The organism is Peptoclostridium sp. (assembly GCF_009881055.1).
Lineage (GTDB): Bacteria > Bacillota > Clostridia > Peptostreptococcales > Peptostreptococcaceae > Peptoclostridium_A.
This window is the reverse complement of sequence record NZ_WXFG01000032.1, coordinates 1-57384: the sequence shown is the minus strand read 5'-3', so window position 1 is coordinate 57384 and position 57384 is coordinate 1. Positions and strand designations below refer to the sequence as shown.

59 protein-coding genes, 1 other RNA gene, 2 riboswitches and 1 other annotated feature (1 of these 63 only partly in view) are annotated in these 57384 nt (G+C 42.6%); of the genes, 20 read left to right on the top strand and 40 right to left on the bottom strand.

The features are described 5' to 3' along the window. Together GT589_RS09105 and GT589_RS09100 are read left to right on the top strand one after the other, a co-directional pair. Positions 1–898, top strand: the 3' portion of a protein-coding gene (locus GT589_RS09105) for a YceG family protein (protein ID WP_293398368.1). The gene continues 65 nt to the left of window position 1, outside the view; the window shows 898 of its 963 coding nt (coding positions 66–963); its start codon lies off the left edge, out of view; the stop codon is at positions 896–898. 16 nt (positions 899–914) lie between these two features. Beyond that, positions 915–2003 (top strand): toxic anion resistance protein, encoded by a 1089-nt coding sequence (locus tag GT589_RS09100; RefSeq protein WP_293398367.1) that lies wholly within the window; start codon positions 915–917, stop codon positions 2001–2003. 69 nt (positions 2004–2072) lie between these two features. On the opposite strand, the gene GT589_RS09095 is transcribed toward GT589_RS09100, so the two are convergent. From GT589_RS09095 to metA, 20 genes are all read right to left on the bottom strand, one after another. Next, positions 2073–2603, bottom strand: a complete 531-nt coding sequence (locus tag GT589_RS09095) for a hypothetical protein (protein WP_293398366.1) — start codon at positions 2601–2603, stop codon at positions 2073–2075. Positions 2604–2765: 162 nt separating this feature from the next. Beyond that, positions 2766–3323: an elongation factor P gene (efp, locus tag GT589_RS09090; protein ID WP_293398365.1), complete on the bottom strand. Its 558-nt coding sequence runs from the start codon at positions 3321–3323 to the stop codon at positions 2766–2768. A gap of 105 nt (positions 3324–3428) precedes the next feature. Continuing rightward, positions 3429–3950 (bottom strand): shikimate kinase, encoded by a 522-nt coding sequence (locus GT589_RS09085; RefSeq protein ID WP_293398364.1) that lies wholly within the window; start codon positions 3948–3950, stop codon positions 3429–3431. 60 nt (positions 3951–4010) lie between these two features. After that, a complete protein-coding gene (locus GT589_RS09080) occupies positions 4011–4511 on the bottom strand; it encodes a hypothetical protein (protein WP_293398363.1) in 501 nt (166 codons plus the stop codon). After that, a complete protein-coding gene (locus GT589_RS09075; protein ID WP_293398362.1) occupies positions 4504–4959 on the bottom strand; it encodes a pilus assembly FimT family protein in 456 nt (151 codons plus the stop codon). The genes GT589_RS09080 and GT589_RS09075 overlap by 8 nt, the downstream gene beginning before the upstream one ends. A gap of 4 nt (positions 4960–4963) precedes the next feature. After that, entirely contained in the window at positions 4964–5719 is a 756-nt protein-coding gene (locus GT589_RS09070; RefSeq protein WP_293398361.1) for a hypothetical protein, read from the bottom strand. A gap of 19 nt (positions 5720–5738) precedes the next feature. Further along, positions 5739–6065 (bottom strand): hypothetical protein, encoded by a 327-nt coding sequence (locus tag GT589_RS09065; protein WP_293398360.1) that lies wholly within the window; start codon positions 6063–6065, stop codon positions 5739–5741. Positions 6066–6160: 95 nt separating this feature from the next. Then, positions 6161–6658 carry a hypothetical protein gene (locus GT589_RS09060; RefSeq protein WP_293398359.1) on the bottom strand — a complete coding sequence of 166 codons (498 nt, stop codon included), beginning with the start codon at positions 6656–6658 and terminating at the stop codon, positions 6161–6163. Continuing rightward, positions 6655–7179, bottom strand: coding sequence for a hypothetical protein (locus tag GT589_RS09055; RefSeq protein WP_293398358.1), 525 nt, complete (start codon positions 7177–7179; stop codon positions 6655–6657). The genes GT589_RS09060 and GT589_RS09055 overlap by 4 nt, the downstream gene beginning before the upstream one ends. Further along, positions 7176–7985, bottom strand: coding sequence for a hypothetical protein (locus GT589_RS09050; protein ID WP_293398357.1), 810 nt, complete (start codon positions 7983–7985; stop codon positions 7176–7178). The genes GT589_RS09055 and GT589_RS09050 overlap by 4 nt, the downstream gene beginning before the upstream one ends. Next, positions 7969–8382, bottom strand: a complete 414-nt coding sequence (locus GT589_RS09045) for a type II secretion system protein (RefSeq protein WP_293398356.1) — start codon at positions 8380–8382, stop codon at positions 7969–7971. The genes GT589_RS09050 and GT589_RS09045 overlap by 17 nt, the downstream gene beginning before the upstream one ends. Before the next feature lie 42 nt (positions 8383–8424). Then, positions 8425–9630 carry a type II secretion system F family protein gene (locus tag GT589_RS09040; protein WP_293398355.1) on the bottom strand — a complete coding sequence of 402 codons (1206 nt, stop codon included), beginning with the start codon at positions 9628–9630 and terminating at the stop codon, positions 8425–8427. Positions 9631–9634: 4 nt separating this feature from the next. Then, entirely contained in the window at positions 9635–10852 is a 1218-nt protein-coding gene (locus tag GT589_RS09035) for a GspE/PulE family protein (RefSeq protein WP_293398354.1), read from the bottom strand. Between the two features lie 165 nt (positions 10853–11017). Next, positions 11018–11542: a tryptophan transporter gene (locus GT589_RS09030; RefSeq protein WP_293398353.1), complete on the bottom strand. Its 525-nt coding sequence runs from the start codon at positions 11540–11542 to the stop codon at positions 11018–11020. An 81-nt stretch (positions 11543–11623) separates the two neighbouring features. After that, positions 11624–11879 (bottom strand) — a binding site (T-box leader). A gap of 143 nt (positions 11880–12022) precedes the next feature. After that, the gene (locus tag GT589_RS09025) at positions 12023–13081 is read right to left on the bottom strand and encodes a flavodoxin family protein (protein WP_293398352.1); all 1059 of its coding nucleotides are present in this window, start codon (positions 13079–13081) and stop codon (positions 12023–12025) included. A gap of 66 nt (positions 13082–13147) precedes the next feature. Continuing rightward, the gene (locus GT589_RS09020; RefSeq protein ID WP_293398351.1) at positions 13148–14398 is read right to left on the bottom strand and encodes a lactate dehydrogenase; all 1251 of its coding nucleotides are present in this window, start codon (positions 14396–14398) and stop codon (positions 13148–13150) included. A 20-nt stretch (positions 14399–14418) separates the two neighbouring features. Next, positions 14419–19326, bottom strand: coding sequence for a cytidyltransferase (locus GT589_RS09015; RefSeq protein WP_293398350.1), 4908 nt, complete (start codon positions 19324–19326; stop codon positions 14419–14421). A gap of 148 nt (positions 19327–19474) precedes the next feature. Continuing rightward, positions 19475–20758, bottom strand: a complete 1284-nt coding sequence (locus GT589_RS09010; RefSeq protein ID WP_293398349.1) for a homoserine dehydrogenase — start codon at positions 20756–20758, stop codon at positions 19475–19477. Between the two features lie 39 nt (positions 20759–20797). After that, positions 20798–22009, bottom strand: a complete 1212-nt coding sequence (locus tag GT589_RS09005) for an aspartate kinase (RefSeq protein ID WP_293398348.1) — start codon at positions 22007–22009, stop codon at positions 20798–20800. Positions 22010–22144: 135 nt separating this feature from the next. Continuing rightward, positions 22145–23050, bottom strand: coding sequence for a homoserine O-acetyltransferase MetA (gene metA / locus GT589_RS09000; protein ID WP_293398347.1), 906 nt, complete (start codon positions 23048–23050; stop codon positions 22145–22147). Positions 23051–23222: 172 nt separating this feature from the next. Continuing rightward, a riboswitch (SAM riboswitch) is annotated at positions 23223–23329 on the bottom strand. 184 nt (positions 23330–23513) lie between these two features. Here metA and thrC point away from each other — a divergent pair. Both thrC and GT589_RS08990 read left to right on the top strand, forming a co-directional pair. Then, positions 23514–24995 carry a threonine synthase gene (thrC, locus tag GT589_RS08995; RefSeq protein ID WP_330582896.1) on the top strand — a complete coding sequence of 494 codons (1482 nt, stop codon included), beginning with the start codon at positions 23514–23516 and terminating at the stop codon, positions 24993–24995. A gap of 84 nt (positions 24996–25079) precedes the next feature. Then, a complete protein-coding gene (locus GT589_RS08990; RefSeq protein WP_293398346.1) occupies positions 25080–25445 on the top strand; it encodes a LapA family protein in 366 nt (121 codons plus the stop codon). 41 nt (positions 25446–25486) lie between these two features. Here the strand turns inward: GT589_RS08990 and GT589_RS08985 are convergent, their stop codons facing one another. The 3 genes from GT589_RS08985 to GT589_RS08975 are packed head-to-tail and all read right to left on the bottom strand — an operon-like array spanning position 25487 to position 28012. Beyond that, positions 25487–26128, bottom strand: a complete 642-nt coding sequence (locus GT589_RS08985; protein WP_293398345.1) for a regulatory protein RecX — start codon at positions 26126–26128, stop codon at positions 25487–25489. A 4-nt stretch (positions 26129–26132) separates the two neighbouring features. After that, on the bottom strand, positions 26133–27578 hold the full coding sequence (locus tag GT589_RS08980; protein ID WP_293398344.1) for an RtcB family protein: 1446 nt from the start codon (positions 27576–27578) through the stop codon (positions 26133–26135). A 20-nt stretch (positions 27579–27598) separates the two neighbouring features. After that, positions 27599–28012 carry an archease gene (locus tag GT589_RS08975; protein ID WP_293398343.1) on the bottom strand — a complete coding sequence of 138 codons (414 nt, stop codon included), beginning with the start codon at positions 28010–28012 and terminating at the stop codon, positions 27599–27601. Positions 28013–28280: 268 nt separating this feature from the next. On the opposite strand from GT589_RS08975, the gene GT589_RS08970 reads away from it, so the two are divergent. Together GT589_RS08970 and GT589_RS08965 are read left to right on the top strand one after the other, a co-directional pair. Then, positions 28281–28676, top strand: a complete 396-nt coding sequence (locus GT589_RS08970; RefSeq protein WP_293398342.1) for a hypothetical protein — start codon at positions 28281–28283, stop codon at positions 28674–28676. A 116-nt stretch (positions 28677–28792) separates the two neighbouring features. After that, complete coding sequence (locus tag GT589_RS08965; protein WP_293398341.1) at positions 28793–29053, top strand: hypothetical protein; 261 nt, start codon at positions 28793–28795, stop codon at positions 29051–29053. Between the two features lie 86 nt (positions 29054–29139). On the opposite strand, the gene GT589_RS08960 is transcribed toward GT589_RS08965, so the two are convergent. The 4 genes from GT589_RS08960 to GT589_RS08945 all read right to left on the bottom strand — a co-directional run bounded on the left by GT589_RS08960 (position 29140) and on the right by GT589_RS08945 (position 33528). After that, positions 29140–29721: an HD domain-containing protein gene (locus tag GT589_RS08960; protein ID WP_293398340.1), complete on the bottom strand. Its 582-nt coding sequence runs from the start codon at positions 29719–29721 to the stop codon at positions 29140–29142. Between the two features lie 69 nt (positions 29722–29790). Continuing rightward, positions 29791–30525 (bottom strand): DUF5714 domain-containing protein, encoded by a 735-nt coding sequence (locus GT589_RS08955; RefSeq protein WP_293398339.1) that lies wholly within the window; start codon positions 30523–30525, stop codon positions 29791–29793. A gap of 80 nt (positions 30526–30605) precedes the next feature. After that, positions 30606–32096, bottom strand: coding sequence for a WG repeat-containing protein (locus GT589_RS08950; RefSeq protein WP_293398338.1), 1491 nt, complete (start codon positions 32094–32096; stop codon positions 30606–30608). A 118-nt stretch (positions 32097–32214) separates the two neighbouring features. After that, positions 32215–33528 carry a DUF4139 domain-containing protein gene (locus GT589_RS08945; protein WP_293398337.1) on the bottom strand — a complete coding sequence of 438 codons (1314 nt, stop codon included), beginning with the start codon at positions 33526–33528 and terminating at the stop codon, positions 32215–32217. A 200-nt stretch (positions 33529–33728) separates the two neighbouring features. On the opposite strand from GT589_RS08945, the gene GT589_RS08940 reads away from it, so the two are divergent. Together GT589_RS08940 and GT589_RS08935 are read left to right on the top strand one after the other, a co-directional pair. Further along, positions 33729–34160, top strand: a complete 432-nt coding sequence (locus GT589_RS08940) for a transposase family protein (RefSeq protein ID WP_293398336.1) — start codon at positions 33729–33731, stop codon at positions 34158–34160. Further along, the gene (locus GT589_RS08935) at positions 34133–35491 is read left to right on the top strand and encodes an ISL3 family transposase (protein WP_293398335.1); all 1359 of its coding nucleotides are present in this window, start codon (positions 34133–34135) and stop codon (positions 35489–35491) included. Before GT589_RS08940 ends, GT589_RS08935 begins: the two co-directional genes overlap by 28 nt. Before the next feature lie 80 nt (positions 35492–35571). Here the strand turns inward: GT589_RS08935 and rnpB are convergent. Further along, positions 35572–35924: RNase P RNA component class A (rnpB, locus tag GT589_RS08930), an RNA gene on the bottom strand. A gap of 431 nt (positions 35925–36355) precedes the next feature. On the opposite strand from rnpB, the gene GT589_RS08925 reads away from it, so the two are divergent. The 3 genes from GT589_RS08925 (at position 36356) to GT589_RS08915 (ending at position 38770) form a co-directional block, all read left to right on the top strand. Beyond that, on the top strand, positions 36356–37633 hold the full coding sequence (locus GT589_RS08925) for a double-cubane-cluster-containing anaerobic reductase (RefSeq protein ID WP_293398334.1): 1278 nt from the start codon (positions 36356–36358) through the stop codon (positions 37631–37633). 19 nt (positions 37634–37652) lie between these two features. Beyond that, positions 37653–37916, top strand: a complete 264-nt coding sequence (locus GT589_RS08920) for a DUF3343 domain-containing protein (protein ID WP_293398333.1) — start codon at positions 37653–37655, stop codon at positions 37914–37916. Between the two features lie 77 nt (positions 37917–37993). Further along, complete coding sequence (locus GT589_RS08915; protein WP_293398332.1) at positions 37994–38770, top strand: acyl-CoA dehydratase activase; 777 nt, start codon at positions 37994–37996, stop codon at positions 38768–38770. A gap of 22 nt (positions 38771–38792) precedes the next feature. Here GT589_RS08915 and GT589_RS08910 read toward each other — a convergent pair whose 3' ends face one another. Together GT589_RS08910 and GT589_RS08905 are read right to left on the bottom strand one after the other, a co-directional pair. Beyond that, positions 38793–39701: a hypothetical protein gene (locus GT589_RS08910; RefSeq protein WP_293398331.1), complete on the bottom strand. Its 909-nt coding sequence runs from the start codon at positions 39699–39701 to the stop codon at positions 38793–38795. Positions 39702–39788: 87 nt separating this feature from the next. After that, positions 39789–40208, bottom strand: a complete 420-nt coding sequence (locus tag GT589_RS08905) for a universal stress protein (RefSeq protein ID WP_293398330.1) — start codon at positions 40206–40208, stop codon at positions 39789–39791. Between the two features lie 178 nt (positions 40209–40386). Between GT589_RS08905 and GT589_RS08900 the strand changes: the two genes are divergently transcribed. Beyond that, positions 40387–41271, top strand: coding sequence for a nitroreductase family protein (locus tag GT589_RS08900; protein WP_293398329.1), 885 nt, complete (start codon positions 40387–40389; stop codon positions 41269–41271). A 70-nt stretch (positions 41272–41341) separates the two neighbouring features. Here the strand turns inward: GT589_RS08900 and GT589_RS08895 are convergent, their stop codons facing one another. The 5 genes from GT589_RS08895 to glyA all read right to left on the bottom strand — a co-directional run bounded on the left by GT589_RS08895 (position 41342) and on the right by glyA (position 45725). Then, complete coding sequence (locus tag GT589_RS08895) at positions 41342–41572, bottom strand: hypothetical protein (protein ID WP_293398328.1); 231 nt, start codon at positions 41570–41572, stop codon at positions 41342–41344. 62 nt (positions 41573–41634) lie between these two features. After that, a complete protein-coding gene (locus GT589_RS08890; RefSeq protein WP_293398327.1) occupies positions 41635–42189 on the bottom strand; it encodes a Holliday junction resolvase RecU in 555 nt (184 codons plus the stop codon). A 70-nt stretch (positions 42190–42259) separates the two neighbouring features. Further along, on the bottom strand, positions 42260–42679 hold the full coding sequence (locus GT589_RS08885; RefSeq protein ID WP_293398326.1) for a hypothetical protein: 420 nt from the start codon (positions 42677–42679) through the stop codon (positions 42260–42262). Between the two features lie 168 nt (positions 42680–42847). Further along, positions 42848–44203, bottom strand: coding sequence for a citrate/2-methylcitrate synthase (locus GT589_RS08880; RefSeq protein WP_293398325.1), 1356 nt, complete (start codon positions 44201–44203; stop codon positions 42848–42850). Positions 44204–44489: 286 nt separating this feature from the next. Next, complete coding sequence (gene glyA / locus GT589_RS08875; protein ID WP_293398324.1) at positions 44490–45725, bottom strand: serine hydroxymethyltransferase; 1236 nt, start codon at positions 45723–45725, stop codon at positions 44490–44492. A 514-nt stretch (positions 45726–46239) separates the two neighbouring features. Between glyA and GT589_RS08870 the strand changes: the two genes are divergently transcribed. Together GT589_RS08870 and GT589_RS08865 are read left to right on the top strand one after the other, a co-directional pair. Then, positions 46240–47010 (top strand): threonine/serine exporter family protein, encoded by a 771-nt coding sequence (locus GT589_RS08870; protein WP_293398323.1) that lies wholly within the window; start codon positions 46240–46242, stop codon positions 47008–47010. Further along, complete coding sequence (locus tag GT589_RS08865; protein WP_293398322.1) at positions 47007–47459, top strand: threonine/serine exporter family protein; 453 nt, start codon at positions 47007–47009, stop codon at positions 47457–47459. Before GT589_RS08870 ends, GT589_RS08865 begins: the two co-directional genes overlap by 4 nt. Positions 47460–47520: 61 nt before the next feature. Here GT589_RS08865 and GT589_RS08860 read toward each other — a convergent pair whose 3' ends face one another. From GT589_RS08860 to GT589_RS08840, 5 genes are all read right to left on the bottom strand, one after another. Further along, positions 47521–48453, bottom strand: a complete 933-nt coding sequence (locus GT589_RS08860; protein WP_293398321.1) for an ABC transporter permease — start codon at positions 48451–48453, stop codon at positions 47521–47523. A 26-nt stretch (positions 48454–48479) separates the two neighbouring features. Beyond that, positions 48480–49565 carry an ABC transporter permease gene (locus tag GT589_RS08855; protein ID WP_293398320.1) on the bottom strand — a complete coding sequence of 362 codons (1086 nt, stop codon included), beginning with the start codon at positions 49563–49565 and terminating at the stop codon, positions 48480–48482. Beyond that, on the bottom strand, positions 49558–51090 hold the full coding sequence (locus GT589_RS08850; RefSeq protein ID WP_293398319.1) for an ABC transporter ATP-binding protein: 1533 nt from the start codon (positions 51088–51090) through the stop codon (positions 49558–49560). Before GT589_RS08850 ends, GT589_RS08855 begins: the two co-directional genes overlap by 8 nt. Before the next feature lie 13 nt (positions 51091–51103). Beyond that, positions 51104–52210, bottom strand: coding sequence for a BMP family ABC transporter substrate-binding protein (locus tag GT589_RS08845; RefSeq protein ID WP_293398318.1), 1107 nt, complete (start codon positions 52208–52210; stop codon positions 51104–51106). Positions 52211–52300: 90 nt separating this feature from the next. Next, positions 52301–52870 carry a xanthine phosphoribosyltransferase gene (locus GT589_RS08840; RefSeq protein ID WP_293398317.1) on the bottom strand — a complete coding sequence of 190 codons (570 nt, stop codon included), beginning with the start codon at positions 52868–52870 and terminating at the stop codon, positions 52301–52303. 156 nt (positions 52871–53026) lie between these two features. After that, positions 53027–53129: riboswitch (purine riboswitch) on the bottom strand. A gap of 210 nt (positions 53130–53339) precedes the next feature. Between GT589_RS08840 and GT589_RS08835 the strand changes: the two genes are divergently transcribed. The 6 genes from GT589_RS08835 to GT589_RS08810 all read left to right on the top strand — a co-directional run bounded on the left by GT589_RS08835 (position 53340) and on the right by GT589_RS08810 (position 57295). After that, positions 53340–53561, top strand: coding sequence for a sulfurtransferase TusA family protein (locus GT589_RS08835; protein WP_293398316.1), 222 nt, complete (start codon positions 53340–53342; stop codon positions 53559–53561). A gap of 11 nt (positions 53562–53572) precedes the next feature. Continuing rightward, positions 53573–53992 carry a DsrE/DsrF/DrsH-like family protein gene (locus GT589_RS08830; protein WP_293398315.1) on the top strand — a complete coding sequence of 140 codons (420 nt, stop codon included), beginning with the start codon at positions 53573–53575 and terminating at the stop codon, positions 53990–53992. A gap of 77 nt (positions 53993–54069) precedes the next feature. After that, the gene (locus GT589_RS08825) at positions 54070–55251 is read left to right on the top strand and encodes a cysteine desulfurase family protein (RefSeq protein WP_293398314.1); all 1182 of its coding nucleotides are present in this window, start codon (positions 54070–54072) and stop codon (positions 55249–55251) included. Between the two features lie 5 nt (positions 55252–55256). Then, positions 55257–55895 carry an iron-sulfur cluster assembly scaffold protein gene (locus GT589_RS08820; protein WP_293398313.1) on the top strand — a complete coding sequence of 213 codons (639 nt, stop codon included), beginning with the start codon at positions 55257–55259 and terminating at the stop codon, positions 55893–55895. Between the two features lie 178 nt (positions 55896–56073). Continuing rightward, the gene (tnpA, locus tag GT589_RS08815; protein WP_293398312.1) at positions 56074–56481 is read left to right on the top strand and encodes an IS200/IS605 family transposase; all 408 of its coding nucleotides are present in this window, start codon (positions 56074–56076) and stop codon (positions 56479–56481) included. A 172-nt stretch (positions 56482–56653) separates the two neighbouring features. Then, on the top strand, positions 56654–57295 hold the full coding sequence (locus tag GT589_RS08810) for a transposase (RefSeq protein WP_293398311.1): 642 nt from the start codon (positions 56654–56656) through the stop codon (positions 57293–57295). Positions 57296–57384 lie beyond the last annotated feature (89 nt).

The window sequence follows — 57384 nt, the reverse complement described above, 5'->3', positions numbered from 1 at the left end:
TCAGGAAGAGATTTCCAAGGTGCTCTACGATCCTGCCTGCAATATTTTTAAGCCCTGGCAGTTCGATAGCCACCTTTCTCATCCCGTGACTCTCAAGACAACTTATGAAGAGCTTAAAATATTGTGGAACGAGGAGGCAAGATTCAGGGAGGGCTTCTCAGCCGGAAATGACACCATAGCAATACCCAATCTTTTTGTAAAGATAAGCGGTGTCCACAAGGATTTATGCGAATATGAAAAAGAGGTCGAGTTTTTCTTGTCTTCTTCAAAGAAGCTATTTTTTTCATCCGAGTCCCTGCTTGGCGAAAATTTATCGGAAGCAAATTATGTCGCATATTCTAAAAACGGGATATTGAAACCTGCATCAGGCTCGTCCCTTATGCATTTCATATCGAAAAACGGAGCTTTAGACATTGAAGAACTTGCTGCAAGCCACTTTTTCGAGAACATGACCCCTCAAAAGCAGCTCCAGACGACCATTGCCCACAAGCTAGGGCAGCTTATTGAATCCGATTTACTTTTGAAATCGTCCAGCGAGTATGCAACCCTCAGAATTCTGCATATGCTGCTCATCCTCGACAAGAGTCTCATAGGACTGCTTGAAAATTTCGATTACCCCTTTGACGTCCCCAAAATAGCAATATACAACGGGAAAGGGGCTCCTTTTACATTTGAAGACTGTGCCGCAATCTCGTTTTTTTACTACTGCGGCTTTGATATACTTATACTCACACCTTCAGGACATGTCGACATAGAAAACCATATAAACGGCTCCTATTTCGACAACCATTGTCTTGAAGAGCGCAATGCGTCAATTGATTACGCCAAACTAAAAGGCAAGTGCGATACATCGGGCAAAAAAGCCTTGTCTCGTATGGCCGCCTTTTTTAAAAAGTGAGAGGGGGAAAACAATAATGGACAGCACTATCAATGAAAATGCATACGAACTCGACACCCAAAGGCAGGCAGATATGGTGACCCAGTCCGCGAGAAATTCAGCTGAAATTTCAATTATAGCCGCCGAAATTGACATGAGCAATCCCGACACTATAACCTCTTTTGGAAACAAAACTGCACATGAGATCTCGAGATTTTCCGATATGATACTTGACACAATTAAAACCACATCTCTTGAAAATCCTGAGACGCTTCTTCTCCAGCTCAATAAAATCATGAACAAATTCGACGCCTCAGACTTCAGCGAGGAGCAAAAATCCGGACTAATCGTGCGCATAATGAAGAAAACCAAGGACTCTGTCGACGCACTTCTGAACAAATACACCTCCATGGGCAGCGAAATGGAAAAAATATATGCGAAACTCAAAGAATATGAGTCCGAAATAAAAAAATCCAACTCGCTTTTGGATTCTATGTTCGAAAGGAATATGGGTTATTACGAAGCACTCGAAAAATACATAGCGGCAGGCGCAATTGTGCTCCAAAAAATTCAATCCGAGACCATTCCTGCTCTAGAATCCAGAGCGGCTCTGACAGACGATCAAATAGACCGGCTCAATCTTGCTAATGCCAGGAATATTGAAGAGATGTTGCAGCAGAGGATTTACGATCTTGAGCTTGCCAAGAGCGTTTCCATGCAGACAATGCCCCAAATAAGGCTAATACAGCGGGGCAATTACAATCTTGTCAGAAAGATAAACTCCGCGTTCATAATAACCATACCAATATTCAAGCAGTCGCTCATACAGGCCATAACTTTAAAAAGACAGCTCATACAGGCTAAGGCCATGGCAGCTCTCGACGAGAAGACCAACGAGCTTCTTGTCAAAAATTCGGAAAACACAGCCCTACAGTCCAAAATGCTGGCCCAAATGTCATCCGGAGGAGCGCTGGACATTGGAACGCTTGAAAAGACCTGGAACACCATAGTTGCGGGCATCGAAGAAACCAGGCAAATTCACGAAGATGCTAAGAGAAAAAGAACCGAAGGCACTCAAAGATTGCATCAGATACAGGATGACTTCAAGAAACGGGCAGGTATATAAACATCTGGGCCCCTCCACCAAAAAAGCAGACCGGATACAATTTGCCGGCCTGCTTTTTATATTCGCTCACTACTCTTCCTTGTTTCTGGATTCATAATACCTGTCTGCAAATTCGACTATGTCAGGCGCCACATCCATGCCAAAGTCAAAGCTCATCTTTAAAAGTTCGCTGACTCTGTCCCAGTTGACGGCCTCGTTTTTAAGTTCTCTTCTCACCATATTGAAAAGATTCCTGAGCTGCTCTTTTTTTTCGCTGTTTTCCTTTAGCATGTCTATCTTGGACAGTATTCTGATTCCCACATCGCCGCTTATGGAGTCTTCGTCCGAAAGCCCGGAACAATCATGGCATTCTTCACCTTCCTGAAGCAGTCTTGCTTTTTCTCTTGTTGAAAATATCTTCAGATTCAAGATGATGCTCTCAATCGAATGGCTCTCACGCAGCGCCTTATATTCATCAGACGACTGGTCATAAAAGTCCCTTACAGCCTGGAAACAATTATTGTGCCATTCTATGTATTTGAGAGTATGCGTGTCATTCTCCTCAAATCCTATTCCATCTTCAATTAGCTGGTCTAGCTTTTTTATTTTATCGTATTTCATAGGCTCCCCCCTGCTTATCATATTGAAAGCTTTCCAAACTGTATGCACTAATACTTATTTGTTTATATACCTTCCGGCATTAGGTTTCTAACATGTGATTTTTCAGGTTCGTTATTTAGATAAATAAAAAAGGCAGATATTTTCATCTGCCCGCTGATAGCTCTATGCTCTTGAAAGATACTCGCCAGTTCTTGTATCTATTTTGATTTTATCTCCAACGTTAACAAATAGCGGAACCTGAACAACAGCTCCTGTTTCAACTGTTGCAGCCTTAGTAACGTTTGATGCTGTGTTGCCTTTTATTCCCGGCTCTGTCTCTATAACTTCAAGATCTACAAAATTCGGAGCCTCTACCTGGAATGCAGCGCCTTCGAAGAATCTGATAACTACGCTGTCGTTTTCCTTTATAAACTTTATTGCATCCTCAACCTGCTCAAAAGACAAAGGCACCTGCTCGAAAGTCTCATTGTCCATGAAGTAGTAAAGCTCTCCGTCATTGTAAAGATATTGCATTTCCTTAGTCTCTATGTTGGCCTTTGGAAACTTGTCACTTGGGTTGAAAGCCTCTTCCCTTGTCGCTCCAGTTCTCAAATCCTTATATTTTGTTCTAACGAATGCCGCACCCTTTCCCGGCTTAACGTGCTGGAAATCAACAATCAGACAAGGCTGACCATCCTTTACAAATGTTACTCCTTTTCTAAACTCACTTGCTGATATCATATCTTACCTCCATAATATTAAATTCCTCTGCCTAAATTGAAACGGGCGAAATATATAAAGGAATATAAATCCCCATCATATCAAAAAAATTACAATGCTATAATATCATATTTTCTTGATATTGAACAGTATTTCACTAACGATATTAGCAGGTGACTTGCCATCAACATCCACTGTAATATGGGCCGCTCTCTTGTATTTATCCAGCCTTGGAGGAAGTATTGCGTCTATTCTCTCCTCAGCCTCACACTGTTTCATCAGTGGCCTTTTGTCCTCGGATCTTTTCAAATTTTTGAGTACAGTGTCGCGGCTTGCCTTGAGCCACACGACAATCGAATTGCCTCTCAAGGCCCTAATGTTTTCTTCCCTCAGGATTATTCCCCCGCCTGTTGATATTACCTTGCCCGACTCTGAAAGTACTTCTCCGAGAATTCCGCTCTCGACATCCCTGAAATACTCCTCTCCCGAATTCTCAAACATGGAGCTGATTGTCCTTCCTTCAAGCTTCTCAGCCAAATCATCAGTATCCACAAATTCAAATCCCAGCTTTTTAGCCAGCTGCTTGCCAACAGTAGTCTTCCCGCTCGCCATGAATCCAACAAGTGAGATGTTTTTTACCGAACCCATTAAACTACTCCCTTTCGTTATTCGTCTGTTTTATTTTAATAGTATAGCAGATTCTGCATTTCAGGGGGAGTTTCTTATAAAAATCACAAATTCCGTTTTCATGGCGCAACCATTCTTCTCCAGGAGGAAAGCAAGCCTTACTCCCGATTCATCCTGGATTTTTTCCGCCTTCATATTCGACACATAGTTTGCAAATTCATAACCGGGCCTGTTCCCGCCTATTGTGCAGAACAATTTTCTAGTGCTCCTGTTCAAATATATTCCAATATCCTGACCTCCAAATTTGAAGCATATTTCATCCACGTCACCTCTAGAAAACTCGCTCCACGCAGTCTTTTTTCTATTGCTTCCAATAACAGCAGTTATGCTTGAAGCTCCGTAAAGCCGCGCTTCAACAAAGTGCTGCGCCATCATGGCATTTTCATTCAGCTCAGTTTCAGCTTCACCCTTTGAATAAATGTTTTTCAGACCCGACAGCAACTCTAGAGTCAAAAGGACAAGCAGAATAGTCAAAAAAGCATATGCCGAGACCTCCAGTAACAGGAATCCCTTTCTATTCATATGCATAAATTCCTTCCCTTATCAATGTTCTGCCGCTGAAAGGAACTATTGTAACAACCTTTGTATACCCTGTAGCTGAGTCAGTTATCTTTATTGTGTCTCCGCTTCCCTTGAGGGTCCCTGCAAGAGTAAAGTTGAGAGTACTCAGTGACGATACAAATTGTATGCCCTCCGGAAGCTTCTCCTCTTTTTCCAGAACATCCTCCTTATAAAGCGCATAGCCGCTCCGCTTCCAAGAATCCGTCCGAAACTTTATTTTGGCGCTATCGTCTCCGTATATGTTCCTCATCCTAACATATCTAATGTCCGAGCAGATTCTCCTTGCAAATGCATCAACCTTTGCCTTTCTCATGTTGGCCGACATGTATACAGCTCCTGACAGGAGCATTGCAATTGATAAAGCGCAAGCCAGCTCCACAAGAAGCACACCTCTTTTGCCGATTTTCATAAAATCACCTTCTTCTTACCCAGCCGCTCATACTGACCAGGCTTTCTAAATCCAGCACTCCTCTCACACCAACGCTTTTAGGCGCCTCCAAATAAAGCTCCCCGTATACTCCTTCTCCCAACTCAATGCTTTTGCCTAAAGATTTTGTATGCAGTTCATATTCTATATGCCCAAAGTCCGAATCTGGAATCTTGACGCCAAGTATGCAATCTATGACACATCTTGTCGCTCCAATCGACTTCAAAGCGGCTATCTCCATAACAAAGGCGTCCACCAGGTCAAATTTTATGTGGTCGTCCCTTACGTTTATAAGCACGTCTTCCGAGTCAACAGCTTCTATTTGCCCCACGACTTCCAATCGCTTCTCAGTCAAGAAATAGTCCCAGTACGCCTTTTTGAAAATCCCGTTCAGATGACTGTCAACATTTTCCCTAATGAGACGCGCCGTGACATTTCCATCCTCACAATACTCGAGCTCCATATACTGGCTGTCATTTCCACTGAGTTCTTTTTCAAGCTCGATCATCAGAAAATCCTCCAGCTCCTGTTCTATATATAAATCCAGCTTGTCAAGGCAAGCTGCAAATGCGGCCTCGGTACTCACAAGCAACGCCTCCTTTGCCAGCCTCAGTCCACCGTCCGCTATGTAGAAGCTTCTCTTGTGGCTGCTCGAAAGCTCTCTGGCGCTGGCATTCCTTGCTGTAATAAGCACAAGCGTCATGCCCAGAGTCCAGAGCAAAAGCATTGTTATTAAACCCATAATCAAGGCAGAGCCTTTCTCACTCCTCATTTTTCCACCCGGCTTTTCTGAAAGTCTTAATTTCAGCAAGCGGAGCACCATTCTTGGAAACCAGAACAGTAATTCCCAGCGTCCCCTTGCTTTTGTGATTGCCATATTCGCGCTCAGTTAAAACGTCTATGCAGATTCTCACATTGAATTCGTCCTCTTCAAATTCGCAATTATAATATTTTTCAAAAAGCTCACCTTCATCAATATTAACAAGAGTTTCCGCATATGCCTGAGCCATGTTGAAGGCATATGCCTTTTCCTTGGATCTTAGAATCGACAGCGTGCATTCGAAAAATATCTCAGAAAAAGTAACCATTAAAATACTTATCAAAAATATGGCGGCAGCGCTTTCTAGTAGCAGAAATCCCCTTTGTTTCGAGTTGCAGTCTTTTTCATTAACCGCTCCATCAATCAATAGAGATTTCCCGCCAAAACCAGAAGCATACTGCAATTGACGCCGCCATATTTATCAAACGTCATCTTCATCTCGCTGAATCCCATACATGCCTCCTCCATTTGCACTGACTTTATGAATTCAACAATCTGCGCAGCACTTCCATTCATACTTATTTCCACCTCATAAACATTTATTTTGCGGGAACCCTCACATATCGATACCTCTTCTATGCGGTGATTTTCATATGCAAGCTCCAAACCTATAAGCCTGTAGCTCCCTTCTAGAAATATGAGTACATCCTGCTGGCTTGATATAAGATCCATTCTGTATTCTAAAATTTCCGCTTCTTGTTTCGCTCCTGAAATTCTTTTATTCGTTTGCTCAGCTGCCTGAGGGTTTGATTTTTCGTTATAGAGATTAAATGCCTGCCTCAGGTTCTCCTCCAGCTGAAATTTGGCATAAACGGCGGATACAAGTATGAGGCATATCGCAATCAGATTCTTCCTGCTCATTTGGAATCATCCATTTCCAGGTCCATACTAATCAGGAACATGTAATCTTTATATTCTATTTTGTTATCCAAGCTTATGCTTTCAATAAGCACATTGCTTTTAACTCCCAGGCACTTGTCAATAAAGCCGCAATACCTCATTATTCCCGAATATTCACTGCTGTTCCCCTGGATGCTTAGCTTGTTTGGTCCGCAGTCTATCGTCTCAGTTTCTGCTCCATCAATCCCGCTTAGCATTATTTCTCCGACAGCTTTCAGAACTGATTTATCGAGCATCCTATCTGAAAATTGCTCACTTACCTCATCTACGTAATCTATATTGGCTCTGTATTGGTTTTCTGCAGCTGCCAGGACAACTTGATTTCCCACGGACTTTCTTATATATGACGCGGCTGCTTGATCTAAAGCTACCAAAGAAACTGCTGTCATCAACGAAATAATGATAGCAATATTACTCACAACAAATCTCTTTTTCAGCCTTTTTCTGTAGCAGCCCTCCAAGTTCATTGCGCATTTGCTCATCCCATTTGAATCCCCTCCATTATATATTCTTGAACTTTCCCAGAAACAATCAGGTTATCAACCCTTATCCTCGCGCCGCTTGTTATATGCTCTGCAAAAAAATCCCCCTCACCCGAAAGTATTACCAGTTCCTCCAATGCTTCCCCGGAACAGCTTAAAAGAGCCTCCCTGATTTTTTCTGCAGCCCTCGCATATTCGGATTTTTTTGTTCTGAAAGCAACAACAGGTTTTCCCTCATGCATTACTGCGACCGAATATGAGTACCCACTGTCAAGCGCTATTGCCCCATGTGCCTTTGTCGTTTCTGAAGAACTCTTTATATACGCGCATATAGCTGCGTCTATTCCGCAGTATATGCCGGTTATTTTTATTTTGTGGCGCTTTGAAATAATAAATGCCGAGTCTATATCCATCACTTCAATCGAGCATACAAGGTGACTTGAAGTCAAGCCATCTGATTTGACGATTCTCGAGCTTATAATATGCTCCTTCTCATCAATCCTGCTTGCTGCCTTGAACTGATTTTCCGCCAATGTACAGGCAATGCTTTTCCTCCTTCCGCAGGGGACATTCACTATTCCAAAGCTGTATCGACTTGAATGTTCGACATATACAATTTCATCTATGCTTTTTGCCGCACATTCCAATGCATCCAGAGCTTCAGTGAAACCATCTGAACCAAGAATCCGGCTGCCCCCATCACTCCTTTTGGCTATGGTGGCCGTTCGGATACCCCATGGACCTTTTAATGCAAATGCTGCTCTGCTATCTTCATTTATCCAGAACAGCCTAGTTCGAAGTGCCATCTTCCGTCACCTCTGTTTTTTCAATCGTAGGATAAAGCTCTATCCCTCCTGCTTTTACAGTTACCTTCTTGTCGGTGTACTCAGCACTCCAGGCTCCTCCGCTCTTGGGCGCGCTTATGCCGGTTAGATATCCCCCTTTCACTAGGAGAGTCTCCAAATCAGATTCGCCAAATCCATCAGCCTTTTTGACTATATTGTTTTCAGCCACATAAAGCTCCAGAGCTCTTCCTATGCATGCAGCCGAGGCCGCATCCGCTCTTAGCCTAGCCTTGTGTCCGGTGCCTGCAATATCCGGCGAAATTATCGCCACTATGATGCCTATTACAAACACAGCCATAAGCACCTCAAGCAGTGAAAATCCTTTTCTGTCTCTGAATACAGCCAATATTTTTTTCATTTCATTTACCTCCTATTTCATTCATATTGTCAAATCAACTTTTTATATAATGCTGTTTGCAATTCTTAGCATCGGCGTCATAACAACATACGAGAGCAAACCTATTATTACGGTTACCCCCATAATAAGCAGAGGACCTATAAGGGATACCGCCCTTTTCACAGAGGATTCTACTTGCTTTTCGAAATAGCATGCGATTTTGTGAAGTATTCCCGACATATCACCCGATGCCTCCCCAATTTTAACCATCATCGCAAACTCATCCGAAAAAAATCCCGCTCTTGAAACGGCTGTCGACACACACTCCCCTGCAGTAATAGACTCCTGCATTTTCAGCATGCTTTTCCTGTATTCGCTGCAGTTGAGAGCGCTGCTCGCCATTTCAACAGCGCTGTATATCGGTATCCCGCTCTCCATGCACATTGAAAGCAATCCCGCAAACATTGATGATACGGCATTTCTTCTGACTTTCCCAATGTGCGGCATTTTTGAAAGCAAGCGCCAGACTCCGCCATTTTTTGCATAAGCCCTGAATATGCATAAGGCAACAAAAAAAACACCTGCCGCGCCAGCCAATATTGTATGCATGTTTTCGCTTATGACGCTTGATGCTCCAATTATAATTCCGCTTGCGCCCTCTAAGTCTGCATCGCTTGCATTAAGCAAATCAGCCAGACTTGGCATCACAAAGACCGTTATAAACCCTACTGAAAAAAAACAAAAAAACAACACCAACATGGGATATGCAAGCGCTGATTTTATCTCTCTCTTGATGCTGTAAATGCTGTAGTAATAGTCAGCCAGTTTTTTGCATACACCTTCAATTCGCCCGCTTTTTTCTGCGCAATCCATAACCTCTACGACCAAATTCGGAAAGTAGGTGTCCGCCTGCTTCATTGCTTCCGAAACAGAAACGCCTTTGTTTATATTTGACGAAATAGCCCTTGAATATTTGCTCACATGCCCTCCCGCTCCGTCTATGATGCTAAGTGAATCAGTTATGCTAATGCCCGCGCAAGTAAGAAAGTGAAGATGTTCAAAAAACTCCGATATCACAATGTGATTTTTATTTGAGGCAGGCGAAATAATGCTGCTTGGCAGCTGGAGCCCGCCTGTCCAAATTGCATATATGCCGCTTTCAGAAAGGCTCCTTAAGGCTTGATTTTTGCTGGCTGCCCGCATAATTCCGCAACTGTAAATTTGCTTGTCGTCCATACCTATATATGCAAAAAGCTTTATTCTAATCACATCCTTACAAGTATTCTCCCACCAGAAGCTGCGATATTTCCTCCGCAGATGTTGTTCCATCAACAACAAGCCTTGCAGCATTTTCCAGCATCGTTGACATGCCCTTCCTATTTGCAATATCTCTTATCTTCTGTTGAGACTGGCCCTGTATTATTGCATCGCTCAGCTCTCTGTCAATACAAAGCACCTCATACACACCCGTTCTGCCGTAATATCCTGTTCCTGCGCAGCGCCTGCAGCCTACAGCCGAGTAAAAATCTTCCGTTTTGTACCCCGCCATATAGAGCGCTGTTTTTTCAGCAACCGTCGAGCTGCAGATGTTTTTGCATGATTTGCAAAGCACCCTTAGAAGCCTCTGCGATATTACACACTTAAGTGCTGCTGAAATTATATAAGGTGGAATCCCCATATTCAAAAGCCTGGTTATAGTGCTTGCTGAATCATTGGTGTGAATGGTGCTAAGCACCAAGTGTCCAGTTATTGCCGCTCTCATCGCTATGCTCGCTGTCTCGTTATCACGTATTTCACCAATCATTATAACGTCAGGATCATGGCGCAATGCTGCGCGCAGCCCTTTGGCAAAGTCCAGACCTATTTGTCTGTTCACTTGTATCTGAGATACTTCGCCGATTGTATACTCCACTGGATCCTCAACCGTTATTATATTTTTTGAATCTCTTTTGATGAAATTCAATATAGAATACAGCGTTGTAGTCTTGCCTGATCCAGTCGGTCCGCTTATAAGCACCATACCCCCTGTGCCGGAAATGCAGCTTGAGATTTTATCCACGTCGTCAGCTGTCATCCCGATATTTCTAATGCTGAACCTGAAATCATCCTTTTCAAGTATCCTAATCACTGCCTTTTCGCCAAAAACAGTAGCAATTGTGGCTGTCCTAAGATCGTATTCACTCTCGCCCACCGATTTTACGAGTCTCCCATCCTGAGGAATTCTCTTTTCGGAAATATTCATGCCCGATATGACTTTTAGTCTGGATATTATGCTCTCGTGTCTGTCTTTACTTATCTTCGGCCCCCCAAGTAGTTTTCCGTCTATCCTGAGCTTTATTTGCGTGTGATTTTTCCCTGGGTGTATATGTATGTCGCTTGCCCGGCTTGATATGCCGCACATTATAAGTGCGTCAACAAACTCTACCGCATATGTTACAGATGACACATCCATATTTTCAATTGCATAGAAGTTCGCATCACTACTGTTCACAACACCAACTCCTTTGTGCATATTTATTCTTGTAAATACATTCCATATGCATTGATCTATTATTACCCTTTGTCCAGCGCAACTAACACAAAAAGACCTCCAGATTTAAAATCCAGAGGTCTTTATAGATTATATTGATAATTTTATTAGTCGCAATACCGGTTGCTACCTGGCCATCGAAAATCCAGATGCCTTCAGAGCCATCTTCACTGCATTATATATTACTATGGTCACGAATACATTTGCTACTGCTGTAGGAAGGACTATTCCCATAAAAAGAGCTGTGAAAGGTGCAGGAAGTCCAACTATCAAAAGTGCAGAGTAGAGGAATACGGCTCCGCTTATTATGGTTCCAACAAACGATATAACTATTACTGCAACTTGATTCAATTCCGGCATAAAGCTTAGAGCTACTTTAATCATTGCATATACGGCCGCACATGTCACTATCTTGTCTATTATGTTAGGAAGCTGTCCGCCAGGGAATGTGGTAGTAAGCGCTGTTATAATTCCACCCATCAAAGCTGCAAGCACTACGTTTTTCACATCACTGTTTATAAATATTGCTACAAATATCATCGCAAGCATTATGTCAAATTTCATGGCCCCTAAAGCTCCCGGCACTATCTGGTGCAGTATAAAACCTATTGCTAACAAAAGCGCTGTAAGAACATTTTTTCTTAAATTCATGATAACCCCTCCATATTTTTGTATTTATAGAATTTGTTGTCTGTTTTGAAAATAAAAAAATGGTCCATCATCCCATATGATATATGGGACGAAGAACCATGCTCTTCGCGGTGCCACCCAAGTTAGAAGGCTAAATGCCTTCCATCTCTTCTAGATACGGAGATTTCTCCCGATATCCTGTCCCTGTAACGGGGGACTCCCGGCTTAGGATACTCTCAAAAGATTTCACCCTGCTTCTCACAGGCCCATTCACCAGATACTCTAAAATCGGCTTCCACCAACCCCGACTCGCTGTTTATAGAAAATTCTGACTACTCTTCCTGCTCTTAGAATTTATTTTCAAAACTATATTTAACTGTTATACACATGATAACAGACCATATTTTTACTGTCAATAATATTATTATTTTTTTATATCGCGCATTTTATTTGTCATAAAAATATATTGATATGCTTTCGACACATGCCTCGAATTTCCATCTATTTTTTAGTCTCTGCGACTATTCTCTCTGCAAATATTCTGGCCTTTTCCTTTATATCCTGCACTCTTTTAATGCTTCCAGGATCATTGGCAATCTCCATCAAGGCAAATTCAGGCGGGAGCCTGAAGCCCTTGTTTATATTCAGTGCTCCAAGGAGCTGTCTTGCCACCGTATCATTTCCAGAATTGCCAGAAACCACGACTCCAAACAGAGCTTTATCATAAAAGCTCATTTGCCTGTAGAGGGCCGTAAGCCTGTTTATTACCGCCATAAGGTTTGCAGCTATTGAGTCGTTGTAATTGGGACATAGCAACACAAGTGCGTCGCATTCCTCTACGGCCGGAAACACCTCCTGCACAACAAGCCCTCCGTAAAAACAGCTTTTTTGCTCTCCATAGTGCATGCACAGTTTGAAAGAGCAGCCTCTGCAGTCAGTGAGATTCTCATTCTCTACATGTATTTGCCTTACCGAACAGCCCAAACTCACAAGATTCTCTTCGACCATGTTCCAGAGCATCAGTGTATTGGATGTTTTTCTCGAGCTTGAATGGAGCACTGTGATTTTCGGCGATTCAACCCTTGCCGGCTTGTATTCCATTAGCCTGTTCCCAAGTTTTTCGCATTGCATTATACATATTTCGCCAAGAGTACTATCCTTGTATACTTTCTTCCAGGTCGAAAAGTTCTTGAGCCCTCCCACGGCCTCTGCAAGTGGGTGCCCAATGAATGCGCAGCCCAGCTGGTTAGCCACAAACATCAGATGCGTGGCGCAGCTTTTTGTATATAATTCGCTTTTGCTGTGAACAATCAGAGCCCCAACAGCCCCCTCAAATGCACGTGGGTTGGCGGCTCGTATTTCCAGCAGCAGCTGCAGCAGATTCATGTCTACTCCTATTTCGTTTGTTTCAGCGGCAAATAACAGCCTCTTTCCGGCGAGTTCGCCGGCGCGTCTAGCATCATGCACGTATACCCGCTTGCTGCTTGCTGTAACAGCCCCTATCATGTTAGCGAGCTGTTCCGAGTGACCGTCCGCACACAAAACATATATATTTTCCATCTCCGTTCCCCCCTCAGGTACAACGGGCAGCAGTGGCTGTTATGGCCGCCACTGCTGCGCCCCTGTCTATATTATTGCTTTGAGATGTTCATATGTCTCTTTTAGCCTTTCAAAGAGCTTATCGTCCAAATCGAGCCTTTCGATATCTGTTCCCGATTCCGTAAGCCTGTTTTTGGCTCCTATGAATACACCGCCCATGTATGTCGAGCTGTAGTGCCATTCTCCCTTTATGGTTGCAAGCAGCGAAAGCGCGCCTGAAGATAGCGCCGGAGCTATATACGGCTTGAAACCCGTATTTCTGACCTCGATGTTTGCGTGCTTGGCCTTATGCGTAAGCTCCTGCGAGAGTACATCATCATACTCGCTTACGCTGTTGGCAATCACAAGACCCTCCCCATGAGGCCCAAAAGCCCTGCCGTGCTCATTGTATCCTGCAAGCCTCTCATCCTGCATAGAATAGTAGACAGCCCTTGCATTCATAACTCCAAGGCCATAGCCTCTTATCTGCTCCGGCGACAGACCCCGGTAGTGCATATCGCCGTCTTCTCCCTTGTTGCTGGCAATGTAGAGCGCTTTGCAAAGTGGATCCACCGGATCTGAGACTACTGCGAATATTCCCTTAAAGCCAGCCTTGCATGCCATCCTTCCGTACTCGCTTATTATTTTGGAGTTCTGCTCGAACTGGACCATTCTTACATCCTTGCCCTCCTGCCCTACAGGTGGCACTCCCACCGATATGCAAAATGCTATCATGTCGCAGTCAAACAAATCATCCTCGCCGAGTTTTCTGACAGGGGGGTACTTCCTGCCGTCAAACTGCGAGTATATCTGGCCGGCTTCTAACAGCCACCTTTGCATCTTGCTCTCATCTCTGTCGTATATGCCGATGCTCTCCACGGCGTCCCCGCCAAGAAGCCTCAGCCCCGTAATTAGCATGCCTCCCACATCGCCCATTCCGACAACATTTATTCTCCAGCTTTTGGGGAGTCTTTCACTGCAGGCTTCCTTCCAGTCCGGATATGCTGTGTTGACATACATGAGTTTTCCTTCGCCTATTTTACGAAGTATTATATCATCTATTTCTGAGCTGGCAGCCTTGCTCGTCTTTAAAAGTTCAATGCCTTCTTTTTCAAGCTCAAGAAGGGATGCATCCGATACGGAGAAGGTCTTCCTTGACAGTCCCTTTTCCAGAGAGTCTGCGTAGCATGCGATGCCCGCAAATGAAGCGGCTTCTTCCCTGCTAAGAACTGGCAAACCCTCAATTTCTTCTTTTGATATAAGCATTCTATCGTTTAATCTGTAAAAGTTGATATTCATAATATCTAGCCTCCAAAATGCTATTTGAATCCCGCCTCGAGTCTTTTCAGGTATTCCATCTGATCCTCAAGGAACGAGGACGGATTCATGTTCAAATCGTACCTGACATCTTTTCCAAACTCAGGGCATCTAGGGTATAAAAACACCTCTCCTAGCAGACCCAGAGTCAGATTCCTCTCATTTATGTTTTCATACTCGCTTTCGAGCACTCTGAAAATATCCATTGAATTTTCAAGGCATACCTTCGAAAGCTCGAATATGCTCTCCCTCGAAGCCCCTCTTATGAAGCTTGGATATGCGTATGGAAGTATCATATTCAGCGACGGTATAATATTGCTCTTTGGACTGTACTCCCTCCACAGGGCGTCTCCGCCCATAAACGGATACAGCAGCTGTTCTGTGAACCAGATTCTAAGGTTAGGTATGAAGTATGCGCTGTCGACAGCCCTGCCCTGTATATCCATTAACTCCTTGCCTCTGCCCGATAGCATTCCTACTATTATCTTCTTGACCTGCACGCCCTCTTTTTTGAGCAGCGGATCAAGCACTTTTATCCTGTAGCCTTTGTTTAGAATGTCATCAATTAGTATTACAGGACGATTGAAGGACTTAATCATCTTTATCTGGTTTTCAAGATTAAGATAGTGAGGAAACTGTTCTATCCGGAATGACGACATGTCCCTTTCAAATATCTTCTCGGTATGGAGAGCCTTTGTAACAGTATTTGGAATGGTCAGTCTGTTTAGCACATTTCCAAACGGAACGCACATTGAGTCGCCTAGCCGCCTTGGATTCAAGGGCGTTGTCGGCACCCCGTTTTCTCTGCATATCTTCTTCATGAGAGTCTCTTCCATGAGCCTTCTGTCAAAGGACAGCACAAGGTTCCCGGGATAAAGCTCCGCAAGCGCCTTCTGCAGCCTTTTTCTTGCAATATTAATCTGATTTACAACAAGAGGATTGTCGCGGAAGGGGTATTTCATTATGCTTCTTATATCAAGATACAGGCTGCACGGTCTGCTCATATTGACCGCAAACACGCCTCTTTTTTCATGTGTGCACCTTTGCTTTGTAAAGCCCTGCAGCTGAAGCGTTTCGTACAGCTCCTCGTCCTGTTCCATGTCAATGTTGTTTATATATACTGCGTAACCGTAATCCCTGGATATGCAGTAGGACAGCGTCTCGGTAAGAATTATCTGGTTTAAATTTTCTATTCCGCAGTTTCTGTCTATGAAAATGCCGCTAACGAGTATAATCCTGCCTGTATAATTCTCTCTGACAGATTCTGATATCTGGCTGTCCTTGAATTCATTGAATATCTGGCTGGACGCTAGCCAGTTGAATGCGGAATAACCTATTATCTTGTTGTTTTTCTGGTTATCCTTTACTATCAGTATGCTGGCAAGCGGCTTTTCAGAAAACTCCTGGAGCTTCTCGAGTGCGCTGTTGTACTCCTCATGGTGGAAGTTGAGCGCTAGATTCTCTATAAGCGAATCCCTGATGTCAGAAACTATCTCAATGTCAAACTGGAGCTTTTGAATAAGCGACTTATAAGACGGCTCTCTCCTGTAGAGACCGTTGTCGTATATATATCTTTGCACCATCGGGTCTACCAGCTTTGATATGTCACGGTTTTCGTCAATGTAATTCCTTATCCTCGTGGAGCTCACATCCTCATACCTCGGGGGCAGGAACAGCTTTATTATCGGGGCCTTTATGTTTTCAAGCGCCTTGTCAAGCACCTTGTCTGTATCCTCCGTCTCAAAATGGCTCCTTCTCTCAAATACAACGTGAGGAAATGTCTGTATGGAGTTTTCAGTTACCGGGGCCCTGTATGCGGTGGCGTTGAGAACGACATCGCTGCCCACAACTATATGCACGTCATGCCTCTTGAAATTTTGCCTAAGAACCTTGAGGTCCCTTGGATTGGTAAGATTCACAGGAAAATCCTCGGGGTAGATGTATACGCTGAGCTCATCAGCTATCGACATGTTCATTATGTTTCTTCTTATCATGTTTGGCTGAGTGCTTTTCGACCATGAAAATTCGTCGACAGCCAGATACACCTCGAAACCCTTCTTCCTTATGGCCCTGACTATCTCCCTGTGGCTAAGAGAAAACGGATCAAAAGTGCCAGGGAAAAACGCAACTTTTTCCGGAGATTTAAGCTGAATGTCGCCGTTTATGAACATGTAGTCCGATATGAACCTGTATATGTTGTTGAGGACCGCAGAGTTGTTGAGAAATGTCAGCTCTTCCTGCTTTTCGGCCGCAATAAGCGTCAATATCTTCTTTGCAATAAGGGCGAATATGTCGCACTTGTGCTCCAGCTCAATGTCCGGATTGCCGAAAATCTCGCTGCCTATAACGCTGAATGCCATCTGCTTGACCTGGTTGTCATTGTGTGCAAGCCCGCTAAGCAGTATTCCAAGCTTCTTTGCAAACCTCTTTTCATACCTTTCGCTCTTTTCGCCGAAATAAGCCTTGTAGTTTGCATAGTTTGCTATGCAGACACCTATTGTCCTAAGCAGGAGAGAATTAACCCTCGCTCCAGACCTTTTCATCTTCTCGTTCAGATCGTCGGTTAAGCTCTCCATGTTTTCAGGAGAAAGATACATTAGAATCTGGCCAAGATAGTGCGGTATATACTTGGTGAACTGATATTCCTCTATCTCCAGCGACCTGAAAAGTTCTATAGCCACGTCGTATCCCTGTTCCTGAGGAAGCAGCGGGAACATCTTGAGCAGAGCCTCTCCTGATTTTAGCCTGGTGCTCTCATTCGGGCTGACCTTGAGAAGGTTGCAAAAATGAAGCGCCGTGTACAGGCCGTAGCTTTGGAGATTGGAAAGCGAATAGTCAAGCAGCATCTCAATATTGCTCCTTTTAACAACCCAGCTCGTGGTGTTCTTGAAGTTGCTCAGGAATATTTCCGATATCTCTGTCTGCTCCAGCTCTAATTTATCAAATGTAGCTTCACCTTTTTTCAGTCCCATTATGAGATTTCTGAGGGCCCATTTTTCGTATTTGTCTTCAAGTATGCTCTCTTTTTCAATCAGGCTCGCAGCCATTAGCTCAATATAGTCATCTTGAAGCTTTCCGGCCTTGCACATATCGCCGAGCACTTCGTACGCCAGAAGCCTTACAGTCTGCTCGCTGCTTGAGATTGTATCTTCCAGGTATTTAAGGAAAATATCTGCTTGGGCCCACTCGCCTGAAAATGGTATGAACTGCAGACTTCTTAAAAGATAAAGATGCATGCTGTCATTGTAGCCTTCTCCTTTTTTATAATAGGAGGATAGAACCTCAACCAAGCCGTCATTACTCTTGGCTTTTGAATTCCTGAACACGGCCTGCAGCATAATGCTCAGCGCTTCTCCTATCCACTGCTGGTGGATTCTTATTATATTGTGGTCCGGATATAAAAATAGCTTCATGAACCTGTCAAGCACCTGATAGCTTGTCATCTCTGGCGACTCAAGCTTTACATCATCCGGCACATCCTTCCTATACTCCTCGTCAAAGTTGGCTATAAGCTTGCCTATTATTTCGCCGCAGCGCCTTCTTATGTCGTCCTCGGGGTGTACGAGCTTTTCATACAGGAATCTCATTGTGATATACTTTTGTCTTTGCGTGAGGTATGTCGAATATTCCTCGAATATCTCGAGATACTTGCGAAGGTTGTTCCAGTCACGCTCGCTTCTTGCAAGTTCTATTATCTGGTTGAGTGAGAGCTCATTCCTAAGCCTGTGCATTAGGTTGATATTATGGCTGACCGCAAGGTACTTGAAATTTTCCACCACGTCGCTCCCCTTCATCAGGGCATAATACTTTTTGATTGGCACTGAATATGCGACTTCCCCTTTTGTGGGAACTACCTGTATGCCTATGTCTAGCATGAAATCCTCAAAATCCCTTATCTTGTTGTAAACCTTGAGATATCTTCTGCGCTTTATGTCGTCTACATTGTCAAGCTTATCGAGTATAACGTCGAAGGATTCCTTGAGGCTGTATATGTGCATTTCTCCGTTTGCATTGTTTTTGACCCTGAAGTCCGAGTATATGAGTATAAGAGACTCAAGCGAAAGGTTTTCAAGCTCAAGATCCCATACAGAATGGTTGAGCGCCACATTGCCTATATATGATATGTCATGCTTTTTGAACCACTGGTCGGTGTAATAATAGTGCAGGTATGGGACACGCTTTAGCTCGGCCGTCTTGCAGCCGTATTTTCCTATGTCGTGTCCTAGCCCCGCTCCCGAGACCCTTCCCAGATCCACTGGTATGCCTGCGCTTTTGAACTGTCTTCCTACAAAAAGGGCAAGGAAGTGAACACCGCATATGTGGTCGAGGTTGTTATATTCTGTTATCTCCTGATTTAGCTTCATCAGCTCATAAATGTGTTCCTTGGCGAATGCCTCCTTGAGCCTTTCGTACTCTCCGAAATCCTCAAGTCCTCTGATTTCGGCGTCAGTCAGGAATTCAAGGGGATACCTGCTTTGCCATGTGCAGTCATCCGTCTTTTTCTGCTCCCCATTCATTATCCTGCAAAATTCCAGATATAAAAGTGTAGGCCCCTCAATATCTTTTGAAAGCTTCAGCTCGACAGACTCAGGGAACGACTTGTCCAGCAAATACTGGTAAGAGTAATTCAGCCAGTCCTCAGGCTCCTTGCCGCGGGCCATCTCGTCCATCAGCGGTCTTAATATATCCAGCATTTTTTTGCACGAAAATTCCCTTTTTTCAATCAGCTTTTTTGTTCCTTTTTCAAACTCATCTCCGCATAAAAAGTCATTTATGAGTTTCGATTTAATGCTGAACTCCTCGTGCGGTATTTGCGAGAGAATTTCTCTTTTCAAAAATCTCTCTTCTCCCAGCCTGTTTTTTATATTTTGGAGAATTTCATCTGTAACGCCCTTTTGTGCCCTTTGCATTCAAATTCCTCCAGACTCTATTCATATTAAGCAGCATAGCCGCCATTTTCTATGTCTTGTCAAAATAATCTTATACCCATTTTATACTGTTTGGAAAACCTTTGAAAGCAAAACAAAACCGCATGATGCCATGCGGTTAAAATTATACCTATTTTTTTTCAACTCTCAGTACGCTTTCAATTTTTGACACATCATTGCTGAGCTCTATTTCCTTAAGCGCCGAATCAAGCCTTGCTCTTTCAGTCTCATGTGTTATGAAAACAAGAGGCACTGTATCCTCTCCCCTTGACCTTTGTATCACGGACCTGAGGCTGACCTCGTACTTGCCGAATGCAGAAGTTATCCTTCCCAGAACTCCCGGTTTGTCCTTAGCGCTCATATGGACGTAATATGCTGATACTCCTTCACCCTCAAGCTTGAAGCCCTTGTTCTCGTTTCTAAGAGGAGCTCCAGCCTTGTAGTCTGTACCTATAATTTTTGATATCTCAAGTATGTCTCCCAGCACAGCGCTTCCTGTTGGAGTCGAACCTGCGCCTTTGCCGTACAGAAGAAGCTCTCCAACTGCATTGCCCTTCACAAGCACAGCATTGAACTCATTGTTGACAGATGCCAGCGGATTCGCCAAAGGCAGGAATGAAGGCTGTACATGGTACTCAAGGCTGTTTCCTTTTCTTCTTGCCGCAGCCACAAGCTTTATCTTGTAGCCCAGCTCCTTTGCAAATTCGATATCCCTTTTGGATATCTTTGTTATCCCTTCCCTTGGAATCTCTGATGGCGAAAGCTTTATGCCGAATGCGACTTCTATGAGTATGGCCAGCTTGAAGGCAACATCCTCGCCTTCAATGTCAGAAGTAGGGTCAGCTTCTGCAAAGCCCCGTTCCTGCGCGAGCTTTAATGCCTCTTCAAATTCCATTCCCTGCTCGTCCATCTGAGTAAGTATGAAGTTGGTAGTACCGTTTATTATGCCGCATATCTCATCCACATTGTTTGCTGCAAGGCTTTGAGTGAGAGTGCTTATTATCGGTATTCCACCGCCAACGCTGGCTTCATACCTCAACTCGACACCGTTTTTGCAGGCCAGATTGTATATTTCATCGCCTTGCGTTGCAATGAGCGCCTTGTTAGCAGTTACTATGTGTTTTTTATTTTCAATCGCCGTCCTTATATATCCCCCGGCAGGCTCAATTCCGCCCATAAGCTCCACAACTATGTCTATTTCAGGATCGTCTATCACTTCTGCTACGTCAGTTGTGAACAGCTCTGCTGGCACACTTACATTCCTTTGCTTGCCAATATCCCTGACAAGTATCTTTTTTATCTGAAGCTTTTTTTGTATGTGAGATTCTATCTTATCCTTGTTGTCCTCTAATATGCTGTAGACTCCCGAACCAACAGTTCCAAAGCCCAAAAGCCCTATCTTTATGCTCTCCATCTTATCGGCCCCTTATCCTTTATATTTATATATTCAAATCTAGCTAAGCTGGAATTTTTCGTGCAGCTTGGACATTCCGTTTTCGGCGTTTTCTCTGTCTATTATGCATGAAATCTTTATCGAGGAAGTGCTTATCATCTGTATGTTTATTCCAAGCTCATAAAGCGCTTCGAAGAACTTGGACATAACTTCCGTGCTTCCTGCAAGACCTGCTCCCACAATTGAAAGCTTAGCTACCGAATCGTCATAAGTCACTCTTTCCGCGCCGATTGTCTCTTTTATATTCTCGGATATTTTCAGAAAATCCGGCAGATCATCTTTTTTTATGGTAAACGATATGTCGTTGACAGAGAGTCTGTTGACATTCTGAATTATCATGTCCACATTAATGTTATTGAGCGAAAGCATCGAGAAAAGCTTAAAGGCTATTCCTGGCCTGTCAGGCACCTCGAGCACGGACACCTTTGCTATGTCGTCGTCTAGCGATATTCCCCTTATGGCAACCTTTTCAATCTGATCCATGTTGACAATCTCCGTACCCTCGCTGTCGGCAAAGCTTGATCTTACAACAAGCGGAACATTGAATTTGCGCGCGAGCTCCACAGATCTCGGATGGAGTACCCCCGCTCCGAGCTCCGCAAGTTCAAGCATCTCGTCATACGATATTCTTTTCATAAGTCTGGCTGACTGAACCTTTCTTGGATCGGCTGTATAAACGCCCTCGACATCCGTATATATTTCACACTTTGCAGCACCAATCGCCGCTGCTATAGCAACCGCAGTAGTATCCGAGCCGCCTCTGCCAAGTGTTGTTATGTCCTGATTTTCATTAATCCCCTGGAAGCCTGCAACTATTATAATCTTGCCTTCTGAGAGCTCCTTGTGAAGCCTTTTTGTGTCTATGTTGTTTATTCTAGCCTTTTTATGACTTGAGTCCGTGATTATTCCACACTGTGCCCCTGTAAGCGATACTACATCGTGCCCCATTGACTGAATTGCCATAGCAAGAAGAGCCACAGATACCTGCTCACCTGTGGAAAGCAGCATGTCCATTTCCCTGTTTGAAGGATTAGACGAAATCATCAAAGCCTTTTCAATAAGCTCGTCTGTAGTGTCCCCCATAGCTGAAACAGTCACAATCACATCATAGCCCTTGCTTTTGGTATCGATTACTCTCCTGGCCACGTTTTTTATTTTTTCTATGTCCCCTACTGATGAGCCTCCGAATTTTTGTACTATAATCTCCTTCATGAATATCCCCCTAAACACAATTTCAAAATGTTGTTTTTATTTCGCGTACATCTGTTTTTTCTATAGACACATTCTATCACATAAATCGCTTTTGTAAAGGTCAATTTTCAAAAAAACATTGGAATTGTGGTATTTTTAAAGTACATACGGAGTTTCCTGATAAACATAGTAGTTAAGCCAGTTGGAAAAGAGCAGGTTTGCATGCGATCTCCATCTTACAACAGGCTGATTCGACGGATCGTTGTCCTTGAAGTAGTTCCTTGGAATTTCTATTTCAAGCCCCTTAGATACGTCCCTGTCATACTCTCCCTTCAGCGTGCACGGATCATATTCCGAGTGTCCTGTGACAAATATCTGCTTGTTGTCCGCACTTTCAACTATATAGATACCCGAATCCTCAGATTCGCTTACAATTTTTAAAGCTTCCACCTTCTCGATGTCCTCTTTCCTAACCTCCGTATGTCTTGACTGCGGCACATAGAACTCGTCGTCGAATCCCCTTGTGAGAATGCTGTTATTGTCAACGACCGAATGCTCGAATACTCCAAACATTTTTTTGTCAAGCGGATGCTTTGGAACTCCATAATGATGGTACAGCCCCGCCTGCGCCCCCCAGCATATGTGGAGTGTTGACGTTACATTGCGCTTTGAATAGTCCATTATCCTTTTGAGCTCTTCCCAATATGTCACTTCTTCGAAATCAAGGTGCTCTATGGGAGCTCCTGTTATTATCATGCCGTCGAATTTCTGGTCTTTTATCTCGTCGAAGGTGTGATAGAACGCGTCAAGGTGCTCCTTTGAGGTGTTCTTTGACTCATGGCTCTCAGGGTGAAGCAGTGTGAGCTCGACCTGCAGTGGGCTGTTGCTGAGCAGTCTTACAAACTGCGTTTCAGTCTGAATCTTTGTGGGCATCAGGTTTAGCACAACTATTCTAAGGGGCCTTATGTCCTGCGTATAGGCCCTCTGTTCGTTCATCACAAACACATTTTCTTCTTCAAGTATCTTCTGGGCTGGAAGCCCTTCTGGTATTATTATTGGCATATCATACATCTCCTTTATTTTTGCTGTTATATTTGTATTTGTTATCCCCCAAGAAGCCTGCTCTAAAAAAGGCAATAAAAAAACCAACTCTGAAAGTCAGAATTGGCCGTTTATACACTAATTAACACTCTGCCATATTTGCAGATTCAATTATCCATGTATAAAAACCTTTTTCTCATCTTCCAGTAAAATAAACACTGCAGGAATTAGCACATTTCCAGCTATGCTGGCTGTTGCCGGGCTTCATAGGGCCTGTCCCTCCGCCTCTCTTGATAAGAATTGGTTATCGCTATTAATTTTTATTTATCCTAGTATAATTGTGTTTTGACCTCATGTCAATATTTTTTGCTTCCATTTCTTATATTTTCTGCGAAAACACTTGTGCGCAATCTGAAATCAGTATATCATATGTTGTAAATATTAATAAAATATATAGAAAACACATATAAACGGGGTGGCGAAAATGGACATATTATACAAGAGTACACGCGGCGGGGAAAGCGGCATAAACTCTCCTCTGGCCATAGTAAAGGGGATAGCGGATGATGGCGGACTTTTCGTACCGGATCACATACCTTCAATAGATGTTGACTTTGACAAGCTCAAGGGATACAGCTACAACGAGCTTGCCTGCTACATCATAGGCAAATATTTTCCCGAGATTGAAAATTTGAAAAGCTGCATAGACAGCGCATACGATGATAAATTCGACTCAGACTCAAGGGTGGACTTGGTTGAAAGCTGCGGTGTAAGCTTCCTTGAACTTTATCACGGGCCTACGGCAGCCTTCAAGGACATGGCACTTTCACTGCTGCCATACCTTATGACAAGCTCTATAAAGCAGCTTTCACTTGATAAAGAGGTTGTAATACTTACAGCCACATCAGGCGACACTGGAAAGGCTGCTCTGGCTGGATTTGCAGGCGTGTCTGGTACAAAGATAATAGTATTCTTCCCAAATGACGGCGTAAGCAGTGTACAGAAGATGCAGATGGTTACTCAAGGCGAATCCAACACATTTGTTTATGCAATAGAGGGCAACTTCGACGATGCCCAGACAGGCGTAAAGAAAATATTCGCCGACAAGGAGCTGGGCTCGTATCTTTCAGAGCACGGCTATATGCTGTCGTCAGCCAATTCAATAAACATAGGCAGGCTTGTGCCTCAGATAGTCTACTATGTGCATTCTTACCTGGAGCTTCTAAGAAACGGCAGACTTGCAGAGGGCGACAAGATAAACTTTGTAGTGCCAACAGGCAACTTCGGGAACATACTTGCAGCATATTACGCAATGCAAATGGGAATTCCTGTTAACAGGCTCATTTGTGCGTCAAATGAAAACAACGTTCTTACAGACTTCCTCACAAGCGGCACATACGACAGAAACAGGTCTCTAATAAAGACAAACTCTCCATCCATGGACATACTCGTATCCAGCAATCTTGAAAGGATGCTCTACCACATGAGCGGCGGAGACGAATCAAAGGTCAAAACTTTCATGGACAAGCTAGGCAGCGAAGGCGCATACTCCATAACCCCTGAAATGAAATCGAATTTTGATTTTGTTTACGGCGGCTACGCTTCTGAAGAAGAAACGCTAGATACAATAAGCTCTGTATACAGTGATTGCAGCTACCTAATGGACACCCATACAGCCATAGCCTACAAGGTATACTCCGACTACAAGGCGTCTACAAGCGACTCGACATACACGGTGATAGCTTCAACAGCCAGCCCGTTCAAGTTCACAATGAGCGTTGCCAACGCCATAGGCGAAACAGGCGGGGAAACTGACGAATTCAAGCTTATGTATAGCCTTTCCGAAAAGACTGGCATAAAAATACCAAGAGGCCTTGACGGGATAGAAAAACTCAAGATTGTTCATGATACTACATGCAAAAAAGAAGAAATGAAAGATGTTGTAAAAAAATCGCTCGGACTTTAAAAAACAAATAAAAAAGATATCGAATCCGCATATTGGGTATATAACAAATATGATATTCCAATTTTTATTCAAGGGAGTGATATTATGCAAATATGGTTCATATTTTCGCTCGTGTTTGCAGTGTTTGTAGCCCTTTTCGCGGTTTTGAATTCTGAAATAGTAACCATAAGGGTACTGTGGGCCAAGTACGAGCTTTCCCAATCCGTTGTCATACTAATATCAGCGGCATTCGGCGCTCTTGTAACCTACACCATGAGCCTTTTTGGAAAATTCAAATCAAGTATGAAATCAAGGGAAATAAAAGGTTCTGTTTCAGTCCTGGAAAAAAGGATAAACTCGCTTGAAGAGGAAAACAAGAACTATCAGATAGAAGTAGAGCGCCTCAAGGCGCAAGCTCATGCCCTTGAAGCATTAAAAGATACAGAAAGCGGCGATACGGGGAAAAACTAATTCCTCGTTCGCCGCTTTCTGTTTGCCTTGAAATGAATTTGTTAATCAATCTCTTTTTTCGTGACTTTTCTGAGCACCTTCATTACTATTTCGAAAGGATAGCCTTTCCTTGAAAGAAATCCCCCGAGCTTTCTGTATATTGCGTCTGGCTCGTCGTTTTTGTAGCTTCCCCTTAGTTTTTTTCTTGCCAGCTCCAGAGCAGCCTCATATTCCTTTTCATCGCTAGTCAGCTCTTCGACAATGCTCTGCGTGACTTCCCTGCTTATGCCCTTCTGGGAGAGCTTCATTTTCACGGCCCTGCTGCCCTCCTTCTTAGAGCCCAGGAGGCTCTGCGCATACATTCTGGCAAAGCCCTGGTCATCGACGTAGCCTCTTTTTCTGAGCTCTTTCATTATGTCTTCTACAAGTCCTTCGCCATACCCTTTTCGCCTTAGCGAATCCGCCAGCTCCTTTTCGCTCCTCATCCTGTATGAGAGCAGCCTCAGAGCCGAATCCATTGCCTTCGCCTTTTCCTCTGACTCTAGGAGTATTTCTATATCCGCCTTGCTCAGCAGCTTGCCTGGCGTTATTCTGTGCTCCACTATCACATCTTCATGTAAATCAGCTATGTGCATTTCGTCTGAGAACAGTGACCATACGCCCTTTGAATATTTTTTCTGTTCAACTTTGGTTATTTTTATCATGTCCTTATCCCTTTATGACCATAAGAGGCCTTAGTTTTGCAACTTTTTTCGCTATTCCGGCCTGATGCACAACGTCGACTACGCTCTCCACATCCTTGTATGCCTGCGGAGCCTCCTCGGCGACTCCCTTTAGCGAGCCTGCCTGAATGTGTATTCCTCTGTGCTCGAGTTCATTTATTATGCTTGTGGCATCGACTCTTCTCTTTGCCTCGCTTCTGGACATCTGCCTGCCTGCGCCGTGGCACGACGACCCAAAAGACAGCTCCATGCTCCTGTTGGCCCCCGCAAGTACAAACGACGCCGTGCCCATGCTCCCTGGTATTATAACAGGCTGGCCTACAGCCCTGTAGTCCTGGGGAACCTCTGGATTGCCCGGGCCGAACGCCCTGGTCGCGCCCTTTCTGTGGACGATCACCTTTTTAGGCTGTCCATCAATCATGTGTGTCTCTATTTTGGCGATATTGTGCGCCACGTCGTACAGGAGCTCGAGGTCTTCCAGCCTTCCCCCGAAAATGTCCCTCCAAGCCAGCCTTACGCTGTGCATTATTGCCTGCCTGTTAGCCCATGCGAAATTCGCAGCTGCCGCCATGGCGCCAAAATAATTCTGACCCTCCGGGGAGTCAAATGGCGCGCATGCAAGCTCCCTGTCAGGTACCACTATACCATAATCCCTCATTTTGCCCATCATTATTTTTATATAGTCTGTGGCCACCTGGTGTCCAAGACCCCTAGAGCCCGTGTGTATAAGCACTGTAACCTGGTTTTCAAACAAGCCGTAGGCATTTGCACATTCCTCGTCGTAGATTTCTTCAACCACATCTATTTCAACAAAATGGTTGCCTGCGCCCATAGTTCCAAGCTGGTCTTCGCCCCTTTTCTTGGCATGATGAGACACCATATCAGGGTCCGCATTATCCAAACAGCCATGAGACTCGGTGTGCTCAATATCCGCTTCAAATCCGTAATCCTTCTGAACCATCTTTCTGGCGCCGTATCTGAGCACTTCATCAAGCTTAGATTCTGAAAGCAGTATGTCTCCTCCCTTTCCGACTCCAGAAGGTATTGACGTATAGAGGGCTGCCCCCAGGAGTTTTATTCTGCTTTTTACGTCGCTCAACTCTAGCTGTGACTTTACAAGTCTAACGCCGCAATTGATGTCATAGCCTATACCGCCTGGTGAAATTACCCCGCTGGGCCACAGGGTCGCCGCCACGCCGCCTATCGGAAAACCGTAGCCTTCATGCACATCCGGCATTACTATGGCCGCGCTTTGTATTCCGCGGAGGGTGGCCACATTTACAAGCTGCTCTACCGACCTGTCCTTAAGAACGTCATCTAGCATCTCCCTGGTCGCAAATATCCTGGCCGGCACGTTCATGTCGTCTCGAAAGCTCTTTTCTATCTCCCACATATATGGAGCCTTTTTCCTCATGTCAGTTATCTTTATCAAACTCAAAACCTCTCTTTCACTTATATGTCAAACACTATTACGCTCTCGTAATTCCCCTGCTCGTTCTTTATCACCTCAGCCTCATGGTATGTCACCGCCTTGATGTCCTCGTCAAAGCCATCGACAAAGGTGCCGTGGAGCACCGCCTCTATTCTCGAACTGGTCAGGCTCTCTATGTCAATTCTGCTGAATATGCTGTAATGCGACTGTGTAAGCAGCAGCACTTCGGAGAGAAAATCAATAAGCAGGCATGTGTAGTCCATAGATTCAACGCAAATCTTCATGAGGGAAGGTTTCGGCGATCCTTCTACATCACCTCCTGCTATTATGCTGTTCATACCGTCAAGCGCAGCCTTGAAAAGCTCCTCCATACTGTCGGCTTCTACCTTCAGCCTGATATCGCATATATGTTCCATATAGCTGTATTTTCTCATAAATTCTCCTTTGAAATGCCGTCAAGAAATAAGCGAAACTAAATGTATTTATTATACCCTTTATTTCTATTGCCAAATTCAATCCACATATAATTATTCTCAATGACAGTTTCTGTTTAATTTTTGCTACTCCGGTTATAAATATAGTGTGTACTTTTTATGTACAAATTGTGTTATAATATACTTGGATACAATTTTATCAATCCCGACACACTGCATATGCTGCAGACTATCAAAACTAACTATTAAGTAAAAAGGAGTATTCGATATGACTAAAAAGGTCATGGTTTGTGTGACAAAGCAAAAAACATCAGAGAGGCTCATCAGAAGCGGCTACAAGATTGCAGGCCCGGAAGGTGAGCTCTATGTGCTGCACATCACCGGAAAAGACATTTCAATGGCCAACTGCGAAGTAATACAGCACCTTTTTGATGTTTCCAAGAAATACGATGCCCAAATGAGCATACTTCACTCGACAAATGTTGCGAGCACAATAAAAAAATTCGTTATAGACAACGCCATTGATGCAATAGTACTCGGCGAGTCAAAAGAAGAATCAGTAAAAAGCGACATGGCACTTAAGATTACCGAAGGCATGCCCGATACGGTAAAAACATACATAATCCCCATGTCATACAGCTATTTGGACAAGGATGTTGTTTAACCCGCCTCTGGCGGGTATTTTTGTGTTTTGAAAAATATTGTGATTTAATTGCTAATCTTGGGTATATCTAAATAAGATAAGCAGGTCTTATTAAAAACTAATTGGAGGTTGATAATATGTCTAAAACAGTAATTATGGGAATAAAGATAGGACACAGGGAAGAGGATGCTCTAAAGGTTCAAAAACTCCTTACGGAGCATGGCTGCATAATAAAGACAAGGCTGGGCCTCCACGCAGCTCCTGAAGCTGCCAACGCTTGCAGCTCAATAGGACTTGTGCTTCTTGAGTTCTTCGCTGACAAGGCAGACGAGATCAAAAAGCTAGAAGATGAGCTTAGTACAATCGAAAGCGTATCAGTTAGCAAAATGTCCCTTTAAATTTAGATTGGAATTCATAAAAACAGCCGGCTTAGCCGGCTGTTTTATATTATATATAAATTTACGTATAAGTTCTGGTATTGCAATTATTTGGCGATATTATTATCAAATGTACCAAATAGCTGCTCAACAGTCACTACAAGTTCATTGTACATCTTGCAGCCGCTAAGATCCTTTAGGCTGTTCACCAGCTCTCTGTAATACCATGCCTGACTTTCGAAATCAGCGTTGAATATGTTCCAGAAATCCATGCCCTTTTCAACGTGATTTTTAAGCATGCTTCTGGAATTGCTGAGCTTGTCGGCGCACGACACAAGCTGGATGTCCCTGTTGGCCGTCTTGAGGAAATTGATTGTATGTCTTTTCCTAATCTCCCAGGGTATACTCATCCTGTCTTCTAGAATTTCAGATGCGCCAATTACGGTTTCGCATATTTTCGCTCCGAATTTGTCATGAAGCCTTGAAACATTCACATCAGTATCCTCGAGCACGTCATGAAGCAATCCAGCTGCAATGACACTGCTTGAAGCCCCGTTTTCCTGGAGTATCATGGCCACCTCGACAGGATGCACTATGTATGGTATGTTCGTGCCCTTCCTGAACTGATTTGAATGAGCCTTCGAGGCAAACTCCAAAGCGTTGTTAATAATCTCATATCCCTTGCTCACAATACATTCCCCCTTCTCGAACAGTGAATGTAGACTAATTATAATATATAATCGACAAGGTGTGTTAGATTATTTTTCCGATTTGAAGTACGGGCACGCCAAACCTATGCATTCCTTGTTTTTTGCCTTGAATGTGCACACAGGCATATAGTTTTCATAGTCGTACATCTTAACGCCCAGATTCTTGTCGGCAAACCTTGCGGCTTCGTTTATAGCTGTAAAAACATTTCGCTTGCAGCATCTTGGGCCTCCTATGCTGCCTATTGCTATGAGTGACGTACCAGTCATAAGATTTGCAAGGCCCCAGCTCTCCTTTGTCAGAGGCGTGGCCTCTGTGACTACGCTCAGGAATATACCTGTGCCTACAGCCGCTCCGCAGTTGCCCTGAAAACCGCATATGCCGCCAGGCACGTCCTTGGCCCTCGCTTTTGCAACAGCAAGCTTTTTAAGCTTGCTCCTCTTATCGCCCTTAATATTGTAATACGATGTTATGAGAACGGCCGGCACAAGAAAGTGATGCTCAGGTCCGTGCATGTTTACCGAAGGATTCTTCATCAACTCTGTGGCCATGTCTATGGGATTAGTGTCCGCAGTCTCCTTGCAGTACTTTTCTATAAGATCAAGCGCATTCACAGAGTGGCAGTCGTCGCACACGTAGTGTCCGCTCTTGCAGGTAACATTGGACTCGAACTTGCCATGGCAGTATACGCACTCGACCTCCTTGTAGTCCTGCCTGTATATCAGCTCTTCCCCGCAGATCATGCAGTTGTATGAATGCTTTAATGGTTTATCAAATGTAGTCATGTATAATCTCCTTAAGCCCATAATATGTAAAAAATAGAGTACACACATATTTTATAATATAATATAAAAAAACACTACTCTTAAAGAGTAGTGTTTTGCAATTTATTTTTTTCCTCATTCTGCTGTCTTTCAAAACGCCCTGCGTGTTCAAATTTAGGTTCAATAACCAAATCCCCCTCGCTATTTATATAGCCCCACTTGTCCTCTATCTTTACTGCGGCCAGACCTTCCTGAAAAAGATCTACCTCAGTGAACTGAGGCTCAATTACAATATCTCCTTCTCTATCTATATAGCCCCACTCGCCATCTATCTTAGCTGCTGCCAGGCCTTCATTTAAAAAACTCAGACCGTCAAATCGAGGTTCAACAGTGAAATCTCCTTCGCCATCTATATAGCCCCACTCGCCATCCATCTTAGCTGCTGCCAGACCTTCATTAAAAAAACTCAGACCGTCGAATAGCGGTTCTATTACAAAGTCTCCTTCACTATCTATATAACCCCATTTGCCATCATAGCAAACCATAGCTAAACCTTCATAAAAATCCCGCGCATATTCATATCGAGCTTCTATTGCTACATTGCCTTCCTTATCTACGAAGCCCCACTTATCACCTATTACTACTCTGGCCATACCTTCACTAAATGTGCTTATACCATCAAATCGAGGCTCTATGACAAAGCTGCCTGTCTTATCTATATAGCCATATTTGCCGTTGGCATTCGTTCCTGCCAAGCCTTCTGAAAAAACGCTTGGATAACCGAATCGTGGCTCTATAACAACCTTTCCTTCCTTGTCTATATAACCATATGCTTCCCCAATTCGTACCGTTGCAAGTCCGTCACTGAAATAGCCTATATAATCATATCGGGGCTCAATTATTCTGTTCCCCCTCCAGTCTATATATCCTTGCTTTCCTCCAATCTCAACTCGGGCCATGCCACCTTCGAAGTCATGCACAAAATCATATTTCGGTTCTATTGCAAAATTGCATTCCTTGTCTATAAAACCCCACTTGCCATCAACATTTACTGCTGCCAGACCTTCTGAAAAGCTATTTACAGCGTCAAACTCCTGCCCGTTTACAGCATTCCCTTCCTTGTCTATATAGATCCATTTGCCACTACTCCTTACCGGCGCAACAGCTCTATCTATTTCAAAATTAATATATACTGCTCGGTTTTCTGCATCCCAGAAAACCACAGCTCCTATGATTTCACTCATAAATCGTACCGGCACTATAGTTCTTCCATTTACTATTTTAGGAGGGGTATCCAGATCTGTTTCTTTTCCATTAACCATTGCCTTATTGCTGCCAATATGCATCTTAATTTGAGTGTCATTCTTAGATGCGCTTATTTCTTTAGCCGCGTCGTTCCACTTCACAGCCATCCCCATTTCCTCAGCAATTATCCTTATAGGAACCAGCAATCTTCCATCTGCAACAACGGGCTTGACCTCAAGTTCCATCTTTTCACCGTTGATATACAAATACACATCTTGATTTTCTGCATTAACCATATTAGCTACGAATAAAAAAACTATCACTATCATAAATGTTATTTTTCTCATGACAATCACTCCCGAATATAAAATTATCCGTAGCTGCGACCAAAACAAAATCCCCTGTGCCCTTTAATCCCATGCCTATCATACATATACCCTTGAACAATCAGCCTGTCACTCTTTTTTATTTGCTGTCAATTTCAATGTGCATACTATTATCAACCTTATATTTAAAATCAATCACTTTCTCACTATATGCCTGAATATTTACTGTAAATTTTATATGGTCAGCTGTAATTTTGGCGTAATCATCTGTTGTAGAAATCATTTCCCAACTCTTATCTTTATCCATATAGCTATGAACTTTGATAATTATTTCCTCATCTTTGTGATTCGAAATTATGAATTGCTTCCTGTAATTTTCAACATTACCTGTTCTCTTGTGTTCCATCACTCGTTCTTGGCATTTTATGTCAAAAGCATTTCCTGTATTCAGCTTTATTTTTTCTCCTTGATGAATGTGTTCTATCGAATCCTCCCCTATGAATTCAAGATTCCCAACTTCGCCGTCATCTTTATAGGCTTTTATTATACCTTTAGGCAGAGGTATCCCTAATCCGTTCTCGGGCTTATTTTCTATTTCAATAATAACCTTTACATCGTCATCGTGACAATCTAGATCATATTCATAGTACCTTGCATACTCTACATCATTGCAACTGAAAAAGCTTATTTGCTTGTCTTGATTGTTTTCAAGTGTTGTAGAATTCTGCAAAGAATACATATGATAGTCATAAAAAGTTTTTTTCAAAATATTCCCTGGCGCATTTTCATCCGAACTCATTATTCGAGGAATTCCATGGCTCGATTCTTTCTTATATCTGTTAACATCGCCAGCTATAAGCTTAATTTGGGCATCTTTAAATGTTGCACCTGAATTATTAGAGATGTTTACCCGACCTGCAAACTTCAAGGATTTATCATGCATTTCTATTACATAGTTAGCAATCCACGACAGTCCATTAGTTAAATATGAAACCTTGACTTCTTCTGATTCTTCCAGCCTTATTTTCCATATCAACGCAGGTTTAACTATTAATCCCCCTGGAAGTTCCGGTAAAATAATCTCAGCGCTTGGATTCAGCAGAATTTCCTTTGTTTCTACATTTTCTAGCACAATCCCGTCCTTTGTGCTCAGCAACCTGCATTCATTCTTTGACTTTTCATTCTTATCATATATATATATAATTTTATCCAGATATTTTTCTAAAAGCTTCTCTCTACTAACCAAGTCATAGTCATAATTGAATTCCTCTACGTCAATACATTCTACGATAAGTGAATCTATTTCTATCTTTTGAGCAACATCCTGGAATTGAACAATATTTTCATTTCTATCTATATCTATTTTTCGTCTTTCCTTTACCATACCGAATCCGTCGTTATATATCGTAATAGCTATATCTGTTGTTTGATCAGAGCTTGAAATATATGTCATTGACAACAACCTCCCCCTATTTATTTGATATTATTTTCAATACCCAAAAACATTCATTAGTAGCAATCCAGGTGCCGCAAAAAAATGAATATAAAATGTTATAAATCGCTAATTTTGGGTTCTTTCCGTAGTTAGTTTAAAAGTTTTTTATGCTGAGTTATAATTATGAAAATAAAACTATCAAACGGGTGGAAATGCAAATGGATGATTTTATTAAACTGTTAGATAAAAATTTAGAGTATGAAAAACATGGAATAATCGGAGATACTATTTATATATATGTGCATTCAACTCTTGAAGCCTTAGAATGTCCATACTGTGGAGTTATGTCTTCAAGATGCCATTCAAAATATACAAGAAGTTTTCAGGATCTGCCAATGCAAGGTAAAAAGACAATCATAGTTTTAAACAATAAGAAAATGTTCTGCGACAATCCTGATTGTGAACATACAACCTTTGCAGAATCATTCTCATTTATCAAAGGAAAATTCAAGAAAACGGAACGTCTTATTAATGAAATCATTCAGGTGTCTAAAAATATGAGCTCAGTTGAAGCATCGAACTATCTGAGAAAAAATGTTGTGAGGGTAGGTAAATCAACGATTTGCGAACTTCTAAAAAAAGGGGTCTGAAAATTGTTAGGGAAGGTGTCCGCATAATTTGCATTGATGATTTTGCTTTAAAAAAAGGTCAACGGTATGGAACGGTCATGATCAACGCAGAAAATGGGAAAGTAGTGGATATCCTTGATTCGCGCGACAGCGCAGACGTTGTAAAATGGCTTAGCACATTCCCTGACATCAAAATCGTTAGCAGGGATGGTTCGCGAGCCTATGCCAAAGCCATTGCTGATTCCGGATTTGATCGCATTCAAGTAAGTGACCGGTTTCATATACTAAAAAACTTGACAGAATATGCGAAAAAATACTTGGTTAGGACATTGCCAGGAAATGTGTTAATAAATGCACCTGCATCAGTAAGTTATGAAACTACGGATATTCCAAGTATGCGCGGAAAATACCATCATAGAACAAAATGGGAGCTCATTGAATCAGTTCAGCTAATGCGACGAGACGGTTATACTATAAATCAAGTATGTGAATTGCTAAGAATCGGAAACAAGACGGTTATGGCGTATGAGAAAATCAAGGAAGATCATAAGGACAAATATATTAACGTTATGCTAGCGAAGAGATACTCTGCTAATGAAAAAGAAAGTCTCAAGGCGGAATTGATAAATCAGGCTAAGAAATTGCTGGCAGATGGATATTCAACAACAAAAGCATCTGAGATTTTAGGCATCAGCGAAAGAACAGTAAGAAGATACAAGACCGCCGATCCATCCGGACGTCACGGCCTCAAAGGTTTGCATAGGGGAAGCAAGCTTGATCCATACAAGGAAGAAATACTGGCGCTAGCCGCAAAGGGTCAGTCTTCTGTAAAAATAATGAACCAAATCAAAGAAAAAGGCTACATGGGCTCAAGCGCCATCATTCGAAAGTTACTACATGAATATAGCATTGGTGAAGCACAGCAATTAAGCTCCGACGAGAAAGTCAGAATAAATAGAAGAGATCTGATATCACTTCTATACAAAGATGTGTCCAAAGTGGATACATTGAAAAATGAATACCTTGAGGAAGTGTACAAAATTCACCCTGAGGTACAGAAGATCTATCAGATTATAAAATCATTCAAACAACTACTATTTTCCAAGAAGCCTGAGGAACTTGACATCTGGATTGCCGATGCTAGCACATTTGGCATCAGTGAGATCAACTGTTTTATTTCAGGTATTGAAACTGACATCGAGGCTGTAAAAAATTCTATCATATATCAATATAGTAACGGCCTTGCAGAAGGTACCATCAATAAAATAAAAGTGATTAAAAGAATAATGTATGGACGCTGTGGATTTCAAATGTTGCGACATAAGATTTTTTTAAATAGCAAATTCAACTAACTGCGGAAAGAACCCAGTTCAAGCTAGCAAAAACAACAAAAAAACACCGCCATTAAAAGCGATGTCTTGATCAAATTATTAGAGTGAGTAAGCCTATAAGCCGAGTTCTGTCTTGAATAGTCATCTATCTAGGCCTTATGTTACCATAAGGCTCAAGCGACCTACCTCCGGGACAGGGACGGGCAGCCCCCTTTTTGAGTCCCTACTTGGTCTTGCTCCGGATGGGGTTTACATAGCCGGTTAGTCACCTAACCGCTGGTGAGCTCTTACCTCACCTTTCCACCCTTACCAAAAGGCCGAAACCTTCTGGCGGTATCTCTCTGTTGCACTATCCTTAGAGTCGCCTCCACTGGGGGTTACCCAGCACCCTCGCCCTACGGAGCTCGGACTTTCCTCGTCTGCCAAAGGCATCCGCGACTATCCAGCTTACTCACCATATTTAACTAAACTAGTATATCATCCTTGATGCTCGTTGTCAATTTCGCGTCGCTTCCGGAGCTTTCGTATTTTTATACACGCCTATTCGTGAAAACGAGTTGCGAAACGCAGTTTTATCCGCCAATACCAGCCTATGGTATGTATACCAAACCCTAGAATATTCATAGTCTATGTCATTTCACACACCCACCCCAATACCTTCTTTTTGAATTTTGTATTTGTTTTTTTTATCGAAAATATTTATTCATTACTTTTTTTTATATTTATAAACAAAATTCATTTCATGATGTACACTATTCATTAAGGACATTTGCCGTTCTTAAACCGTCAAACAAACACCATCTTTTCACTATTTTTCTGAAGGTTCTGTATTATGCAGAGCCTTAATATTTCTTTTATTTTTATTTTCGAGGAGGATTATTTACAATGGCTGATTACAAAGAGCTTTGGACATCACTTGACATTGACTTGGAAAAACACGACCAGCTTTGCGCTGTTCTGCCTGAATTTTACGGTGAAATATACATGCAGCAAGAAAACAGGCCTGAAGGCATGAACTACTACAACTTCGTCGTATCTGAAATCCACGGGCTCAGGGTTCAAGAGCTTGCTGACATGAGAAAAGACGGAAGAAAGGTAGTAGGAACATTCTGCGTATACGTGCCTGATGAAATAATTGTAGCTGCAAACGCTGCAAGCGTCGGCCTTTGTGCCGGTTCTGAATTCTGGCATCCAGACGGTGAAAAAGTCGTGCCAAGAAATACATGTCCGCTAGTAAAAGCCGCAGCCGGAGCACTTGTTGGAAACACATGTCCATACTTCAAATCATGCGACATGCTCGTTGGCGAGACTACTTGCGATGCTAAAAAGAAGCTTTGGGAGACTTTCGCAGAGTACACTCCTATACATGTTATGAATCTTTCAAGCATGAAAAGGGAGCAGGACTACATAAACTGGCAGGGCGAAATAAAACTGTTCAAGGAAAGAGTGGAAGAGCTAACAGGCGTTGAGGTAACTGCTGAAAAACTTAGCGAATCTACTAAGCTGCTTAATGACAAGAGAAGAGCTCTCCAAAGACTTTATGAAACAAGAAAAGTGGCCAATCCTCCAATAAGCGGAAAAGACGCACTACTTGTAACTCAAATTGCATTCTATGATGACCCTGCAAGATTCACTCAAATGACTAATCAGCTCTGCGACGAGCTTGAAAAAAGAATAGAAGAAGGCAACGGCGTATTTGACAAAAAGGCGCCAAGAATACTTATAACTGGCACTCCAATGGCTATACCTAACTGGAAACTTCATCACATAATAGAGACAAGCGGCGGGGCTGTGGTTGCAGAGGAAACCTGCACAGGTGTGAAATACTTCCAGAACCTTGTTGACGAGTCTGCTGCTACCCTTGAAGACCACTACAAGATACTGGCAGACAGATACCTCAAGACTAACTGCGCATGCTTTACGCCGAACACTTCAAGAATTGACGATATAATAAGACTCTACAAGGAGTATGCGGCTGACGGCGTTGTATACTACACGCTTCCATTCTGCACTACTTATGCTGCTGAATTTAAGGCTGTAAAAGATGCTCTTGCAAAAGAGAACATACCTGTTATAAACATAGAATCAGACTATGGTCTTGAAGATGCAGGACAAATAAAAACTAGGCTCGAAGCTTTCTTCGAGATGATAAGCAACAAATAGAAATCAAGGTGGCTGTAAAATGGAAGCAGAATCCAAGTCTTTCGTGCTTTTTCCTTCTCATATGCATGGCTTGTCGCTTGAAAAAAAACTCAAGGAAAACGGGATTAAATATGCTATAAGCCCAACTCCAAGGGAGCTCAGCTCATGCTGCGGCATATCGATTATGATAAGTTCGGCAGATGTTGAAGACGTTGAGAGAATACTGTCTGAAAACCCAAGCATAAAGGCGGATGGAATTCACACGATAAGGCAGCAATCTAAAAAAAGATTTTTTGACTTTTAATTTATAGATACACCATGCTTTAATAATATCATGGTGTATCTATGTTTTTTTCCATAATTTGAGGAGGTCTAGTAATAATGTTTTACTCTATTGGAATTGACGCTGGATCGGTGGCTACAAAGGGAGTTCTTTTTAACGGGGAAATAGTGGAAACCGCTCTTATACCTACCGGATGGAGCCCAAAGGACGCCTCCTGCGAAGTGCTTGAGCTGCTTCTGAAAAAAAGCGGCGTAAGCAGAGATGATGTCAAAAAAATTATAGGAACCGGATATGGAAGAATTTCTATGCCTTTCGTGGACAAGGCTGTGACTGAAATTACATGTCATGCCAAGGGAGCCCATTTCCTTAACGCAAATACAAGAACTATACTAGACATCGGAGGACAGGACAGCAAGGTAATAAGCGTTGACGAATCTGGCAATGTGCTTGATTTTTCAATGAACGACAAATGCGCTGCCGGAACAGGCCGATTCCTCCAGGTCATGACTGCAACACTTGGTGTCGACATTGCAGAGCTCGACAGCATGATTGATGAGAGCGTCAAGCCTCAGCCTATATCCAGCATGTGTACTGTTTTTGCCGAATCGGAGGTCATAAGCCTGCTTGCAAAGGGAATAGACAAAAAAAGCGTGTTGCTTGGTCTTATTCATTCAATATCAAACAGAGCTTCTTCTCTTATGAGCAAAATTCCGTTGACCCGTGAAGTTTCGTTTACTGGCGGCGTGGCAAAGTGTATTACCGCAAGAAGGGTTCTTGAGGAAAAAATCGGAACTCATCTGTTTGTTTCGGAGCACTCCCAGATAGTAGGCGCTCTAGGCGCAGCTGTGATTGCATATAACTCTGCAAAAAAATAGCAGCAGGCATAGCCTGCTGTTTTTATATTACCAATTCTGTGGACTTGACTCTCTTGATTCCATAAAGCCCTTCCATCTGTAAAAGCGCCGCCTCAGTATCCTGTTCGAATCCGCTTATACTGCTTGTGCAATCTTCAAGCAGGTATATCCTTTCTGTTACATTCCTGCTGTCTTTGTAGTATTCGCATATTTGAGAGAGCGATTCGAGCGCGCAGTGCGACTTTGCCTCTCCGCCAATTATAACCATGTCGTAGCCTGCAAGCTTATCAAGCAGTGTTGTTTCAAATTCAAAGCCTTCATCGTATTCAGGCCTGAATATACCGTACATTTCACTTGTGGGGCTCGTGCCCTTGACAATTATTTCAAAATTCGAATCCCTGACCATAGAGTGATAGTAAGCCATTTTCGAGAACTGAGCCTCGAGACAGTGACCGGTCGTGCCGAGCATGCAATGGTACGGCCATATTATGAGGCTTTTCCTCGAATTCTCCTCTAGATATTTGACATACCTTATGCTGTGCTCCTTGTGCCTTACAGGAACCCAGATTCCGCCTTCTATATCCTTGCTTGATATGAAAGTAAACGGCTTGGGATTATCGCCGCTTGAATTGGTCCACCAGCATGGATGAAATATCTGATATGCAGTATGGGTATCCAGCGATGCTATTATGGAAGTTATACTGCCCGCATTGCTATATATGAATTTTATGAGATTTTCAACATCCTTGTGTGAACCTGCAACAGGCAGACTTCCATTTTCCATGAAATCGTTTTGAATATCTATGGCCAAGACCAATACTTTTTTAATATCGCCGTTAGCAGGAAGCTTTCTTTCATTTTTGGCAAGCTCCATTAGCGAATTCATATCCATGCTTGATATATCTCCGATTTTTTCAATGTCCACTATCTCCTCTAGACTGTTAGCTAGCATCTATCCCCTCTCCCCCCTTCAATATATATTAATCTCCTGCAGATAATCAATCCCACAGGAGATTTAATGTACAATATAATAGATTGTTTACCTTATTACAAGCACAGGAACTGTTGCATGGTGTACAACTTTGTTTGCTACAGAACCTATAAGGAATCTTCTTGCCGCTGACATTCCATGAGTGCAGATTATTATCATGTCGCACTTTTCATTTTCAGCGGTGTCTATTATGGCAGATGCCGCATCTTCAAATACTACCCGTGTTTCGACCTTAAGACCTGCTCCCTCAAAATATTTTTTCGCCTGCTCTACAATAGCTTCACCGTTCTTTTGAAGCTTTTCATCGCCTACGCGTTTGAAGTCAACGCCCGCATATCCCGCAGGACGTTCATCCTGGGCATTGAGTATTAATACCTCGGCTCCCAGTTTTTCAGCGAAAAACTTTGCATGGTCATATATGGCAGCGCATGCCTCTGATCCGTCAACCGGAACTAGAATTTTCTTCACGATAAATTCCCCCTTGTCCAATTATTCAAAGCGGTTTGCAGTCTACATCATTAATATACCCCTTATAAAGCAATGTATTTATAAAACATCTTGTAATTTTATTTATTTCACACTGAATTGTGGTATAAATTTTTTTGTAAGCATAATACAAACAACTACAGTATGGGAGGTAATTATTGTGCTAATTAGGGAATTCCTTGAGAAGAGATATTCAGCCCGTGAATATGAACAAAAGCAGCTATCAGAGAGCACCATAAAGACCATTGTCGATTATGCCCACGAAATAGAAGCAAGCATAAAAAGCGTTAAGGTCAAATTCATATTCTTAAAAGACGGAGCAGAAATATTTGAAAAGCTTAACGGCTATGCAGGCTATGCCGGAGTCATGATAAAAAGCCCGCACTACATTGGAATTCTTACAGAGGACGAGAACTACAGGACTCAGATTGCAGCTTCGTATGCAATGCAATCGCTTATCAAAAAACTCTTTGAGATGGGCCTGGGTACTTGCTGGATTGACTTTTCAAAAGCAGGGGAAAGACTGCAGGACGAGCTTGCCGGTTCTGAGCTCAAAAATATAAACTACGCCGTTTCAGTTGGATATCCAAAAAAGGAATCCAGGTTTAAGTTCGTTTATGTGCCGTCTACAAGCTATTCAAGCGTGTCAAACAATCCCTACAGGCAAATATCCGAATCCAAAAGCGACAAAAGCGGCGAAAGACTGCCAATAGATCAGTTTGTATTCAAGGATGAATTCGGAAAGCATATAAGCCTCGACGAGCTGGAGCAAAGAGGGCTTGCAGATGTATTTTCCCGTGTCAGGAATGCTCCTTCAGCAAGGAACCTTCAACCATGGAGATTTGTTTTGCAAAATGAGCGCATTATTATAGCCGTCAAAAATCCATCTTCCAAGGAAAGTATGACCGATGCCGGGATAATGATGTATCTTTTCGAAGGCATGGTTCACGACAGCGGAATCAGAGGCGAATGGTCTCTCCTCCCATTTGAGGAATTCGAATATCAAAACGATAAATACGCATATGTAGGTGAATTCAGAGTTTAATTCCTCTTAAGAGCAAAGGCGACGCCAGCTTTGTTTATGCCGGTGTCGCCTTTATTTTACTGAGCCATTGTTAAAATTCCACGTTATATTCCTTTTGGAGCAGGTCCTTTTCCTCTCTCATTATGCTCTCTTTGAGTTCATCGAATGTTTTTTCGCCGGTTTGATATTTCTTTATCTTCACGTCATATATTGCATCGCACTTTTCCCTGAAAACATTCATATACTCTGATTTGTTCGGGTGCTTGTCAAATACATCCTCCAATTCTTTTTCCAGCATTCTGATTATGACATCCTTTTTCATAAAATCACTCCCTAAATTTTTTAATTTTTGAGCTGTTTGATTTTATTACTAAAGATGATACCCTAACAGCCCTCACCGGAAACATCAGCAGCTGAATTAATGTATGTTCCCAACGTTACTATATAGTCAGGCAGACCGCTTTGAGAGGGTATTTCATATCTGGCATCTATGGCATCCATTGGTATAGATTTTCTGCCACCTTCGGAGGCATTTCTCCAGTAGCTTTCTATGAGCTCTATTGGAATGAGAAAATATCTTCCGTCTTTCTTGAAGTTGCATATAACAAATGAAAATCCTCCCTGTGCTTTGAACTTGAGCATGTATTCTATCTGGTGGTCATGTATGTTCTGCAGCGGCAGATATGGCCTGTCGGTCTCCTTTACATCAAAACATATTGAGTGCCCCTGGCATATTCCGTAGTAATCTACAGTAGACCTCTTTTCGAAATAAGCTTCTACTATCCGGCCCGAGCCTATCTTAGTCACCTTTACAGGCACAGGCATCTTTGTGATTAAAGCCATGCCCTTTCTTTCGTATATGCTGTTAACATGTTCTATAAGGTTCTCAGTCATGTCGCCCTTATGCCCGAAGCTCTTCCACCTCGTCAATGCTATCATCCCCTCGAAATCATGTTGCATCAAATATAAAAGGTGCCATTTAAGGCACCCTCGTTCGCTTGCATCAGAGCTATTTTTTAGGTCTTTGTAGATTCACGCCCAGCTCTTCAAACTTGATTATATCGTTTGATTTTTCTTCGAAATATATCCCATAAAGCTTGCCCTTCTTCATATTGATTTGACTTGGAGAATAAAGCTTCTTGGTAGTCTTTCCAATTTTGATGTATACTTCATATTTTTTAAATTTACCTTTTGGAGGATTGACAGCGATGCACTGCCCCTGTATATAGAACTTCTTCCTCTTAATGGATATGAATATCTTCGCCAGAAAAGCTGCGATTATTGCGGCCAGCACACCGAATAATATCTTATATCCAATGCCTTTTATGTAAATTGCCAAAGTTACCATTACAATGAACAATGCAGTGACTGCCGCCACCCTGAGCAGAGCATTTCTTTGCTCCTTGTTTTTTAGTACATCCCAGTTCAAAAATACATCCCACCTTACTATAGTTATTGTTTTTTAAATGCTACGCTTGTTGTTCTCTCCTTGTTTATTATATCAAATTTGGACATTAATAAAAGGGTTATTCGGAAATTTTGTATGAAAATAAAAGAGCTTCCCGCTCTTTCGCTGCGGGAAGCCGCCTGGATTATACTATCTTTTTCCTAATTCTACGTATTCTCTCATTTCCATTACACTTTTGTATGCCGGTCTCATTATCTTATTGTCGCTTACAACCTGCTCTATTCTATGCGCACACCAACCGCTTACTCTTGCTGTTGCAAACAGAGGAGTGTAGAGTTCATGAGGAATGTTGAGCATATCATATACAAAACCTGAATAGAAGTCCACATTTGCGCATATTACGGCATCAGGGCCTTTTAGTTCCTTGAATGCCTCTACGCTTAACTTTTCAATATTATTGTAAAATGCGAACTCTTCTTCCCTGCCCTTTTCCACAGCAAGCTCATAGGCCTTCTGCTTAAGGAGTACTGATCTAGGGTCAGAAAGAGTGTATACTGCATGACCCATGCCGTATATAAGACCTGTCTTGTCAAAAGCGTCCTTCCTCAATATCTTTCTCAGGTAGTCCTTTAATTCCACCTTATCGCTCCAGTTTGAAATGTTCTCCTTTATATTGTTCATCATGTTGAGAACCTTCAGGTTAGCCCCCCCGTGCTTAGGTCCCTTCAATGCGCCAACAGCTGTTGCTATGGCAGAATAAGTGTCTGTCCCAGTAGATGAAACAACGTGCGTTGCAAATGCAGAGTTGTTTCCTCCGCCGTGCTCTGCATGTATTACGAGCGACAGGTCAAGCAGCTCCGCCTCTTTTTCAGTAAACTTATTATCCGGCCTTATCATGTGAAGTATGTTTTCCGCTGTTCCAAGTTCTGGCAATGGTGAATGTATGAAAAGGCTCTTATTGTCATGATAATGACTCTTAGCCTGATATCCGTATGCAATTATAGTAGGGAATCGTGCAATAAGCTCAAGGCTTTGTCTTAGAAGGTTTTTAACGCTTATGTCATCTGGATTGTCGTCGTACGAATACGATACGAGTATGCTCCTTTGAAGCTTGTTCATTATGTCCTTGCTTGGATTCTTAAGAATCATATTTTCAGTAAAGCTCTTTGGCAGTATTCTTAACTCTCCAAGCAGATTTTTGAATTCATCAAGCTGAGACTGCGTTGGAAGCTCACCAAACAGGAGTAGATAGCACACCTCTTCAAAGCCGTGTCTATTTTCCTTCTGAAAGCCTTCAACTATGTCTTTCAAATCCATTCCTCTATATATAAGAGCCCCCTCGTCGGGCACAATCTCGCCTGCATCGACAACATATCCATGCACTTCTCCCACTTGTGTGAGACCTACAAGGACCCCTGTGCCATTTTCATTTCTAAGGCCACGTTTGACATTATACATGCCATAGTAATCCGAAGGTATGCGATTTGTTTTTTCTACGGCTTCAGCCATTTTGTTAATAATTGTCATGTAAAATTCTTCTGACATTAAATCCACCTCCAATAGCATTCATTGCAGCTATTCCTGCAGCTATTCTTCATAATTATTTTGTATTTAGTATATATTAACACATTAAAGGTGAATTGTGTGATATTTTTTTGTTGATTTGCAGGATTTTCAAAATGATTCTGCAAAAAAACATTTCCGGTCCCATAATTGTTTTTATATCAGTACTACGCAAAAAAAACTAGTTAAATTTGCTAAAATGTTCAATTGTACTGATATATAAACAAAATGCCAGATGCTGTGCATCTGGCATTTTATGCTCAATTATTTAAAGTGGCTTATATAGCGGGAAATCGCTTGTTAGTTTTTTAACCATTTCCGCAGCCTTCTCTATATTGTTTTCATCTATAACTATTCTTATAACCTCTGCAATAGTCTCCATTTGCCCTTCTTTCATGCCTCTTGTTGTCACTGCAGGAGTTCCTATTCTTATGCCGCTTGTAACAAACGGACTTGCAGTATCAAATGGAACTGTATTTTTGTTAACAGTTATATGGGCCTCATCAAGTCTCTTTTCAGCCTCTTTACCAGTTATATCGTGGCTTCTAAGATCTATTAGTATAAGATGGTTGTCTGTACCTCCGGAAACTACTCTGAAACCTTTTTCAGTTAAAGCATTAGCTAGTGCCTTTGCATTTTTTATTACTTGCTGCTGATATTCCTTGAATCCATCAGTTAGTGCCTCTTTGAAGCATACAGCCTTTGCCGCTATAACATGCTCAAGCGGTCCTCCCTGAAGTCCCGGGAATATCGCCTTGTCTATAGTCTTGGCATGCTCTTCCTTGCAAAGTATTATTCCGCCTCTTGGACCTCTAAGAGTCTTGTGAGTAGTAGATGTAACAACATCTGCGTATTCGCATGGGTTCTGATGAAGTCCTGCCGCTACAAGACCTGCTATGTGAGCCATATCAACCATTAGCAACGCGCCTACCTCATCTGCTATTTCCCTGAACCTTTTGAAATCTATCTGTCTTGGATAAGCAGTTGCTCCTGCAACTATCATCTTTGGCTTTTCTCTCTTTGCTATCTCCAAAACCTCGTCATAATCTATAAGCTCATCTTCTTGTCTAACCCCGTAAGGTATGAACTCGAAATATTTTCCAGAAATGTTTACAGGCGAACCGTGCGTAAGGTGTCCTCCCTGAGAAAGGTTCATACCCATAACCTTGTCACCGTGGTTTAGGAATGCAAGATATACTCCCATATTAGCGCTGCTTCCAGAGTGTGGCTGAACATTGGCGTGCTCGGCACCAAACAGCTTTTTAAGTCTGTCTATTGCTAGCGATTCCACTACGTCTACATTTTCGCAGCCGCCGTAGTATCTCTTGCCAGGGTATCCTTCAGCATACTTGTTTGTAAACTGGCTTCCCATTGCCTCCATTACAGCTTCTGAAACAAAGTTTTCAGATGCAATAAGTTCGATGTTAGTGTTTTGCCTTGTTATTTCTTTTTTAAGAGCCTCATAAACATCGATGTCTACATTCTTCAAATTAGTGAAATCCATAATTCTATCCCCTTTTCAAATTATTCTTAAAATAGCGCACGTCCACGCTGAAATAACATACGTTCATTATAATACACTTTTCGCATTAATGCCACGTTTTTTTTAGCATTAATGCGCACTATTATTCGTGAAAACGTTATTTGTAACATACTAAATGGCTTTGTTAATATTATAATATATACTGTTACTTCTTGACGCTTCCTAATCTCTGCCTGCACACAATACTCGCAAAGTCCTCTTATGGTATATTTATCTTAATATTCGTTTTTTAATCTGTATACTTATTATTTTTTGTATTTATTTTTTTATATGTCGCTTGTTATTCTATTTTTCAATAGTTCGCTGCACGTTGTCCGCTCTAACATTTTCTTTGATTGCTAGACAGATTGCATTGCCTGTTTACATATATCAAGCTACATAATATAATTCATTTATATGCGCTTTTTCCGCACCGCATCCAAGCAACAGCGCTCCAGCCTAATTTTAATTTATATTTAGCAGGGAGAAATCAGATATGCTTAAAAATGAAATTTTACAGGTAGCCATATACTCAGGCGAGATTATGCTGAAAAGCGGCGCTGAAACATACAGAGTCGAGGATATAATCGAACGCATGTGCAAGTCCAAGGGTCTCGACGATGTCAACTCCTTCGTCACCCCGACCGGAATGTTTGTATCGGATAACAAGACACATGAAGCCACTGCAATAATAAAAAGGGTGAAAAATCGCAAGATTGACCTTGACAAGATATCCCAGGTCAACAACTTTGCAAGGAGCTTTATAAGCGGCGATATGCCGTACGAGGATGCCGTAGAGAGACTAAACCGGATAGACAATACTCCCAAGTTTCATCCCGTCATAACTCTTTTGCTCACGGGGCTTGCCTCTGCTTTTTTCACGCTGCTCTTTGGAGGCATGTTTCCCGATTTTATAGCGGCCTTTTTTATAAGCATGATATCAATAGGAGTCTTCTGGAGCATAGACAGGCTTAGCGACACGCAATTCCTGTCCACAACAGCAAGCTCGGTTGTAATTTCAATTTGCTCCATACTTTCTTACAAAATGGGGCTTGGTACAAGCTTCGACATGATAATAGTAGGCGCCGTCATGCCTCTTGTACCCGGAGTAGCCCTGACAAACGGCATAAGAGACCTAATATCGGGCGATATTCTCTCAGGCATAGCAAGGGTATTCGAGGCCGTAATGATTGCCGTTTCAATAGCCGTGGGCGTAGGTTCGGTGCTGGGCTTTTGGACGGGTATTATGGGGGGTTCGCTCATATGATACTAAAACAGTTTTTATTTTCCTTCATTTCCACTGTGGGTTTTAGCGTTTTTTTCAACGCTCCAAGAAGCTCACTGCTTTACGCCGGCTTTACGGGCGGATGCGGATGGGTTGTCTACTACATTTTGAAATCCATGGGTTACGCAGCACCGTTTGCCAGCCTGGCTGGCGCCATAGCAGTAGGCCTGCTGGGAGAACTGTTTGCAAGAATAGACAAAAAACCTGTAACTGCTTTTGTAGTTCCCGGCATAGTTCCTCTTGTTCCCGGATACGGCATGTATCTTGCAATGGTAGGCCTTATAAGCAATGATTATGCTGCTGCCATACAGATAGGAACAGAAACTATACTCACTGGCGGAGCAATTGCCATGGGTATAATAATAGTTTCATCACTGGCCAAGATTTTCAAAAGCCAAAGAAACATCATGCTGCATTCAATGGAAAAATAGTAATTTGCAAAACAAAATCCCTGAGCCGTTTTCTTTCGAAAGCTGCTCAGGGATTTTGTTTTTACCTGTCTTCTCTGAAATACGGCTCTCCCAGACTCTGAGGTGCCATATTCTCCTTTGATTTTTTTGCCGATACTGCAATTAGCACTACTATAGTAGCTATATATGGAAGCATATCTATCATGTACTGCGATATTGCTATGTCGAACTTTTGTATTCTAAAGCCTACTATGTCAAGGCCTCCAAAGAAAATTGCGCTGAGCATAGCCTTGTAAGGATTCCACATGCTGAATATTACAAGCGCCACTGCTATCCATCCTCTTCCCGAGGTGACATTCTCCTGCCATGAAGGTATATATACAAGCGAAAGATATGCTCCTCCAAGCGCACAAAGAGCTCCGCCCACTATTATGTGCACATACTTGTAGAGAGTGACGTTAATTCCGCTCGCATCTGCTGCTGCCGGATTTTCTCCCACAACACGAAGGTTAAGGCCAAGTCTTGTCTTATAAAAATATACTCCTGCAGCTATTGCTACTAAATACCCCATATATACAAATATGCTCTGCTGGAAAAGCATCGGCCCAATGAATGGTATGCTGCCAAGCAGCGGTATGTTTACTGCTGCAAAGAATTTACTTATTCCCTCTGGCACAACCTGCCCCATGAGCGACTGCCCTGTGAAGCTTGCAACTCCAGTTCCCAGAATAGTAAGCGAAAGTCCGGTTACAACCTGGTTGGCACGCAGCGTGACGGTAAGAAATGCAAATATAAATGCGCCTGCAGCACCTGCAAGCAGCGCTCCGATTATAGCCAAAAATGGATTAGAAGTTATAAGACCGACTTGAAAACCTGCCACAGCTCCAAGCAGCATAAGCCCTTCGACCCCCAGGTTGAGATTTCCGGACTTCTCCGTTATTATCTCTCCCACTGTGGCAAACAACAGAGGCATTCCAGCCTGCACTGCTGCGGCCAGAAAAGATATCAAAGCCATAGTTTTTGCTCCTTCCGTTTATTAAATCAGGCAATCCTTGCGCTGTCTTCGTTATTGTTTGATTTTTCCTTTTTTATATCGATTTTATACTTCGAGAAGAATTCGCTTCCGAGTACAAATATAAGTATCATTCCTTGGAGAATTTGTGCGGCTGACTGCGGTATTTGGAAAGCCGTCTGTATATAAGCTCCGCCCTGAACAAGCGTTGCAAACAAGAACGAAACCAACAGAATTATAGGTGCGCTAAGCCCTGAAAGCCATGCTACAATTATTGCAGTATAACCGACTCCGCCGGCAACTTCTATTGAAAGCGTGTTGCTTACGGCCGAAGCCTGAATCATGCCGGCAAGTCCGCATAGTGCGCCGCTCATGAATATGGCTATTAGTGTAATCTTTTTTACATTCATGCCTGCATACAGCGCTGTTGTTTCGCTTTCTCCTATTACGCTTATCTCAAAGCCCTTCTTTGAATATTTCATAAATACGTATACCCCTGCTATTAGCAGCAGGCATATTATCCAGCCAGCGTGTATACCAAATACACTCGGAAGCACGGCATTAGATGAAAAGTTTGGTATCTTAGGGAATCCAAGTGCGTTCGGATCCTTCCAAGGTCCATACTGAAGATATGTTACCCATTGCAGAGCTATATAGTTCATCATAAGAGTGAACAGTGTCTCGTTGGTTCCAAGTCTTGCCTTGAAAAATGCAGGTATCAGAGCCCAGATTCCTCCGCCTACCATTCCAGCTGCAATCATAAGCGGTATGAGCAATCCTATTGGCATGTCAGGGAATTTAAGCGCAAAAAAACTCGCCAGAAAGGCTCCCATCAATATTTGACCTTCGCCGCCTATGTTCCAGAACTTCATCTTGAAGGCAACTAATATTCCAAGCGATGTAATTGCAAGCGGTATTGTCTTTACAACGGTCTCATTGAATCTGTAAAGTGACCCGAAGCAGCCTTCGAGCATAGAAAAATATACACTGAAAGGATTGTGGCCTAAAGAAAGTATGAATACTGTAGATGCCACAAATGCCAAAACAACAGCTGTAATCTTTATGGCCACAAGCTGCTGTTTTGATGGCTCAGGTTTTTTAATTATTCTAAGCATCCGCATCCACTCCCTTTGTTTCAATACTCTCGCCCGCCATAAGAAGGCCCAGTTCCTCTTTCGTACATGTCTTGGCGTCTACTATTCCAGTTATCTTTCCACCACATACTACCATTATCCTGTCGCAAAGCTCCATCAGCACATCCAGGTCTTCGCCTATGAAAAGTACGGCAACGCCCTTTTTCTTCTGCTCATTGAGCAGGTCATATACTGTGTATGACGCGCCTATGTCAAGGCCTCTTGCAGGATATGCTGTTATAATAAGGTGGGGATTAAGGTCTATCTCCCTGCCGAGCAGAACCTTTTGTATGTTTCCGCCTGACAGCTGCCTTACAGGGTGGTGTATTCCAGGAGTGCTTATATCGAGTCTCCTTACTATGTCCCTCGCCTTGTCAGCAACAGGTTTCCTCTTTACGAAGAATCCTTTCTGTCTGTGGTATTCCTTCAGAAGCAGATTGTCTACAATATCCATAGAGGCCACCAGACCCATGCCGAGTCTGTCTTCGGGCACGAAGCTCATGCTTATACCCATCTTTATTATATCTCTTGGACTCTTACCAACTATATTTTCTTCCTCGTATATTATCTGACCTGACTCAACAGGATATACTCCCGCTATTGATTCGCAAAGCTCTTTCTGGCCGCTTCCTGCAACACCTGCGACTCCAAGTATTTCGCCGCCGTAGAGTTCAAAGGACATGTCCTTCATAACTTTGGCACCTTGCATGTCAAGAGCATTGAGGTTCTTGACCACGAGAGTCCTCTTCAAGGTCTTTACCTCGGGTCTTTCTATTGAAAGTTCAACCGCCCTGCCCACCATAAGGTCAGTAAGCTTTTGGGGATTAGTATCGACTTTGTCCACAGTGCCCACAACTTCTCCCTTTCGAAGCACCGTTATCCTGTCGCTTATCTCCATTACCTCATTAAGTTTGTGCGTGATTATTATCACAGCACAGCCTTCTCTTTTCATGTTCCTGATTATATCGAAAAGCTTTGTAGTCTCCTGTGGTGTGAGAACAGCCGTCGGTTCATCGAGTATGAGTATCTTCGCGCCTCTGTAGAGCACCTTTAGTATCTCGAGTCTTTGCTTTTCGGCAACCGACATTTCGTATACTTTTTTGTCCGGATCAATCTCGAGATTGAACCTTTGCGAGATTTCACCTATCTCCTTTGTAAGACCCTTGCTGTCAACAAAAAGTCCGCCCTTTTGGCCGGCTATTATGTTCTCCTTGGCACTCATTACCTCCACCAGCTTGAAGTGCTGATAGATCATTCCTATGCCCAGGTCTATTGCATCCTTTGGATTCTTGAATGTCACCAGTTTTTCGCCCACATAAATAGAGCCGCTGTCAGGGGAATATATCCCTGACAGCATGCTCATTAGTGTACTCTTGCCGGCTCCATTTTCTCCAAGCAGCGAGTGGATTTCCCCCGCTTTTATGTCTAAGCTTACATTGTAATTTGCTATTACAGTTCCGAATTGTTTAGTAAGTCCTTCTACTCTAATAAGAGAATTTGAATTCATTAAAATCACCTGATTATTTTTTTATCTTGCCTTCAACGCCTTCAACAAACCAATCTATAGAAAGCATTTGCTCGTCTGTCAGCTTCTCGCCTTCTTTAACCTTTAGATTTCCTTCATTGTCCTTTATAGGTCCTGAGAAAACCTCAAAGCTTCCATCTTTTATCTTGGCTTCTATTTCCTGAACCTTTGCAACTGCTTCAGCTGGCACAAGCTCTGTCATAGGAGCAAGCTGTATTGTTCCTGTCTCCATTCCGCCCCAGTAGCTGTCGCTCTTCCAAGTGCCATCCATTGCAGCCTTAACCTGCTCTACATAGTATGGTCCCCAGTTCCATATTGGAGCTGTAAGGTATGCCTTCGGAGCCATTGCCTTCATGTCTGTATTGTAACCTATCGAGAATACGCCTCTTTCCTGTGCTGCCTGCTGCGGTCCTGCTGTATCCTGGTGCTGAGCTATTATGTCCGCGCCTTCGTCAAGCAGCGAGTTTGCAGCGTCCTTTTCAGTCACAGGATCGTACCATGTGTGAGTCCATCTAACTACTACCTTTGCATCTGGGTTAACTGATCTTACACCAAGCGTAAATGCGTCTATTCCTCTTACCACCTCTGGTATTTCAAATGCGGCTACATAGCCTATCTTGTCTGTTTGAGTCTTCATTCCTGCCACTATACCCGAAAGGTATCTTGCCTGGTATTCCCTTCCGAAGTAGTTAGTCATGTTCTCGCTTTGCTTGTAACCTGAACAATGCATGAACTTAACATCCGGATATTCCTTTGCAACTTTTTCAACATAGTCCATGTAGCCAAAGCTTGTTGCGAATATGACCTTCGCGCCCTGGTCTATCATATCCTTCATTATCTTCTCAACCTCTGGTCCCTCCGGAACAGACTCTTTGTATATAGTTTCAACTCCAAGTTCCTTTTCAAGGTATAGCCTTCCCTCATTGTGAGAGTAAGTCCAGCCGCCATCACCAATAGGTCCTACATAGATGAAGCCCACTTTCATTTTTTCATCTGACTTAGCTGGTTCCTCAGCCTTCTTTTCTCCTGAACACCCAGTAAGAATCACTGAAAGCAGCATTACAAAAGACATTAAAAGTGCAACAATTTTCTTCTTGTTCATTTTTTCTCCTCCTTGGCTTTTTTAAGTCATAGATTTGATTATTTTAATGTTTGAAACTTTGGTTATGTAAAACCTGCTTGTGCAGGCAAATCATCTGAAGCTTATGCTGTCTTTATCCATCTTGTCTATTATGGCAAGCGACTTGAGATTGATGCCCTTGGCTCTGAGTTCGTCCCCGCCTTCCTGGAAGCCTTTTTCGATAACAATGCCTACTCCGGCAAGTGTTGTTCCCGCCTGTTCTATTATGTCCTTTATTGCTACTGCGGCCATACCGTTTGCAAGGAAATCGTCCACAAAAAGTACACTCTCACCTTCGCTCAGATAGCGCTTGGAAATCATGATGTTGTAGTGCTTAGCCTTGGTATATGAATACACTTGACTTTTGTAGGTTTCCTTGTCGAGGTTCTTTGACTCAGTCTTCTTTGCAAATACCACAGGCACATTGAAATACTGAGCGCATATGCAGGCTATGGCTATACCTGAAGCCTCGATTGTAACTATCTTGTCTATCTTCTCGCCATCAAAGAGCTCCTTGAAGCGTTTACCTATCTGGTTTAAAAAATCCACATCTATCTGGTGGTTCAGAAAGCTGTCTACCTTGAGCACCGCTCCGTCTTCCACGCGTGCTTCCTTCAATATCTTTTCTTCTACAAAATTCATACGCACAGCATCCTTTCGAGGTTTATTTGCTCATAAAATAAAAAAGCCTGTCGCAAACAGACAGGGTTTAAAGCTTGGTGTCTCGGCATGCGATTAAAAAATAAAGCTGTTTGAACATGTAATTTACGGTAAGTCCAAGCAGTTTTGGCATGTAAGACCTGGAAAGCCTAAACCTGTAGTCAGACCTCGTTACGGCAGTCTGGTAGATACTCACGAGCCATATCCCCGTGATTATACAGGCGAACTATATTAATTTTTAATCATTCATCATTCAACCTATTTAATTTTAAACCATACATTATGAAAAAGCAACCAAAAAAGCTTATCATATTATAAATATAATATATATTTAGCAGTTCAATTTTCTGGATATATATTATATTGTAGGAGCTCAGCAAAATAAAGCAGATTGGTGATTTTCACACAAGTCCCTGCTCCCCAAATTCCGCGAACGGAGGTGTCATACATAATGGCTGTTATAAATGTTGATGTTCGAGGGGAAACATGTCCCATCCCCCTTGTCGAAACCAGAAAAGCGATACGAAAGGCTGCTTCAGGAGATATTATCGAAGTCACAGGAACGCATCCTGCATCCAAGGTCGAAATTCCCATGGCTATAAAGGCTCTGAACCTTAATCTTCTTGATATTTCTGAAAACGGCGAAGTATGGACAATAAGGATTCAACTTTAGGAGGCGATATCATGTCAGAGAAGGCTACAATAATACTCCACAGCGGTGATATGGACAAGCTCTACAGCGCTCTCATAGTGGGAAACGGAGCGCTTTCAATGGGCATGGAATGCTCGATTTTCTGTACGTTCTGGGGACTTTTGAGACTCAAAAAAGGCGGACTCGAAAAGGGGCCGCTTTCGAAGATGAACATGTTAGGCCTTGGAAGGCTGATGATAAAAAGCAAGATGAATAAGGCCAACGTGGCCGGGCTTGAAAGGCTCCTAAACGACTTTAGGGAGCTTGGCGGCAAAATAATAGCATGTGATATGACAATGGAGATAATGGGAATTTCGAAAAAAGACATACGTGAAGACCTTATTGATGAATACGGATCCGTAGGCACATATATTAATGAAGCAAGAGATTCCAAAATAACGCTTTTCATATGACAAGAAGCCTGCCATGCAGCATTACAGCGCCGATTTAGGTGTGCATGGCATATCGTCTTTCTTAAGGAGGGTATTAAATGTTCAATACGCAGGTCTATCTTGATAACTCGGCAGCCACAAGGCTTGATGAAAGGGTTCTCGATGCAATGACGCCATACTTTTTCGAAACATATTCAGTTGCAACGTCAGAATTCGCGTATTCTATGGGCATAGAGGCGAAGGAGGCCCTTGAAAATTCACGAAATATAATAGCATCAAAGATCGGATGCCTGCCGGAGGAGGTCATATTCACATCGGGCCAGAGCGAGTCTGACAACACAGCCATTAAGGGCGTCGCAGACGCTCTTTCCAAGAGCAAGGGCAAGCACATCATAACATCCAAAATCGAGGATTTTTCTGTGCTCAACACAATCAAGAGACTCGAGCGCGAGGGCTTCGAGGTTACATACCTCGACGTCGACAAGCTTGGTTTTGTAAACACAGCTGAACTTGCTTCAAACATACGTGCTGATACTATACTTGTTTCCATACAATATTCAAACCAGGAGATAGGAACGATTCAGAACATTGAGGCTTTATCGGGAATCTGCAGGGACAAAGGTGTGATTTTTCATACGGATGCCACTCACGCCTTCATGCGGACCCCTATAGATTTGTCCCAGCTGAGTATCGATCTTATGACTTTTTCTGCACATACAATACACGGTCCCAAAGGTGTAGGCGGCCTCTACATCAGAAAGGACACTCCTCTGAAAAAACTCATAGATGGCGGTTTTCAGGAGTTCAACATGAGAGCCGGCACAGAGAACATACCAGGGATAGTAGGCTTTGCAAAAGCCACAGAGCTTATTACTGCGGAAGAAAACACTAAACTCAAAGAACTTAGGGACCACCTGATTGAAAGGATATTGCGCGAGATCCCAAGCACAAGCCTTAACGGCGACCCTGCAAAGCGATTGCCTCAAAACACCAACATAACATTCCACTATGTCGAAGGAGAGTCAATAACTCTCCACCTTGATATGTACGGCTTTGCCGTAAGCACAGGCTCTGCATGCTTTAGCAAATCGCTGGAAGCAAGCCATGTGATACTTGCGATAGGCGGAGGCCACGAAAATGCGCATGGCTCTATACGGTTCAGCCTGAGCAGGTATACTGCGCTCGAGGATATCGACAGGCTTGTTGATACAGTTTCAGGAATAGTTGAAAACCTCAGGAAAATAAGCCCGCTCGGAAAAACAATGAATTTAAAGGAGTGATCATTATGAAGTTGTTTCCTTATACAGATATAGTGCTCGAACATTTTAAGAATCCAAAGAACGTAGGCAGAATTGAGAATCCGGATGGCCAGGCTACAGAAGGCAGCTCTGCGTGCGGAGATATGGTCTCTCTCACCATAAAGGTCGATCCTGATACGAGAATCATAACGGATATAAAATTCGAGTCATACGGCTGCGCCTCCAACATAGCCACAGCCTCTGTAATTACGGAATTGGCAAAGAACAGAACTATTGAGGAAGCCAAAAAACTTTCATGGCGTGATGCCGAAAACGCACTTGGCGGCCTTCCAAGTGTCAAGGTTCACTGCTCTGTTCTCGCAGTCGAGGCTCTCCACTCGGCAATAAGAAATTACGAGGAAAGGCATGGGCTAATCACTGAAAAGGAACCCACAACAATTGAGGTCGTGTCAAAGCGCCTCAGGAAGGTGATGAATCCCGAGCGAGGCCTTGACATAATGCATACCAACCTTGTCAAGGGTATAGAGGTTGGAAACGGCAAAATCAAGGTGACATTGTCTATTCCCTCCTCCCACCAGTTTGCCAACAGCATAAGGGAGGATATCACCGAAAAGCTTGAAACACTCTGGGACATCGAAACAGTAGCAGTTGAATTCACAGATTGAAATACATTTTTGCGTCAACAAAACACAGGACTGTTCAAATATTTGAACAGTCCTGTGTTTTGTTCACTTCAATTACTTACCAAATTCGCCGTAAAGCCCCCCGAATTTATTCGTGGGGATATAAGACGTTCTTTTTTTGCTCCTTGCATTAGATAGAACCATTCTGCATAATACAAGTATGGACAATAAATATAAATCAAACAAGAATATAGTATACTCTTGCAAATACCATGTAGTATGGTGTCCAAAGTATCGTAGAAAAGTTTTAGTTGATGATGTGGCAAACTCTTTAAAGGAGCTGATAATAGAAATCTGCAATATCAATCAAGCTGAACTCATAGAGCTTGAGATAATGCCCGACCACGTTCATCTATTGGTGGATGTAGACCCTCAGTTTGGAATACACAAGCTGATAAAACTAATCAAGGGTAGAACATCAAGAGAATTGAGAAGCAAGTACCCTTTTCTCAAAACCAAACTTCCTACGCTATGGACAAACAGCTACTTTGTATCAACTGTTGGTGGTGCTCCACTTTCAGTAATCAAGCAGTACATCGAAAATCAAAAGACTTCTCAGAGGGGGTGATATTGTGAAAACCGTAAAGATAAAGTTAAAGCCAACTAAATCTCAAACAATAGAATTGTCTAGGCTGTCTAGAGAATATATTAGCCAAGCCAATCTACTTATTCAAACAGCAGTAACTGAGGGCAAATTCCCTAAAGCAACCTCAAAACATATAGATTCAAATATCCCCTCTGTGATTAAAAACGAACTGATTAGATACGCAAAGACCAAGTTTAAGCAGTTCGGAATCTGTATATTCAAAAAGCCTACTGTATCCTGGAACAACCAAAACTACACAGTAGAAGAAAAATCAATAGCCTTTCCTATGATTGTAGATGGCAAGGTCAAGAAAACTAAAGTCAAAGCTCTGATACCTAGTGAGCTGTTTGAAAGACTGAGCAGTTCAAAGCTAGGTGCTCTCAGAGTGTCCAAGAAAGGCTTCCATTGGATAGCCCAAATCGCCATAGAAAACAATCCGACAGAATGTTCAGGAATTGAAACTCTTGGTGTAGACTTAGGGATTCTCTGCCCAGCCGTTGGCGTAGTAGCTTCTACTGGCAAAACCAAGTTCTTCGGAAACGGCAGACACAACAAATATCTTCGTAGAAAGTACAAAGAACTTAGAAGAGCACTAGGCAAAGCCAAAAAGCTGAACGCTATAAAGCGAATCAATGATAAAGAGTCAAGAATAATGCGAGATATAAATCATAAGATTTCCAGAAACATAGTGAATTTCGCAGTCGAGAGCAACTGTAGGACTATTAATCTGGAAAGTCTTTCTGGCATACGTCAGACCTGGGTATGTTTCAGATTTTGTGTAAACGCTAAAAACTGATGCAGTTTTATTGTATAAGTTAAGGGATAGGTGCTTAAAACAAGCATCTGTCCCTTAAATGCATTATACACCCAATTTTGGGCGAGTCA

What these genes read in the sequence shown, in the direction of transcription:
- GT589_RS09100 (WP_293398367.1), top strand. Translation starts at nt 915, where the DNA reads ATGGACAGCACTATCAATGAAAATGCATACGAACTCGACACCCAAAGG.
- GT589_RS09095 (WP_293398366.1), bottom strand. Translation starts at nt 2,603, where the DNA reads ATGAAATACGATAAAATAAAAAAGCTAGACCAGCTAATTGAAGATGGA.
- efp (WP_293398365.1), bottom strand. Translation starts at nt 3,323, where the DNA reads ATGATATCAGCAAGTGAGTTTAGAAAAGGAGTAACATTTGTAAAGGAT.
- GT589_RS09085 (WP_293398364.1), bottom strand. Translation starts at nt 3,950, where the DNA reads ATGGGTTCGGTAAAAAACATCTCACTTGTTGGATTCATGGCGAGCGGG.
- GT589_RS09080 (WP_293398363.1), bottom strand. Translation starts at nt 4,511, where the DNA reads ATGAATAGAAAGGGATTCCTGTTACTGGAGGTCTCGGCATATGCTTTT.
- GT589_RS09075 (WP_293398362.1), bottom strand. Translation starts at nt 4,959, where the DNA reads ATGAAAATCGGCAAAAGAGGTGTGCTTCTTGTGGAGCTGGCTTGCGCT.
- GT589_RS09070 (WP_293398361.1), bottom strand. Translation starts at nt 5,719, where the DNA reads ATGGGTTTAATAACAATGCTTTTGCTCTGGACTCTGGGCATGACGCTT.
- GT589_RS09065 (WP_293398360.1), bottom strand. Translation starts at nt 6,065, where the DNA reads ATGGTTACTTTTTCTGAGATATTTTTCGAATGCACGCTGTCGATTCTA.
- GT589_RS09060 (WP_293398359.1), bottom strand. Translation starts at nt 6,658, where the DNA reads ATGAGCAGGAAGAATCTGATTGCGATATGCCTCATACTTGTATCCGCC.
- GT589_RS09055 (WP_293398358.1), bottom strand. Translation starts at nt 7,179, where the DNA reads ATGAGCAAATGCGCAATGAACTTGGAGGGCTGCTACAGAAAAAGGCTG.
- GT589_RS09050 (WP_293398357.1), bottom strand. Translation starts at nt 7,985, where the DNA reads ATGGCACTTCGAACTAGGCTGTTCTGGATAAATGAAGATAGCAGAGCA.
- GT589_RS09045 (WP_293398356.1), bottom strand. Translation starts at nt 8,382, where the DNA reads ATGAAAAAAATATTGGCTGTATTCAGAGACAGAAAAGGATTTTCACTG.
- GT589_RS09030 (WP_293398353.1), bottom strand. Translation starts at nt 11,542, where the DNA reads ATGAATTTAAGAAAAAATGTTCTTACAGCGCTTTTGTTAGCAATAGGT.
- GT589_RS09025 (WP_293398352.1), bottom strand. Translation starts at nt 13,081, where the DNA reads ATGGAAAATATATATGTTTTGTGTGCGGACGGTCACTCGGAACAGCTC.
- GT589_RS09020 (WP_293398351.1), bottom strand. Translation starts at nt 14,398, where the DNA reads ATGAATATCAACTTTTACAGATTAAACGATAGAATGCTTATATCAAAA.
- GT589_RS09015 (WP_293398350.1), bottom strand. Translation starts at nt 19,326, where the DNA reads ATGCAAAGGGCACAAAAGGGCGTTACAGATGAAATTCTCCAAAATATA.
- GT589_RS09010 (WP_293398349.1), bottom strand. Translation starts at nt 20,758, where the DNA reads ATGGAGAGCATAAAGATAGGGCTTTTGGGCTTTGGAACTGTTGGTTCG.
- GT589_RS09005 (WP_293398348.1), bottom strand. Translation starts at nt 22,009, where the DNA reads ATGAAGGAGATTATAGTACAAAAATTCGGAGGCTCATCAGTAGGGGAC.
- metA (WP_293398347.1), bottom strand. Translation starts at nt 23,050, where the DNA reads ATGCCAATAATAATACCAGAAGGGCTTCCAGCCCAGAAGATACTTGAA.
- thrC (WP_330582896.1), top strand. Translation starts at nt 23,514, where the DNA reads ATGGACATATTATACAAGAGTACACGCGGCGGGGAAAGCGGCATAAAC.
- GT589_RS08990 (WP_293398346.1), top strand. Translation starts at nt 25,080, where the DNA reads ATGCAAATATGGTTCATATTTTCGCTCGTGTTTGCAGTGTTTGTAGCC.
- GT589_RS08985 (WP_293398345.1), bottom strand. Translation starts at nt 26,128, where the DNA reads ATGATAAAAATAACCAAAGTTGAACAGAAAAAATATTCAAAGGGCGTA.
- GT589_RS08975 (WP_293398343.1), bottom strand. Translation starts at nt 28,012, where the DNA reads ATGAGAAAATACAGCTATATGGAACATATATGCGATATCAGGCTGAAG.
- GT589_RS08970 (WP_293398342.1), top strand. Translation starts at nt 28,281, where the DNA reads ATGACTAAAAAGGTCATGGTTTGTGTGACAAAGCAAAAAACATCAGAG.
- GT589_RS08965 (WP_293398341.1), top strand. Translation starts at nt 28,793, where the DNA reads ATGTCTAAAACAGTAATTATGGGAATAAAGATAGGACACAGGGAAGAG.
- GT589_RS08955 (WP_293398339.1), bottom strand. Translation starts at nt 30,525, where the DNA reads ATGACTACATTTGATAAACCATTAAAGCATTCATACAACTGCATGATC.
- GT589_RS08950 (WP_293398338.1), bottom strand. Translation starts at nt 32,096, where the DNA reads ATGAGAAAAATAACATTTATGATAGTGATAGTTTTTTTATTCGTAGCT.
- GT589_RS08945 (WP_293398337.1), bottom strand. Translation starts at nt 33,528, where the DNA reads ATGACATATATTTCAAGCTCTGATCAAACAACAGATATAGCTATTACG.
- GT589_RS08940 (WP_293398336.1), top strand. Translation starts at nt 33,729, where the DNA reads ATGGATGATTTTATTAAACTGTTAGATAAAAATTTAGAGTATGAAAAA.
- GT589_RS08925 (WP_293398334.1), top strand. Translation starts at nt 36,356, where the DNA reads ATGGCTGATTACAAAGAGCTTTGGACATCACTTGACATTGACTTGGAA.
- GT589_RS08920 (WP_293398333.1), top strand. Translation starts at nt 37,653, where the DNA reads ATGGAAGCAGAATCCAAGTCTTTCGTGCTTTTTCCTTCTCATATGCAT.
- GT589_RS08915 (WP_293398332.1), top strand. Translation starts at nt 37,994, where the DNA reads ATGTTTTACTCTATTGGAATTGACGCTGGATCGGTGGCTACAAAGGGA.
- GT589_RS08910 (WP_293398331.1), bottom strand. Translation starts at nt 39,701, where the DNA reads ATGCTAGCTAACAGTCTAGAGGAGATAGTGGACATTGAAAAAATCGGA.
- GT589_RS08895 (WP_293398328.1), bottom strand. Translation starts at nt 41,572, where the DNA reads ATGAAAAAGGATGTCATAATCAGAATGCTGGAAAAAGAATTGGAGGAT.
- GT589_RS08890 (WP_293398327.1), bottom strand. Translation starts at nt 42,189, where the DNA reads ATGATAGCATTGACGAGGTGGAAGAGCTTCGGGCATAAGGGCGACATG.
- GT589_RS08880 (WP_293398325.1), bottom strand. Translation starts at nt 44,203, where the DNA reads ATGTCAGAAGAATTTTACATGACAATTATTAACAAAATGGCTGAAGCC.
- glyA (WP_293398324.1), bottom strand. Translation starts at nt 45,725, where the DNA reads ATGGATTTCACTAATTTGAAGAATGTAGACATCGATGTTTATGAGGCT.
- GT589_RS08870 (WP_293398323.1), top strand. Translation starts at nt 46,240, where the DNA reads ATGCTTAAAAATGAAATTTTACAGGTAGCCATATACTCAGGCGAGATT.
- GT589_RS08865 (WP_293398322.1), top strand. Translation starts at nt 47,007, where the DNA reads ATGATACTAAAACAGTTTTTATTTTCCTTCATTTCCACTGTGGGTTTT.
- GT589_RS08860 (WP_293398321.1), bottom strand. Translation starts at nt 48,453, where the DNA reads ATGGCTTTGATATCTTTTCTGGCCGCAGCAGTGCAGGCTGGAATGCCT.
- GT589_RS08855 (WP_293398320.1), bottom strand. Translation starts at nt 49,565, where the DNA reads ATGCTTAGAATAATTAAAAAACCTGAGCCATCAAAACAGCAGCTTGTG.
- GT589_RS08850 (WP_293398319.1), bottom strand. Translation starts at nt 51,090, where the DNA reads ATGAATTCAAATTCTCTTATTAGAGTAGAAGGACTTACTAAACAATTC.
- GT589_RS08845 (WP_293398318.1), bottom strand. Translation starts at nt 52,210, where the DNA reads ATGAACAAGAAGAAAATTGTTGCACTTTTAATGTCTTTTGTAATGCTG.
- GT589_RS08840 (WP_293398317.1), bottom strand. Translation starts at nt 52,870, where the DNA reads ATGAATTTTGTAGAAGAAAAGATATTGAAGGAAGCACGCGTGGAAGAC.
- GT589_RS08835 (WP_293398316.1), top strand. Translation starts at nt 53,340, where the DNA reads ATGGCTGTTATAAATGTTGATGTTCGAGGGGAAACATGTCCCATCCCC.
- GT589_RS08830 (WP_293398315.1), top strand. Translation starts at nt 53,573, where the DNA reads ATGTCAGAGAAGGCTACAATAATACTCCACAGCGGTGATATGGACAAG.
- GT589_RS08825 (WP_293398314.1), top strand. Translation starts at nt 54,070, where the DNA reads ATGTTCAATACGCAGGTCTATCTTGATAACTCGGCAGCCACAAGGCTT.
- GT589_RS08820 (WP_293398313.1), top strand. Translation starts at nt 55,257, where the DNA reads ATGAAGTTGTTTCCTTATACAGATATAGTGCTCGAACATTTTAAGAAT.
- tnpA (WP_293398312.1), top strand. Translation starts at nt 56,074, where the DNA reads ATGGACAATAAATATAAATCAAACAAGAATATAGTATACTCTTGCAAA.